General features: G+C 60.1%; 39 protein-coding genes and 1 tRNA gene (2 of these 40 running past the window's edge). 25 read left to right on the top strand and 15 right to left on the bottom strand.

Annotated elements, in window-relative coordinates; genetic code table 11:
• The 3 genes from AC2A1F_RS14920 to AC2A1F_RS14910 all read left to right on the top strand — a co-directional run.
• Nucleotides 1-16, top strand: partial view of an RNA methyltransferase gene (locus AC2A1F_RS14920; RefSeq protein WP_484209541.1) — the end only. Its footprint begins 740 nt before the window's first position; only the last 16 of its 756 coding nucleotides appear in the window; its start codon lies beyond the left edge, outside the window; it ends in the stop codon at nucleotides 14-16.
• Nucleotides 17-209: 193 nt separating this feature from the next.
• Nucleotides 210-821 (top strand): 30S ribosomal protein S4, encoded by a 612-nt coding sequence (rpsD, locus tag AC2A1F_RS14915; RefSeq protein WP_484209540.1) that lies wholly within the window; start codon nucleotides 210-212, stop codon nucleotides 819-821.
• A 145-nt stretch (nucleotides 822-966) separates the two neighbouring features.
• The gene (locus AC2A1F_RS14910; RefSeq protein ID WP_484209539.1) at nucleotides 967-1,188 is read left to right on the top strand and encodes a hypothetical protein; all 222 of its coding nucleotides are present in this window, start codon (nucleotides 967-969) and stop codon (nucleotides 1,186-1,188) included.
• Here the strand turns inward: AC2A1F_RS14910 and tgt are convergent.
• Complete coding sequence (gene tgt, locus AC2A1F_RS14905) at nucleotides 1,185-2,333, bottom strand: tRNA guanosine(34) transglycosylase Tgt (RefSeq protein ID WP_484209538.1); 1,149 nt, start codon at nucleotides 2,331-2,333, stop codon at nucleotides 1,185-1,187. The genes AC2A1F_RS14910 and tgt overlap by 4 nt on opposite strands.
• Before the next feature lie 62 nt (nucleotides 2,334-2,395).
• On the opposite strand from tgt, the gene AC2A1F_RS14900 reads away from it, so the two are divergent.
• Nucleotides 2,396-3,184, top strand: a complete 789-nt coding sequence (locus AC2A1F_RS14900) for a TSUP family transporter (RefSeq protein ID WP_484209537.1) — start codon at nucleotides 2,396-2,398, stop codon at nucleotides 3,182-3,184.
• Nucleotides 3,185-3,231: 47 nt separating this feature from the next.
• Here AC2A1F_RS14900 and AC2A1F_RS14895 read toward each other — a convergent pair whose 3' ends face one another.
• Both AC2A1F_RS14895 and AC2A1F_RS14890 read right to left on the bottom strand, forming a co-directional pair.
• Entirely contained in the window at nucleotides 3,232-4,068 is an 837-nt protein-coding gene (locus tag AC2A1F_RS14895) for a hypothetical protein (protein WP_484209536.1), read from the bottom strand.
• A 47-nt stretch (nucleotides 4,069-4,115) separates the two neighbouring features.
• Nucleotides 4,116-22,403: a type I secretion C-terminal target domain-containing protein gene (locus tag AC2A1F_RS14890; RefSeq protein WP_484209535.1), complete on the bottom strand. Its 18,288-nt coding sequence runs from the start codon at nucleotides 22,401-22,403 to the stop codon at nucleotides 4,116-4,118.
• A 649-nt stretch (nucleotides 22,404-23,052) separates the two neighbouring features.
• On the opposite strand from AC2A1F_RS14890, the gene AC2A1F_RS14885 reads away from it, so the two are divergent.
• Genes AC2A1F_RS14885 through AC2A1F_RS14875 form a run of 3 tightly spaced genes read left to right on the top strand, consistent with a single transcriptional unit; the run spans nucleotide 23,053 to nucleotide 27,681 of the window.
• Nucleotides 23,053-24,810, top strand: coding sequence for a type I secretion system permease/ATPase (locus tag AC2A1F_RS14885; protein WP_484209534.1), 1,758 nt, complete (start codon nucleotides 23,053-23,055; stop codon nucleotides 24,808-24,810).
• 2 nt (nucleotides 24,811-24,812) lie between these two features.
• Nucleotides 24,813-26,150 (top strand): HlyD family type I secretion periplasmic adaptor subunit, encoded by a 1,338-nt coding sequence (locus AC2A1F_RS14880; protein WP_484209533.1) that lies wholly within the window; start codon nucleotides 24,813-24,815, stop codon nucleotides 26,148-26,150.
• The gene (locus tag AC2A1F_RS14875; protein ID WP_484209532.1) at nucleotides 26,143-27,681 is read left to right on the top strand and encodes a TolC family protein; all 1,539 of its coding nucleotides are present in this window, start codon (nucleotides 26,143-26,145) and stop codon (nucleotides 27,679-27,681) included. Before AC2A1F_RS14880 ends, AC2A1F_RS14875 begins: the two co-directional genes overlap by 8 nt.
• Nucleotides 27,682-27,712: 31 nt before the next feature.
• On the opposite strand, the gene queA is transcribed toward AC2A1F_RS14875, so the two are convergent.
• The 5 genes from queA to AC2A1F_RS14850 all read right to left on the bottom strand — a co-directional run bounded on the left by queA (nucleotide 27,713) and on the right by AC2A1F_RS14850 (nucleotide 31,247).
• Complete coding sequence (queA, locus tag AC2A1F_RS14870) at nucleotides 27,713-28,741, bottom strand: tRNA preQ1(34) S-adenosylmethionine ribosyltransferase-isomerase QueA (protein WP_484209531.1); 1,029 nt, start codon at nucleotides 28,739-28,741, stop codon at nucleotides 27,713-27,715.
• 41 nt (nucleotides 28,742-28,782) lie between these two features.
• On the bottom strand, nucleotides 28,783-29,454 hold the full coding sequence (locus AC2A1F_RS14865) for a peptidylprolyl isomerase (protein ID WP_484209530.1): 672 nt from the start codon (nucleotides 29,452-29,454) through the stop codon (nucleotides 28,783-28,785).
• A 106-nt stretch (nucleotides 29,455-29,560) separates the two neighbouring features.
• Nucleotides 29,561-30,073 (bottom strand): pantetheine-phosphate adenylyltransferase, encoded by a 513-nt coding sequence (gene coaD / locus AC2A1F_RS14860; RefSeq protein ID WP_484209529.1) that lies wholly within the window; start codon nucleotides 30,071-30,073, stop codon nucleotides 29,561-29,563.
• Entirely contained in the window at nucleotides 30,073-30,972 is a 900-nt protein-coding gene (locus AC2A1F_RS14855) for a polyprenyl synthetase family protein (RefSeq protein WP_484209613.1), read from the bottom strand. Before AC2A1F_RS14855 ends, coaD begins: the two co-directional genes overlap by 1 nt.
• An 11-nt stretch (nucleotides 30,973-30,983) precedes the next feature.
• Nucleotides 30,984-31,247 (bottom strand): exodeoxyribonuclease VII small subunit, encoded by a 264-nt coding sequence (locus tag AC2A1F_RS14850; protein ID WP_484209612.1) that lies wholly within the window; start codon nucleotides 31,245-31,247, stop codon nucleotides 30,984-30,986.
• A gap of 88 nt (nucleotides 31,248-31,335) precedes the next feature.
• On the opposite strand from AC2A1F_RS14850, the gene AC2A1F_RS14845 reads away from it, so the two are divergent.
• Together AC2A1F_RS14845 and purL are read left to right on the top strand one after the other, a co-directional pair.
• On the top strand, nucleotides 31,336-31,731 hold the full coding sequence (locus AC2A1F_RS14845; protein ID WP_484209528.1) for a DUF2177 family protein: 396 nt from the start codon (nucleotides 31,336-31,338) through the stop codon (nucleotides 31,729-31,731).
• A 42-nt stretch (nucleotides 31,732-31,773) separates the two neighbouring features.
• Nucleotides 31,774-33,972, top strand: a complete 2,199-nt coding sequence (purL, locus tag AC2A1F_RS14840; protein ID WP_484209527.1) for a phosphoribosylformylglycinamidine synthase subunit PurL — start codon at nucleotides 31,774-31,776, stop codon at nucleotides 33,970-33,972.
• Nucleotides 33,973-34,086: 114 nt separating this feature from the next.
• Here purL and AC2A1F_RS14835 read toward each other — a convergent pair whose 3' ends face one another.
• Nucleotides 34,087-34,902 carry a Coq4 family protein gene (locus AC2A1F_RS14835; protein WP_484209611.1) on the bottom strand — a complete coding sequence of 272 codons (816 nt, stop codon included), beginning with the start codon at nucleotides 34,900-34,902 and terminating at the stop codon, nucleotides 34,087-34,089.
• 64 nt (nucleotides 34,903-34,966) lie between these two features.
• Nucleotides 34,967-35,851, bottom strand: coding sequence for a phosphoserine phosphatase SerB (gene serB / locus AC2A1F_RS14830; protein ID WP_484209526.1), 885 nt, complete (start codon nucleotides 35,849-35,851; stop codon nucleotides 34,967-34,969).
• Here serB and miaA point away from each other — a divergent pair.
• The 6 genes from miaA (at nucleotide 35,844) to AC2A1F_RS14800 (ending at nucleotide 41,619) form a co-directional block, all read left to right on the top strand.
• Complete coding sequence (gene miaA, locus AC2A1F_RS14825; protein ID WP_484209525.1) at nucleotides 35,844-36,818, top strand: tRNA (adenosine(37)-N6)-dimethylallyltransferase MiaA; 975 nt, start codon at nucleotides 35,844-35,846, stop codon at nucleotides 36,816-36,818. The two genes, serB and miaA, sit on opposite strands and share 8 nt — an antisense overlap.
• A 190-nt stretch (nucleotides 36,819-37,008) precedes the next feature.
• Nucleotides 37,009-38,757, top strand: coding sequence for a biosynthetic-type acetolactate synthase large subunit (gene ilvB / locus AC2A1F_RS14820; protein ID WP_484209524.1), 1,749 nt, complete (start codon nucleotides 37,009-37,011; stop codon nucleotides 38,755-38,757).
• A gap of 14 nt (nucleotides 38,758-38,771) precedes the next feature.
• Entirely contained in the window at nucleotides 38,772-39,287 is a 516-nt protein-coding gene (gene ilvN / locus AC2A1F_RS14815) for an acetolactate synthase small subunit (protein WP_484209610.1), read from the top strand.
• Between the two features lie 46 nt (nucleotides 39,288-39,333).
• Entirely contained in the window at nucleotides 39,334-40,353 is a 1,020-nt protein-coding gene (ilvC, locus tag AC2A1F_RS14810) for a ketol-acid reductoisomerase (RefSeq protein ID WP_484209523.1), read from the top strand.
• 237 nt (nucleotides 40,354-40,590) lie between these two features.
• Nucleotides 40,591-40,866, top strand: a complete 276-nt coding sequence (locus AC2A1F_RS14805) for an I78 family peptidase inhibitor (protein ID WP_484209522.1) — start codon at nucleotides 40,591-40,593, stop codon at nucleotides 40,864-40,866.
• Nucleotides 40,867-40,959: 93 nt separating this feature from the next.
• Nucleotides 40,960-41,619 (top strand): YceI family protein, encoded by a 660-nt coding sequence (locus AC2A1F_RS14800; protein ID WP_484209521.1) that lies wholly within the window; start codon nucleotides 40,960-40,962, stop codon nucleotides 41,617-41,619.
• Between the two features lie 4 nt (nucleotides 41,620-41,623).
• On the opposite strand, the gene AC2A1F_RS14795 is transcribed toward AC2A1F_RS14800, so the two are convergent.
• A complete protein-coding gene (locus AC2A1F_RS14795) occupies nucleotides 41,624-42,757 on the bottom strand; it encodes an epoxide hydrolase family protein (protein WP_484209520.1) in 1,134 nt (377 codons plus the stop codon).
• Nucleotides 42,758-42,969: 212 nt separating this feature from the next.
• Between AC2A1F_RS14795 and leuA the strand changes: the two genes are divergently transcribed.
• The 3 genes from leuA (at nucleotide 42,970) to AC2A1F_RS14780 (ending at nucleotide 46,954) form a co-directional block, all read left to right on the top strand.
• Nucleotides 42,970-44,637, top strand: a complete 1,668-nt coding sequence (gene leuA / locus AC2A1F_RS14790; RefSeq protein ID WP_484209519.1) for a 2-isopropylmalate synthase — start codon at nucleotides 42,970-42,972, stop codon at nucleotides 44,635-44,637.
• Nucleotides 44,638-44,841: 204 nt separating this feature from the next.
• On the top strand, nucleotides 44,842-45,900 hold the full coding sequence (locus tag AC2A1F_RS14785; RefSeq protein WP_484209518.1) for an amidohydrolase family protein: 1,059 nt from the start codon (nucleotides 44,842-44,844) through the stop codon (nucleotides 45,898-45,900).
• 73 nt (nucleotides 45,901-45,973) lie between these two features.
• On the top strand, nucleotides 45,974-46,954 hold the full coding sequence (locus AC2A1F_RS14780) for an NAD(P)H-dependent flavin oxidoreductase (RefSeq protein WP_484209517.1): 981 nt from the start codon (nucleotides 45,974-45,976) through the stop codon (nucleotides 46,952-46,954).
• 42 nt (nucleotides 46,955-46,996) lie between these two features.
• Here the strand turns inward: AC2A1F_RS14780 and AC2A1F_RS14775 are convergent, their stop codons facing one another.
• The 4 genes from AC2A1F_RS14775 to AC2A1F_RS14760 form a co-directional block, all read right to left on the bottom strand.
• Nucleotides 46,997-47,536 (bottom strand): AHH domain-containing protein, encoded by a 540-nt coding sequence (locus AC2A1F_RS14775; protein WP_484209516.1) that lies wholly within the window; start codon nucleotides 47,534-47,536, stop codon nucleotides 46,997-46,999.
• Nucleotides 47,527-48,093, bottom strand: a complete 567-nt coding sequence (locus AC2A1F_RS14770) for a hypothetical protein (RefSeq protein ID WP_484209515.1) — start codon at nucleotides 48,091-48,093, stop codon at nucleotides 47,527-47,529. The genes AC2A1F_RS14775 and AC2A1F_RS14770 overlap by 10 nt, the downstream gene beginning before the upstream one ends.
• 279 nt (nucleotides 48,094-48,372) lie before the next feature.
• The gene (locus AC2A1F_RS14765; protein WP_484209514.1) at nucleotides 48,373-48,861 is read right to left on the bottom strand and encodes a flavodoxin family protein; all 489 of its coding nucleotides are present in this window, start codon (nucleotides 48,859-48,861) and stop codon (nucleotides 48,373-48,375) included.
• Nucleotides 48,862-48,867: 6 nt separating this feature from the next.
• Nucleotides 48,868-50,118 carry a hypothetical protein gene (locus tag AC2A1F_RS14760; protein WP_484209513.1) on the bottom strand — a complete coding sequence of 417 codons (1,251 nt, stop codon included), beginning with the start codon at nucleotides 50,116-50,118 and terminating at the stop codon, nucleotides 48,868-48,870.
• A gap of 146 nt (nucleotides 50,119-50,264) precedes the next feature.
• Here AC2A1F_RS14760 and recJ point away from each other — a divergent pair, with 146 nt between their 5' ends.
• From recJ to AC2A1F_RS14725, 7 genes are all read left to right on the top strand, one after another.
• Nucleotides 50,265-52,088, top strand: coding sequence for a single-stranded-DNA-specific exonuclease RecJ (gene recJ / locus AC2A1F_RS14755; protein WP_484209512.1), 1,824 nt, complete (start codon nucleotides 50,265-50,267; stop codon nucleotides 52,086-52,088).
• Between the two features lie 80 nt (nucleotides 52,089-52,168).
• A tRNA-Glu gene (locus AC2A1F_RS14750) sits at nucleotides 52,169-52,243 on the top strand.
• Between the two features lie 744 nt (nucleotides 52,244-52,987).
• Complete coding sequence (locus AC2A1F_RS14745; RefSeq protein ID WP_484209609.1) at nucleotides 52,988-53,911, top strand: alpha/beta hydrolase; 924 nt, start codon at nucleotides 52,988-52,990, stop codon at nucleotides 53,909-53,911.
• 267 nt (nucleotides 53,912-54,178) lie between these two features.
• On the top strand, nucleotides 54,179-55,150 hold the full coding sequence (locus tag AC2A1F_RS14740) for a hypothetical protein (RefSeq protein WP_484209511.1): 972 nt from the start codon (nucleotides 54,179-54,181) through the stop codon (nucleotides 55,148-55,150).
• A 35-nt stretch (nucleotides 55,151-55,185) separates the two neighbouring features.
• Nucleotides 55,186-55,653, top strand: coding sequence for a hypothetical protein (locus AC2A1F_RS14735; RefSeq protein ID WP_484209510.1), 468 nt, complete (start codon nucleotides 55,186-55,188; stop codon nucleotides 55,651-55,653).
• Nucleotides 55,654-55,724: 71 nt separating this feature from the next.
• A complete protein-coding gene (locus tag AC2A1F_RS14730) occupies nucleotides 55,725-56,786 on the top strand; it encodes a hypothetical protein (RefSeq protein ID WP_484209509.1) in 1,062 nt (353 codons plus the stop codon).
• A 49-nt stretch (nucleotides 56,787-56,835) separates the two neighbouring features.
• Nucleotides 56,836-57,671: the start of a hypothetical protein gene (locus AC2A1F_RS14725; protein WP_484209508.1), read on the top strand. The gene runs 4,240 nt beyond the window's last position; 836 of the gene's 5,076 nt are visible here — the first part of the coding sequence; it begins with the start codon at nucleotides 56,836-56,838; its stop codon lies beyond the right edge, outside the window.

Genomic DNA, 57,671 nt, shown 5'->3' with positions numbered 1-57,671 from the left:
CGACCCGCTGGATTGACGCGCCACTTCCAGCACGCATCGACCCACCAACCCTTGACAACCGCCCTCATCTCTGTTCTTGGCCGCGCTTCGCAATTGGCCTCGCACTCCCGGTGAAGCGGTGGCCGCATCTAGCAACAGGCTGGATGGTGCGGTTCCGGGACTAGAAGCATCGGCACGTGGCCGGTGCATTGCAAATTGAAAGGCAGCGCATGTCCAAGCGCAAGGCATCTAAGTACAAAATTGACCGTCGTCTGGGTGAAAACATCTGGGGCCGTCCCAAGTCATCGGTAAACCGTCGTTCGTATGGCCCCGGCCAGCACGGCCAGCGCCGCAAGAGCAAGGTGTCGGACTTCGGCATCCAGCTGCGCGCAAAGCAGAAGCTCAAGGGCTACTACGGCGACGTGACCGAAAAGCAGTTCAAGCGCACCTATCAGGAAGCGTCGAAGATGAAGGGCGATACAGGGCAAAACCTGATCGGCCTGCTCGAACAGCGCCTCGACATGGTCGTATACCGCGCCAAGTTCGCGCCGACCGTGTTCTCGTCGCGCCAGATCGTTTCGCACGGTCACATCTATGTGAACGGCGTGAAGTGCAACATCGCCTCGCGTCGCGTTCGCCCCGGTGACGTGATCAGCCTCGGCAAGAAGGCCAAGGAAATGGCCCTGATCGCTGAAGCGCAGACCCTGCCAGAGCGTGAAGTACCCGATTATGTTGCCACTGATGGTGACAAGGTGACCTTCACCCGCGTGCCGACGCTGGATGAAGTGCCTTATCCGGTGAAGATGGAACCGAACCTGGTTGTCGAGTTCTACTCGCGCTGATCGGTCTTCCGGCCTTACGGAACAAGCAAAGAGGCGGGGCGCAAGCCCCGCCTCTTTCGCGTTTGGAGACCCTTTTTCACGTTGTGAAACAGTGCGTTACATTTGATTTCCGTAGGCCACTTTTGCGCTGTGTCGTGGAACTGACATGCTTTCCGTCCATTGGAACAGCATGATGCTCTACCGCTTCGTGACCCCGCACCGCACCGGCAAATGGTACTCCGACCTCCTCATCGCGCAGCAGCAGGCCTTCGCGATTGGCGCAGGGTTCTTCGACAAGAAGAGCGGCGGCTTCTATCCTTACAAGGATACGCGGTTAGAGGTGGACGGTGATTTGGTCGGCGGATCGCCAGAAGGCATTGCCGCCTAACGCGCAAAGTAATCCCGCCGGAAATCGGCTGCAAACGCAGCGAAGCGCCCCTCGCTGATCGCGGTCCGCATGCCTTCCATAAGCTGCTGATAAAACCACAGGTTATGCTCGGTCAGCAGCATGGCCCCCAGCATTTCGCCCGACTTGTGCAGATGATGCAAATAGGCGCGGCTATATTTCGTGCACGTCGGGCAAGGACAGCGCTCGTCCAACGGTCCCATATCCTCGGCATGGCGGGCATTGCGCATATTCAGCGGGCCATTCCAGGTGAACGCTTGCCCATTACGCCCTGATCGCGTCGGCAGCACACAGTCGAACATGTCGACTCCGCGCTCCACGGCGCCTACAAGATCGTCAGGCTTGCCCACACCCATCAGGTAGCGCGGGCGATCGGCAGGCAGTTGCTGCGGCGCAAAGTCCAGCGTGGCAAACATTGCCTCCTGCCCCTCGCCCACTGCCAGACCGCCAATGGCATAGCCGTCAAAGCCCACATCGATCAGCGCATCGGCACTGGCTGAGCGCAGGCCTTCGTCCAGCGCCCCTTGCTGAATGCCAAACAGCGCAGAGCTAGCGGCATGATCACCACCCGAATCAAACGCATCGCGGCTCCGCTTGGCCCAGCGCATCGACATTTCCATCGATTTGGCAATCACATCGCGCGGTTGATCGGCGCGGGGACATTCATCAAAGCACATCACGATGTCAGACCCCAGCAGCCGCTGGATCTCCATCGACCGTTCCGGGCTCAACATATGGCGCGATCCATCCAGATGGCTGGCAAAGGTCACGCCCTCCTCGGTGATCTTGCGCAGATCCGAAAGGCTCATCACCTGATAGCCACCGCTATCGGTCAGGATCGGCCGGTCCCACCCGCCGAACTTGTGCAATCCGCCCAGTCGCGCCACGCGCTCTGCGCCCGGGCGCAGCATCAGGTGGTAGGTGTTGCCCAGAATGATGTCGGCACCCGTGGCTCGCACATCCTCCATCTTCATCGCCTTGACCGTCGCCGCGGTGCCCACTGGCATGAAGGCAGGCGTGCGGATATCCCCGCGCATCATGCGGATCGTGCCGGTGCGGGCCTTGCCATCAGTAGCGTGGATATCGAAGGCAAAGCGGGGCGCAGAGGGAGTCGCAGAGGGAGTCATTGTGCGGTGTCTCGGACGAAAAGAATGTTGCGGCCCTTAGGCGCAATCGCCAAGAGGCGCAAATGCCCGACTTTCTGCTATTTGACCCGGTAACTTTGGACCTGTGGTTCTATCCCGCGCTGACGCTCGTCGCGGTGCTCTCGGGCTTTATCGATGCCGTGGCGGGCGGTGGCGGGCTGGTGATGATGCCGGTGCTCCTGTCAACGCCCCTGCCCCCGCACGTGGTCTTGGGCACCAACAAGATCCAGTCGGCTTGCGGCACTTCAATGGCGACATGGCGCTATCACAAGGCCGGCATGTTCAGCTTCCGCCAAAGCGCACCGACCGCGGCCGTAGTCTTCGCCGGAGCGCTGGCAGGATCGATGGCTATTCAGCGGCTTAGCGCCGACATCCTCAAGCTGGTTGTCCCCGCCCTGCTGATCACCGTCGCGCTCTACACGGTGCTATCCCCCGGCATGACCGACGATGATCGCCACGCCCGCCTGTCAGAGCGCGGTTATATGCCGGTGGGAGCTGGCGTTGCGTTCTATGACGGGTTCTTCGGACCCGGTGCAGGGCAATTCTTCACCACCACGCTGGTCGCCTTGCGCGGGCTTGGGCTGACGCGGGCGACGGGGCTCACGAAATATCTTAACGTCACCAGCAACATCGCCAGCGTCATCGTGTTCACTGTCGGTGGACAGGCGATGGTGATCCTTGGTTTGTGCATGGGAGTTGGCGCGATGACCGGCGCTTGGATCGGTTCGCACTATGCGACCAAGTTCGGTGCCAAAGTGATCCGACCGCTGCTCGTCATCGTCAGCATTGGACTGACGCTCAGGCTCATTTGGGGATGGTTTGCAGCGACTTAGGGGCAGTTAGGTGCATCTAGGTGAATCTAGGTGCATCTAGGTGCACTTCAGGAATCATAGGGGCATTCTGCAGGCGGCTCGTCTGCCTTTGCCCGCGCCTTGCGCACCAGCAGCCGTTCAGGCCGCCTCTCCTGCGCCACTTTGAACAGTTGCGAGGTCTGGTTGACGTAGTTTGCCACCGAGCTTGCACCCTGAATATGCTCCACCAATTCGGGTGTGCGCTCGGCCTCGAACAAGCGCAGCGGGCGGGTGGGATCGTGCGCTTCAAAGCGGACGTAGAACCACGGCTCCCCACGCTTGAGCACCAGTTCCTTTTTCGTGTCGTACCATTCGAATGCCCACATCATCGGGCGCTGCCAAATGTGGATGGGCAGGCGGCCACCGATGACAGAACCGGGCCAAGGATCTGGCTGGTAATGCAGAAACGGCGGCATCTGGGTCATGAAGACCGGCTCGTCGCTCAGGAAGATATAGGGCGTGATGATCTGGATCACCGGGCGTTCGGGGTGCCGCCATTCCTTTTCTGATACCATCGCCAGCATCGCGTTGAGGTGCTTGGTGCGAACGGTGGATTTGTCACCATCGGCGTTGACGAGAACCGGCGCGCCCTTTTCGTTTCGGCCAAAGCGCAGGCGCAGGTCGATGGGGCACGTTACTTCGAACAGGCGCGCTTCGTGATCGATCACGCCGGGGCAGTAGTTGACCGACTTGGCATGGCGTGGCGCGGGATCGCTGCGCCTCACGCGCCGCGGTTCAGCCCAGATGAACCGCGCCTTGTCGGTATCGAGCAGCCAGCCCACATCGACCGCACGGGAGGCAGGTGCGAAGGGTGCAGCAGGTTCTGCACCCTTCGCGCCATCGCCGCCGGACAGCCAGCGCCTCATTCTCTCAATCACATCATCCCCCCGGGCCGGAAACTGCTTGCCGCCCCTTACAGGATAATTTGCCATGAAAGGAAGGAGGTCAGATTATCGACCTGGAACTGGAAGTCCGCATTGCCGTCTCCATCCACGTCACCATAAACCATCGAATCCGCGCCAATTACGTCATAGCGCAATTCTCCGGCTGAACCGCTGAAAGCATTTGTGCCGATCATGGTGAACGCTTGATTGCCAGCAACCATGCTGTTGGCATCGATGGCATCAAGACGGATACGATCAGCGTCCAAAGTGGAAAAGTCGGTGATGCGATCAATCGGACCGGTGCCAAACTCGGCCAGGTTGGAGAACACGAACTGGTCGATCCCAGCGCCGCCAGTCATCACGTCACCCCCAAGGCCGCCGATGATGCGGTCGTTCCCGCCAGCGCCCGAAAGTGTATCGTTCCCGCTTCCACCGGTGATGTTGTTGGCCTCGTTATTACCGGCACCAATGAAATCACCGCTACCGGTGTAAATCATTTCCTCCACATTCTCAGCCAGTGTGTAGGAGCCGATGGTTACTCTGACGACATCCTTGCCTTCTCCTGCATTTTCAAGAACCTGATCGACTACACTGTCGATGACAAAGCTATCGTCACCAGCGCCGCCGACCATCAGATCGGCGTCTTCGCCACCATCAAGTGCATCGTTGCCGTCACCGCCGTAAAGGGTATCCGCACCGCTGCCCCCAATTAGGTAATCAGCGCCAATACCCCCGGTGAGCACATCTGTACCGCTTCCGCCAACCAGGCGATCATTGCCATCATCGCCGAACAAGCTGTCATCGCCATTGCCGCCTTCGATAATATCGTTGACCGCGCCACCGTGCAGTTCGTCTGCGCCATCGTTCCCCAGAATGCGGTCTGCTCCACCTTCGCCGAAGATGATGTCAGTCCCGGCGCTGCCGGTGATGGTATTGGCACGGCTGTTGCCCATCCCGATCAAGCCACCCGCCATCAGAGTCAGATTTTCGAACCCAGCCGCCAGACTAAAACTGATCGACGTCTGCACCGTATCAACACCGCTACCGCCAGTTTCATCAATGACGTCAGCGATATCGCTGATCACGTACGTATCATTGCCATGGCCGCCGCGCATAATATCTGCGCCGCCACTGCCATCGAGCCGGTTTGCGCCGTTGTTGCCAATCAGCACATTGTCGAGTTCATTACCGGTCAGATTGATCGCCGTGCCCCCAGTTAGCGCCTGAAGGGTTTCGATCGAAGTACCGGCAGTTAGCGCCCAACTGGCCAGAGCGATAACCTTGTCATCGCCTTCGGCAGCCACCTCAATCACGCTATCGCCTGCCTGATCGACGTAGTATGTGTCGTCTCCAGCAAGGCCAATCATCGTGTCTGCGCCAGTCAGGCCATTGATGGTATCATTCCCGGTACCACCCGTGATCGTGTTGGCCTGCCAGTTCCCGCTGCCTGTGAAATCGCCAGCGCCGGTAAACACCAGATTTTCGATGGAGGAATGCAGAATGTGGCTGTTGAGACTTGTCCGAACCAGATCCATGCCCCCGCTATCGCTGACCTGATCGCCTGTATTGTCAACGATGTAGGTATCATCGCCCAGTCCACCGAACAGCTGGTCGGCACCAATCCCGCCATCCAGCACGTTGTTCGCCTCGTTGCCGATGATCCAGTTGTCCCGATCATTGCCAGTGCCTGAAATGGCCCCTGCGCCCGGCTGCAGGTAGAGCCTCTCGATATTTTCAGCCAGCGTGAAGCTGATCGTGCTGTAAATGAGGTCCTGGCCCTCGTCGGCCTGTTCAACCACCACATCGCCCGCATTATCGACGTAATAGCGGTCATCACCTTGCAAACCTGCGAGCACATCGGCACCAAGGCCGCCGTCTAGGATATCGAGCTGGTTCCCACCAGTTATCCGATTGTCGAGGGCATTTCCGGTGCCTCTGAAAATGCCGGAATCGCGGGTAAAAACAAGGTTTTCGACATCCGGTGCTGCCGCCAGCGAATACGTCAACAGGCTGGTTTCGATCGTATCCGTACCGCCACCGGGCAGTTCGATCACGACATCGCTGAGGTTGTTGACCCGGAAGATGTCGTCCCCTGCGCCACCGTCCATGGTATCGTTGCCATCGCCGCCATCAAGCAAATCATTGCCCGATCCGCCGAACAGCTGATCATTGCCGGCATCGCCATAGAGCTGGTCGTTACCTTCGTTGCCGTTCAACGTATCATTGCCGCCAAAGCCGCGTGCAACATCAGGTCCCGCGCCGCCGTTGAAGGTATCGGCATTGTTGCCCCCATCGAAGATCACCCCGGTCACGTCTTGCGACAGTACAAACAGCTGGTCAGAGAACTGGATGGCTTCGACGCCGACCAGATGATCTTCGCCGAAATCGCCGTTTTCGGGGAAGTTGTCGACGACGATGTAGCCGCCAACGCCATCATACGTGACGGTGAATTGCGAGCGCAGGCCATTGATGAAGAACACATCGTTGCCAAGGCCGCCATTGACGGTCTGGTTGCCGCTGCTGCCCGTAATCACGTCATCGCCAGAACCGGCATCGACCACATCATTCCCGCTGCCGGTGCGGATCACATCGTTGCCGCTGCCGCCGTAGAACGTATCGGTGCCATTGCTGCCGTTCAGTTCGTCATCATCGTCACCGCCATCAAGCGTGCCCGATCCGTTGATCAGGTCATTGCCCGAGCCACCATAAAGTAGGCCACTGCCCGAAAGCGTATCGTTACCCTGCTCTCCGTAGAGGTTGCCCGTGCCGGTGATCGTATCATTGCCGAGACCGCCCAGAACCGTGTTGGTGCCGTCGTTGTCGACAATCACGTCATTGCCTTCACCACCGGTGATCGAGTCATCGCCAAGTTCACCACGCAGATCATCGTTACCTGCACCGCCAATCAGCACGTCATTGTTGTTGCCGCCACGGATGATGTCGGCATCATCGCCGCCGTAGAGGAAATCGGCACCAAAGCCGCCGAAGATCTCGTCAATTCCCGCGCTGCCTTCGATGGTGTCGTCACCATCTTCGCCGAAGAGCTGATCATCACCGGCGCCGCCATCGATGGTGTCGTTGCCGGTGCCAGCCATGACCACGTCGTGCCCTTCACCCGACTGGATGTTGTCATCGCCTTCAAAGCTGTCGATGCGATCGTTGCCAGCACCGGTATCGATCGTGTCGTTGCCGGTGCCGGTGTCGAGGATGTCGTCCCCGTTGGTCACGCGTTCATCGTTTGGCGTTGCGACCAGAACTGTTTCATCCACCAGCGAGGCGGAAAGATCGGTCACCCGGCCTTTGCCCAGTGCACCTTCGTTCACGACAATGCCGGCAAAGCTGAATTCCTGCAGGCCGCGGACCAGATCGTCGCCTCCATTGGCACGGTTGTCGACGATGCGGATTCCGCCCCCATCCTGCGCCACGGTGAAGGTGCTGCGGGCGGCGCTATAGGATACCCGGTTAATGCTTCCTGGTTCATCGATGTCGACGATCTCATCATCGCCGTCACCAGTGATGTAATTGTCGTTGCCTTGGGCGCCCCACAGGAACTGGCTGCCAGCAACGCCTATCAGCGTGTCATCGCCAAGTCCGCCATAAAGCGAACCAGTACCAGTGATGGTGTCGTTACCATCCCAGCCTGACAGTTCGTTATCACCGGAGGTATCGGTCAGGATGTCATCACCCTCACCACCATCAAGATAGTCATCACCGGCACCGCCGATCAGAGTGTCGTTACCCAAAAGGCCCAGCAGTGTATCATCGTCGTTGCCGCCATCGATCAGATCGTCGCCCGCACCTCCGAAAATGAAATCGTTCTGACTGCCGCCAAAGATGCTGTCGTTATCTGCGCCGCCTGAGAGGAAGTCCTCCCCCTGACCGCCGAACAGCGAATCTGCCCCGATGCCACCGATGATATCATCGTCGCCATCGTTACCGCTCAGGATATCGGCTCCGGCATCGCCGTAGATCGAATCTGCCTCGGTCCCGCCGTTGATCGTGTCATTGCCATCGCCGCCATAAAGCGTGTCGCTCCCGGCCAGGCCTTCAATCAGATCGTTGCCGCCATTGCCGCGGACGAAATCATCGCCCGAGCCAAGGTTGATCAGCGGCGGGTTGGGGACGCTGTGATCGTTGATCACGTCGTCGCCCCCAGTACCGTTCACTTCCACGCCATAGTTGGGCGAGGTCACATAGTCGGCATCAAGGAAGCGGACATCGTAGATGCCATAGAGCGTATCGACGCCGTCGGGCGAACCCGGACGGTTGTCGGTGATGATCGTTTTTCCGTCGATCGTGACGATCGTGTAATCGTTGCGATTGCCGTAGTAGTAAACGACGTCGGGGTTTTCCTCAGTCTGGCCGCCACCGTAGATTTTGTCATCGCCGCCGCCGCCGTAGAATGAATCTCCGCCAGCGCCGCCGCTCAACCGGTCATGGCCCTGCCCGCCATAGAGCGTATCGTTGCCATCATCACCGCTCAGATTGTCTGAACCCAAGCCACCATAAAGTGTGTCGTCTCCCGCGTTGCCGCTGAAGGTGCCGTCGCCGCTGCCAAACTTTACAATCAGGTCATCGCCGTCACCACCTTCGGCCGTGGAGGAACCGTGAGCTGTGATGCTATCGTTGCCTGCGCCACCATAGATTTCGAAGCCGCCCTGCAACTGGTCGTTTCCGTCATCACCGAAAATGCGTCCGAAGCCATAGATGTTGTCATCATCGGCACCTCCATAGAGATCGCCGTTGCCGTTGAGAGTATCGCTGCCTGCGCCGCCATAGAGCATACCGTTGCCAGTAAGTCTGTCCGCCCCATCCTCACCCAGCAGGATGTTATTGCCTTCGCTGTCGGTCAGAACGTCGTTGTCGGCTCCGCCTGCCAGCGTATCGTCGCCCGCGCCGCCTGTGATATAGTCATTGCCTTCATCGCCAGACAGGCTGTCATCGCCTTCACCGCCGATGATTTGATCAAGCCCAGCGCCGCCTGCGATGACATCATTGCCGCCATCGCCAACAAGCACATCATTGCCGTCTCCGCCAGCAATCACATCATTGCCGAGACCGCCGTAGACATGATCGTTGCCGGTTCCGGCAAGCACGCTATCGTTCCCATCGAGCGCCAGGATAACATCGTCCTGTGCCGTGCCGGATGTGGTGTCGTCACCGGTTGTGCCCGAGATCGTCTGTCCGGCCTCGCTTTCGCCAATCACGGCGTCGGCAAAGGACAGCAGTTCAACGCCGGTCAGCGTATCAGTGCTCTCAGATGTGAAGTTGGCGGTGACAGTAAGCACGCCATCGGCATTGCGCACCACGGTGTAGCGATCGCGCCGTTCTGCATAGACAGCGGTATCGGTGTCTGCGCCACCATCGATCGTGTCATCGCTGCCGTGCTGGAACGGATCGCTGCCGTTGCCCACGGTTGCGCCTACGCCGTAAACCACCTGATCGCCGCGTAGGGTATCGTTGCCGCTGCCACCATAAAGCGTCTGGCCGCCGTCCGGTGCGTTTTCGTAAAGCGTTGCACCGCGCAGGTAATCATTGCCCGCATCGCCATACCCGGTGGCTCCGGCATAAACCATGACGGTATCGTCACCATCATTTCCGTGCAGTTCGCCGCTGCCCTTGACGCTGTCGTTGCCTTCGTCGCCTTGCGTCAGCGCAGTGGCGGACAGGATGGAGTCGTGGCCGGTGCCGCCTGAAACAAGCGCACCTGCCGCATAGATCGTATCGTCATCCGCGCCGCCATAGATTGTGCCGTTGGCGAAGTTGTAGAAGTGGCCGATACGGTCGGCTCCGGCATCGCCGTAAATCTCGCCATCGGCATAAATGGTGTCATTGCCGTCGTTGCCGTGAACGATATTCAGGCCGTTTTCGTCGTAGATCTGATCGTCGCCGCCATCACCGGAGATTACGTCTGCGCCTTGGCCACCGTAGATGATGTCGGCATCGGCACCGCCGGACAAGACGTCTGACCCGGCCCCTGCATAGAGGTGGTCGATCCCTTCATCGCCGCGCAAATCATCGTTGCCTGAACCGCCGTCCAGCACATCGTTGCCAAGTCCTGCGACCAGCAAGTCGTTGCCATCATCGCCAAAGAGCCGATCGTTCCCGGCAAATCCGGTGATCGTATCGTTACCCGAATCCCCGATCAGAATGTCATCGAACGGTGTGCCTGAAAGTGTCAGGCCGAAGTTGGGATCGGTGGGGTAAGGATTGGCCACCTCATCGTCATTGAAGACGAACAGTTCGACGCCGAACAGCGTATCGGTGCCCAGCGGTGATCCGGGGCGCAGATCGACCACGGTGACCGTGCCATCGCCATTACCCGTAATGCGGAAGGTGGCGCTGAGATATTCGAACTGGCCTGCGCCACTGTCGGTGAAGGTATAGGCACCGATGTTCGCAGCAAAATAGGCCTTGTCATAGCCCGAGCCGCCGTAGACCTGATCGTCCTGTTCGGCCCCGGTGAGATCATCATCGCCCGCGCCGCCAACGACGATATCAGCGCCATAGCCGCCGTTGATCGCATCATTGCCGCTGCCGCCGTAAAGCGTCTCGCTGCCTGAGCTGTAGTAGTAGCCAGTCCATCCTTGGATCGTATCGTTGCCATCGCCGCCGAATGCGACGGAATAGAGCGTGGAGATGGCATCATCGCCATCTCCACCATCGAGTTCGCCCGTGCCCGACATCGTATCGTTGCCAGCATCGCCAAACAGCTGGCCGTCTCCGGTGATCGTGTCGTTGTCATCGCCGCCGCGCACCACGCCGTAGCCGGTGATTACGTCTGCGCCCGCACCGCCTTCGATGATGTTCGCACCTTGCGTGTCGGTGATCCGGTCGGCTCCTTCGCCGCCATAGATGGCATCGTCGCCCGCATTGCCGAACAGCTGGTCGTCACCTTCGCCGCCGTCGATCGTGTCATTGCCATCATCGCCATGCACGATGTCATAGCCCGCGCCGCTGGAGATCACGTCATCCCCGCCGCCGCCATAGACGATATCGTTGCCCACGCCGCGGAAGTCAGCGACCAGGCCCGGCACTTCGTTGCCATCGGATTCGATCCGGTCGGCACCCTCACCACCAAAGATGCGGTCATTGCCCGATCCGGTTTCGATCTGATCGTCCCCGCCTGCGCCGGTTACGATATCATCGAACTGGGTGCCGCTGAACAGGTTTGCCGCATCATCGCCGGCCAAGGTAAGGCCGGTGTTGTTATCGCTGACCTGGAAATCGACATCGGTGAAGCGCAGTGTTTCAACGTCGATAACATTGTCCTGGCCTTCGCCGCCGTGGTTATCGACAACGATATAGCCGCCAGCGCCGTTCTGCGTGACGGTGAAATCGCCGCGCTTGCGGGCATAGACCGCCACGTCATCGTTGGCACCGCCATCGATGGTGTCGTTGCCCGCGCCGCCGGTGATCAGATCTTCGCCTGCGCCGCCGCTGAGCGCATTGTCGCCCGAGACAATACTTGCAGAAATAGTATCGTTGCCAGCATCGCCAAACGCGGTGTCGCTGCCGTAGGTGATCGAAATGCTATCGTCGCCTGCACCGCCATAATAGGTGGCATCGCCTTCATACTGCAGGCTTTGACCGAAGCTGTCATTGCCATCACCACCATAGGCCGTGGACGAGCCGTGAGGCGTGAGCGCATCGTTTCCGGCATCGCCATAGAGGACGCCGGTGCCGCTGACGGCATCGTCCCCGTCTCCGCCGCGCATTTCGCCTGTGCCTGTGACCGAGTCATTGCCGCCATCGCCATAGCCAGTGCCGATTACGTTGACTCTGTCATTGCCAAGCCCGCCATAGATCTGGCCGGAGCCTGCAAGCACATCGGTGCCTGCATCACCGTGGATCAGGTTGGTGCCTTCGAAGTCGGAAATATTGTCGTTGTTGTTGCCGCCATAGAGGGCGTCATCGTGCAAGCCGCCGCGGATGACATCGTCTTCTTCACCGCCATAGATCGTATCGAGGCCCGAGCCGCCGAAAAGGTCATCGTCGCCTTCTTCGCCGTGGAGCGTATCATTGCCGGTGTTGCCATAGAGGACATCCGGTCCGCCTTGGCCAAACACGGTATCGTTGCCGCCACCGCCGTTCACCTGATCGAAGCCGGGGCCTGTGATAATCGTATCATCGCCCATCAGATCATAATCGGTGACCGGGTTGGAGATATCGAAGCCCGGTTCACCGCCCGGAATGATCGCGCCGGGTTGCACATAAAGCGGCGTGCCCGGAACGCTGTCATCCGCGCTGGAACCATACCAAGTATACCCGGCGAAGGTCGCGAGCGGCAGTTCCTGATCATCGAAAACCAAAACTTCAATGCCTTGGAGCGTATCGCTGCCTGCAGGGGCGCCGGGGCGATTGTCGGTAACAGCGAAAGTGCCATCGCCATTGTCGGTTACCGTAAAGTCGGCTCGATTGCCGAAATAGCGGGCGGAGTCATAGCCGGAGCCGCCCTGCAAGGCGTCATTGCCTGCCTCGCCGTTAAGTTCATCATCACCGGCATCGCCGAAAAGCGTATCGGCGCCCGCACCGCCGCGTATCGCATCCACGCCATCGCCACCGTACAGCGTCTGCGCGCCATTGCCGCCGCGCATGTCATCGTTGCCTGCATCACCATAGCCGGTGCCGCCATCGGCGCTGACTGTTACGATATCGGCATCGTCGCCACCATAAAGGGTGCCCAAACCCGAAAGCGTATCGCGTCCGGCATCGCCGTAGTAAGCGCCAGCGCCATTGGCCGTGATGACATCATCACCTTCATCGCCGTGGACAGTGCCACCGGCGACCGAGATATTGTCATCCCCCTCGCCACCGCTGACGATAGATGTGCCGAGCGAATCGTGGATCGTATCATTGCCATCGCCGCCATAGAGGGCGTCGTTGCCTTGGCCGCCCTGAAGGTAATCGGGTCCGGTTCCGCCATAAACGGTATCATCGCCTGATCCTGCATAGATCGAGTCTGCGCCGCCAAGACCCGAAATCGTGTCGTTCGAGGCCGATCCATAGAACACTTCGCCAGCCGATGTGCCTTCAAGTGTGACGCCTTCACCGCCGGGTGAGAAGCTAGGGTCAAAGCTGTCGAGCGTGAAATCACCGACCGAGGTGTTGAGCATCCGCACCAGCGTGGTCGCTGCACCTGTGCCCGCACCATCACGATCAAACAACAGCAGAACATCTGCCCCATCCTGCACCAGTGCCAGATGGCCGGTCAGGAATGGATTATCGCCCGAAGTGTAACCGCTTGTCTGGCTGAGAATGGAGGACAGGAACAGCCTGTCGCCACCTGGGCCGGTCGTGAAATCGGTGATCACGTCGGTCTGTCCGGTCGAGCGCCAGAGCAATTGGTAGGTATCCGAACCGCTACCGCCGGTCAGCTGCGATCCGGTATCGCCATAACCAACCTGTTGGAACGTATCGTTGCCTTCACCGCCGTCAATGGTGTTGGCCCCTTCAATGTCGAGGAGGGTATCGTTGCCGCTGTCACCGTAAAGATCGTCATTACCCGTCTGGCCAACGATGTAATCGGCGCCGCCACCACCACGAAGCTCATCGTTCCCGCGTCCGCCATAAAGCGAGTCATTACCATCATTGCCGAACACCGTGTCATCGCTGGGCGTGCCAAACAGCGAATTGCCTGCTGCGCCATCGTTGATGGTCGCGCCTGTACCGTCAGGCCCGAACTGCGGATTGAAATTGGCATAGCTGAGCGTTGCCGCATCGACATTCTGCAAACGCAGAACGGATTCCCAGACCGTGCCGGTGCCATCCGCGCTGAATTGCAGCACAGTATCCAGCCCATCCTGCAGCAGACGCAGGTATCCTGTGACGAACGGATTGTCTCCACCACCCAGATAGAGCAAATTGACATAATTGATGTCGATCAGGTCACCGCCGATGCCTGCGGCAAAATCGGTAATGACATCGGCTGGCCGACCTGTCGCCCAATTGATCTGGTAGGTATCGGTCCCGGTCCCGCCAGACATGGTGTCGACCAGCATATTGCCGCCGACGTAATAGAACAGATCGTTGCCTTCGCCACCGTACATCGTGTTGGCGCCCGAGGCGTCGACGAATGTGTCGTTTCCGATGCCGCCGAACAGGGTGTCGTCGCCGATGCCACCGTCGAGCGCATCGCTACCTTCCTCACCGCGAAGAGTATCGGACCCAGCTCCGCCATAGATCGCATCCGATCCATCGCGGCCCTCGATGACGTCATTGCTGACCGTACCGGTCAGGCTTTCAGATGCACTTGTGCCGATGATCGTGGCACCCGTGCCATCCGGCCCATACTGCGGGCCGAAGTTGTCATAAGTGAAGTTGCTGGCGGTCGTTCCTGCAAGGCGCAGCACGTTCTGCCAATCATCGCCAATACCGTCGACATTCAGTTGCAGCAGCGTGTCTGCACCATCCTGTTGTAGGCGCAGGAACCCACGAAGGAACGGATTGCCACCGGCAAGAGACAGGCCGCTGATATTGTTCAGTTCGATCACGTCACCGCCGATGCCGGTGGTGAAATCGGTTACCGTATCGAGCCCACTGCTGCCTGACCAGTTCAGGCGATAGAGATCGCGTCCGCTGCCACCAGCGTAGCTGTCGGCCCCTGCCCCTTGCCCAACCGAAGCGAATTCATCATCGCCACTACCACCGTCGAAGGTGTTATTGCCCTCGGTATCGTTGAAGTAGTCGTTGCCACCGTCGCCAGAAATCTGGTCATCGCCCGCACCGCCATAGAGGTTGTCGTTACCTTCGCCGCCATTGATGTCATCGTTGCCACTGTCACCATAGACTTGATCGTTGCCTGCATCGCCAAACACCGCATCGTTGCCGCGCCCCCCATAAAGGTGGTCTGCTTCGGTTCCCCCATCGAGCAGGTCATCGCCCGAATTGCCATAGAGATAATCGGCACCGCCGCCGCCATAGATGTTATCTTTGCCTGATGTGCCGTTCAGCGTGTTGGCTGCCGCTCCGTCAACGATCTCGATCCCCGCGCTGTCGGTGGCATGTTGAGGAGAGAAGTTCTCGCGCGTCAGGTCCTGCGGTGCCACACCCTGAAGCACCAGCACGGTTTGCCAGCTGTCGCTGCCGCCATTGGTATCGACCTGCACCAGCGTAGAGGTCAAATCCTCGCCCTGCACCACGCGCATGAAGCCCGAAGTAAAGGGGTTATCGCCACCGGCAAGGCCGCTGAACGAGGCGAGAACCAGCGAGATATCGAGGATATCGCCGCCTGCACCTACCGTGAAATCGGTGACGATATCTGCCGTACGCGTCGGGCTGACATAATCAATACGATAGGTATCGCGGCCTGCGCCGCCGGTCAGTGTGTCGGCAGCCCCGCCATCGTGGCTGACCTGCCAGAAGCTGTCATCGCCGCCATCGCCCAGGAACACCGCCCCGGCACCGCTGATCACCAGCGTATCGTTATCGTCACCGCCTTCGACATGCGAACCTTCCGAGCCGACCAGATAGTCTGCCCCGGTGCCGCCATAGATTTCATCGTTCAGGCCAGAGCCGCTGTAGATGGAATCGTTCCCAGCGCCGCCAGTCAGGATGTCTGAACCGTCATTGCCGGAAATCGTATCGTCACCATCGTCGCCATCGATCGTGTCGTTGCCTTCGCCGCCGACGAGACCGTCAGCCCCGGCTCCGCCATCAATGGTATCGGAACCGCTTCCACCATAAACCGTATCGTCACCGGCTCCGGCCTCGACGGTATCGTCACCCAGACCTGCGTCGATGGTGTCGTTGCCTTCGCCACCAAAGACGGTGTCTGCGCCTGCCAGCGCGTTGATCGTGTCATTACCGCCATTGCCGCTGATCGTGTCATCATCGGCCGTGCCAGTCAGGTTACCGGCGCCTTCACCGTCATTGATGGTCACGCCATCGACGCCGGTGGGCGAGAAGGCCTGCAAGATGTTGTCGCGCACGAACACTGTCGGCGCGGTGTTTTCAAAACGCAGAACGGTATTCCAGCTATCGGCCCCACCGTTTGGATCGATCTGCAGCAGGGTATCGGCACCATCGGCCACGAAGCGCAAATGGCCGCTGCCAAACGGATTGGTGCCGCTGGTGTAATTGCTCAACGAGGCCAGAAGATAGGCAATATCAAGCTGGTCACCGCCAACGCCGCCAGTGAAATCAGTGATCACATCCACGGTGTAGGTTGATGAATAGTAGTAGGGTCGGAACGTGTCGCGTCCGGTGCCGCCGGTAAAGCGGTCAGCCGTGCCACCGCCAAGCGTCAGCCACGTGAAGAAGTCATCCCCCGCGCCTCCATCGGCAATACCGCCGCCGCTGCCGCTCAGATAAAGCTGGTCTGCCCCTTCGCCACCATAAAGTGCGCCCCGGGCATTTTCGAGGTAGTCATCGCCACCATCACCGTAAAGTACGTCTCCGGCCTGACCGCCACCATAGACAGAATCCGCCCCTTCTCCGGCATAGACCGTGTCATCACCGGATTCAGCATAGATCGTATCGCCGCCATCCCTGGCCGTTATCGTGTCGTTATCGGATCCGGCATAAATGGCATCCGCGCCAAGGCTGCCGGTAAGAATATCATCTCCCGAGCCGCCACCAATGGTGCCGCCATCGGAATCTGCCCCCAAATCCACCGTATCGGCACCGCCATCACCATAAAGAACGTCATACCCTGCGCCGCCTGTGATCTGGTCGTTGTCGTCGCCACCATAGACGGTATCATTGCCAGGCCCGGCGTCGATCACATCATTGGCTGCTCCACCATAGATTGTGTCATTTCCGCCGTTGCCGGTAATCGTATCAGGGTCGGGCGTGCCGTTCAGAGTGTTGGCGTTTTCATCTCCGATCAGGATCAACCCAGCGCCATCGGGTGAATACCCTTGCACAAAGTTGTCCCTCGTCAGCACTTCGGGCGATATGCCCTGCAGCCGCAGAATCGTGTAGAAGTTCGTAGCCGATCCAGCAGTGCCGTCCTGATCGTATTGGACAAGCGTATCGGCACCATTGGCGATCAGCCGGATGTGTCCGGTGACGAACGGATTGCGGTTTGACGGCAGATTCGAAAACGAAACGGCCGAGAAATCAAGCAGATCACCGCCTGCACCGGCAGCAAAATCGGTGACCGTGTCCGCCGCATAGCTGGCAGAGAGATACGTAAAGACATAAGTATCGCGGCCTTCGCCGCCGGTCACCGTGGTAACACCGGCACCAGCGCTGATATCGCGGATCTGATCGTCACCCGCGCCGCCATCAACGCTGTCAGTGCCGAAGTCTGCCCCGCCATAGCTCAGATAGATGAGATCATCACCGCCGCCGCCGTAGACTTCGTCATTACCGCTGCCACCGTAATAGTTCTCCAGAGTATCGGCCCCATCGCCCCCGCGCACGATATCATTGCCATCGCCGCCGCGAATATCATCGCCCGCCTCGCCGCCGTCGATCGTATCGTTACCGGCGTCACCATAGAGATAGCCTGTGTCGGAACCGCCGGTGATGGTATCATTGCCAGAGCCGCCGTAGATCGTGTCGATCCCGGCACCGCCATCAAGCTGATCAGCACCACCCGCGCCGTAAATGGCATCATTCCCGCCGTTGCCGGCGATCGTGTCACCATCATTCGTGCCTGAAAGCGCGTTGCCATTTTCGTCATCGTTGATGACGATGCCCAAGCCATCGGGCGACCAGTTCTGGACAAGGTTGTCACGCGTGAGATTCGTGGCGTCAACGCCCACAAGCCGCATGAGAGCGACCCAGTTTCCAGATGAGCCTGCACCATCTTCGTCATATTCGAACAGCGTGTCGGCACCGACCTGGACAAACCGCAGATAGCCGTTGGTGAAGGGGCTTTCCTGACCGGGAAGGCTGTTGAACGAAAGAGCGCTGAAATCTATCCGGTCCCCACCGGCACCTGTCGCAAAATCGGTTACGACATCGGTGCTTGAACCGCTGCCGGGCATGCCGACCACATAGGTATCACTGCCGGTGCCGCCGGTAAGCGTGGCAACGCCAGGGCCAACGCCAACTTGCGCGAATGTATCGGCGCCCGCACCACCATCGACCTGATCGGTGCCACTGCTGCTTGATGCGTCTGAGTAGTAGGCGCGCAGCAAGAAGCTGTCATCGCCTTCTCCACCTTCTACCACATCGCTGCCACTATCGCCGCTGCCGTAATATGTGTTTTCCAGGTAGATGGTATCGTTGCCCGCTCCGCCAAAGATCGTATCGCCACCATCGGTGAAGCTGGATGAATTCGAATTGCCGGCGATGGTATCATCACCATCACCGCCATAGATCGTGTCACTCCCTGCGCCGCCTTCGATGTAGTCACTAGAGGCCCCGGCATCGATCAGATCATTACCGCCTTCGCCGTATATCTCGTCATAAGCGGCATTGCCGGTGATCGTGTCATCACCTTGGCCGCCAGATACTTGCGCGCCATCGGCCCCGCTTTGAACCGTATCATTGCCGCTTCCGGCGTAAATGTAGTCAAAGCCTGCACCGCCATCGATCTGGTCGGCACCGTTTCCGCCATAGATGGAGTCATTGCCGCCAAGACCGCTGATGGTGTCATCTGCCGAGCCACCGAAGAGTTCGTCAGCGCCTTCGGTGCCAACAACGGTAAGCGGCAGGTCCGCCGCTGGATCAAATCCGCCGAAATTCTCTGCAATGAAATCCCCGACCAGCCGGTTCTGGAAACGAACCAGTTCGACGAAGTCATTCGCGCTGCCATCTGCGCCATCGTAATCGCCGAACAGGACAACATCATCGCCCTGCTGTTCAAGCTTCAAGTGCCCTGTGGCAAACGGGTTCGAACCGGATGCATAGTTTGGCGGATACCCGAAGTTATCAAGGTCAAAAACATCGCCAGCAGCCCCGACGGAAAAATCAGTGATAACAACAACGCCGGGTGCTTCTGAATAATTGAAGCCGCTGTAGCGATAAGTATCAATGCCACCTCCGCCGGTGTACGTGCGCGAGACGGACGAATTACCAACCTCTTCGAAAGTATCGCTGCCATCACCGCCATCAATCACACCAGAACTGGTGGTTACGCGGATGGTATCGTTTCCTGCGCCGCCATAGACGTCAACAGAACCGCCATAGACCTGAATATTGTCGTCACCTGTCCCGCCGATCACGCTGCCCGAGGTTGCGTTAGCGGTCAGTTCTGCGCCCGATACTCCAATATCGCCGCCGTTATCGTACGGAGCGTAATAGGTTATCGTATCGTTGCCAGCGCCTGCATCGATCGTTGAAATGCCATTCTGAACGGAGATACTGTCGTCGCCATCACCGCCACCGATAGTATTGTGGCCGGCATCGTAATCATAGATGCTGTCGCTTCCTTCACCCCCGTAAAGCGCATCGTCTCCCAGTCCGCCGTAAAGTGTGTCGCTTCCGGTGCCACCGTACAGCGCGTCATTGCCGGTGCCGCCATCAAGGTAATCGTTGCCGTCGCCACTTGTGGGGAGTCCGATCAGGACGCCATCACGAACCTGAAAGGCCCATACTCCGGGCTGGTCGATGTTCCCTTCGCTTGTATGCAGTGACTGATCTGTCGGCAGAGAATAGGTTGTGTTGCCAATAGTGACATAAGGCGTGCCGATATAAAAACCCTGCGCTTCATAACGCAGCACAATATCAAAATCGCCGTCCCCCAACGCAGTAATCCGCATTTGAGCAGCAACCGGGACGGTACCGAAGGAATATCGGCCGACGTCGTCCCATGTGACGGTTATCGAATTGCTGGCGCTGTCGAAATCGTACCAGACAAGATTGCTGCCCGTGCTGTTGCCGCCAGGGCTCGGCTGCATATTGGTTGCACGGCTATCAAGATCGGTCGTTATCAGCCCGATCTGAAGGCTGGTAAACGCGATGTAGCCATTGTTGCTCAAAGAAAACGCAGTTGAACCACTGGCGATGCTGGCCCAATCGGCTGCGTCAAATTCGGCGGGAAACTGTATGTTGAATGTGCTGTCGTCGTTGCGCCCGACATTCTCTTCGCCAAACCCGGCAGTGCCACCAAGGCCATTGATCAGAGCATTGCTTAGAGTGCCAAAATAGCTCGTGAGATCAACCGGCAAAGGCGAAACATAAACGCCTTCATCGCCACCGTGCAGAATGTCGTTGCCGCGGCCACCATAAAGGCTGTCATCACCCAAACCGCCTTCGATCAGATCATTCGCGAAGCCACCGTCAAGAGAGTCGCTCCCACCAAGACCCTCGATTGAATCCGGTCCGAACCCGCCATAAAGCGAGTCGCTCTCCTCGGTTCCGATAAGCGTCTGCGGCTCGCCAACCAGCGGCAAGCCCAGATCAATGTTGACAGCGCTCAGCGTGCTCGCATCCAGATTTTGAAGTCGGATCAGATCAATGTAGCCATACATGCGCAGAACGGTATCCGCGCCATCCTGTACAGCTTCGAGCGTGCCGTCCTCGAACGGATTGCTGCCCTGATAGATGTAACCCTGTTCGAGCAGGCGGGCCAAACCGATCACATCTTCTGTGACATCGAAATCTGTGACGATATCGACCGCGCCACTTTGTCCGGAGTATTCAACGTAATAAATGTCGGCTCCGGCGCCGCCAGTCATCACATCAATGCGGCCATCACGAAAATCGTTGCGGTCATTTTCCGCACGATAATTCGCCCCGCTATCATTGCCGACCGCGCTGACCGGCCGGTTTACGCGCAAATCAAGGTTGGACCCGGGGCTATCGCCGAAGACGTCGTTGCCATCGCCGCCAAACAGCGTGTCTGCGCCCTCTCCGCCATCGATCAGGTCGTCACCAGCATCTCCGCGAAGGATATCGTCGCCCCAGTCGCCGACCATGCGATCTGATCCGCCGCCGCCGCTGTAGACATCGGTCTCGCCTGTGCCGAACAGGTAATCATTGCCATCGCCGCCTTCGGACGACGTGGAAAATCCCGTACCATTGCGCGCTAGGGCGGGGCTGAGATTGTCGACCTGCCAGGTGTTCAGATCAACATCTACGAGCCGCAGCATCGTCTGCCAGCTGCTGCCGGAACCATTGTAATCGACCTGCAGCAGAACATCCGCACCGTCCTGCAGCAGTTGCATGTGCCCGGTCTGGAACGGATTGGTACCATAGACATAATTCGACAGACCACCCGACGCGAGGAAGTTGTGCAAGTTGATCGTGTCGCGGCCATTGCCCAGATCTACGGTCTGAAAATCGGTGATCACATCCTCGCCACCGCCGAAGCCATAGCTTAGGACATAGCGGTCGGACCCATTGCCACCGGTCATCGTGTCTGTTGAAGAATTGTCGCTCTGCTGGCGGAAGGTGTCGTCACCTTCTCCGCCGTACCAGAATATCCCTTCTGACCCGGCAGAGAACAGCGAATCGTTACCGCCATCACCATGTATCTGCGATCCGGCCGACATTGCTTCGATCAGATCATCATCGTCACCGCCATAGATCGTATCGACACCACCGCCCGAATAGTCGTAGGCATAGATTTGATCCTGCCCTGCACCGCCGTAGGCAACATCGGCTCCGTCGCCGGTGTAGATCTGATCGTCTCCGCTTTCGCCATGAAGCGCATCGTTGCCACCATCGCCCGTAACAACATCATGCCCGCCACCGGCATTGATAGTGTCATTGCCTTCACCGCCGTAAAGCGTGTCGCCCTGCCCGCCATAGGTGCTGCCAAAATTGTCGGTATAAGGCTCAACAGAGCCGTCAGACCCCGTGATGATGTCATCGCCATCTTCACCGGAGATATTGTCCAATCCGCCATTGCCAACAATGGTATCATTGCCGCTCCCGCCGAAAAGATTTTCACGGTAGACAGAAACGACACCATTTTCATCGGTAGAGGTAATCTGCGCGCTAGACCCAGTAATCGTGTCGTCGCCATAGTCGCCATAAATATCGCCGACACCGGCTGCTAATTCTGCCGAGATCGTATCATTTCCTTGATCACCATAAATATAGAAGCCACCATTGCTTTGAACATTAATGACGTTATCAAGATAATTGCCATAAGCAGTGGCAAAAGTATCAGCAATGACCGTCAGATTTTCAACATTTTCTGGTAACACTGTATAGACAGTGTCAAGGGTACCAGTGCCAGCAATGACCGTGTCGATACCCTCGTCAGCAGCCTCGATTACTTGATCACTTTGCTCATCAACAAGATACGTGTCGTTTCCGGCACCTCCGGCCATCACATCAGCACCAGTGCCGCCATCAAGCTGGTCATCGCCGCCAAGACCGTTCAATTGATCTTCGCCCTCAAGACCCTCGATCAGGTCGGCATTTTCAGTGCCGTTAAGGAGGTCGTTACCATTGGTGCCTAGAACGTCCATTGCCAGTTCTCCATGCCTTCAGATGGCGGAAAACCAGCGTGGTTGCCGAATTGAAGATACGGGTTACCGACGCAGGACACTATGTGTGCAAGCGCAAGCCATGGCTGCCAAATGCATGGGTCAGACCCCGTAGATCAACTGGCAACCCTGCTGGCTCATTATAGACGGCATTAACCATGCCTGCCCCGCCTTGGCGCTTTCTGTTTATGCATCCCTTTCGGATATAGCAACGCATGTGCGCTACTCGATCTGCGCCTCACATCAATTGTCATATATATAACAGCACACTTTGATGGTGCCTGTTGGGCCGACTGTGTTACCCCAAAAATCAAGGTCTAGTTGGACGCGCTGTCCTTGTTTGATAAATCCAACAGAAGCCAAGTGTTCGGTGGTGCGTTTGTCTCAATACATAAGAAAATCTGGATCTTGCACTTGAACGGGACTGAAAAATAGAAATGCTGCACAGCCTGTCATGAAAAGACACACGCTGTTGCCGATGTGGCAACAACGCATAATTCCGATTAGCATTGTGGCGGGGAAGCGCGCGAATCAAGAAAACAAGCCAGATCAATAGCTGGCTGAGTGGATTGCGTAGGAGACGCACGCGCGCAGCCGATGTTGGCTATCGCGCGAAACGGGGGGATCTTGCGTGTTTCTGAGCCAGTCGATGCGAAGTGGCGAACTGTGGGAAGCGGCAAAGGCCTATCGCAAGGTTTTCCTCGCAGTCATTGCGGCAAGTGCCGTGCTCAACGTGCTGCTACTTGGCGGCTCGCTGTACATGATGCTGGTTTACGATTCCGTCTTGCCAAGCCGCTCGCTGCCCACGCTGGTCGGCCTGCTGGTTCTGCTGGCCGGCGTTTACCTTTTTCAGGGTTATTTTGAGGCTCTGCGCGCAGGGATGCTGGCCGACGTGGCCAATGGCCTGGACCGGCGGCTTGGTGCGCGCGTGCAACATGCAATGTCCCAGCTTCGGCTCCAGGGAGGCCGGTCGTCGGGCGACGGAATGATCCCGATGCGTGATCTGGAACAGGTGCGCGCGTTTCTTGCCGGTGGCATCGCCACACTGATCGATCTGCCGTGGATCCTGTTCTTCGTCGCAGTGCTGTTTGCCCTGCACTTCTGGCTCGGCATCACGACCCTGATTGGTGCAACAGTGATCTTTTCACTGACGATCCTAACCAACCGCACGATGCAGCAACCCTCATCGCAAGTCGCTCAATTGGCGGCGGAACGGAACGGGACGGCTGAAGAGCACTTGCGCCATACTGATTTGCTGGCCGCCCTCGGCATGCGCGAGCGGATGCAGGAGCGCTTCGAGGCCATCAACCGGCGCTACACAGCCACACAAAATGCGCTGAACCGTTCGGCAACGGCCTTTACCGGGCTCAGCAAGATCCTGCGCCTCGCGCTGCAATCGCTGATCCTTACCGTCGGGGCTTTGCTGGTGATCAATGACCGGGCAAGTGGCGGTGTCATCTTTGCAGCATCGATCCTGTCCGGTCGTGCGCTCGCCCCTGTGGATCAAGCGATCGGTAACTGGAAGAACATGATAGCGGCGCGCAATGGCTGGATGCGGTTGACCGAACTTCTGGACAAGGTGCCGATGGCCGCGAACATCTCCACGGCGCTTCCGGCCCCCGCTGCAAGGCTTGATGTGGAAGCATTGTTCGTTGGCGCGCCCGGTACGCAGACGCTGATTATCAACGGCGTGCGCTTTTCGCTTAAAGCTGGCGATGCTTGCGGTGTGATCGGACCAAGTGGCGCTGGGAAATCAACGCTCGGCCGCGCGCTTGTGGGGATCTGGAAACCGGCGCGCGGGCATGTACGGCTCGATGGTGGCGCGCTTGACCAGTGGACCGAGGCCGAGCGAGGGAAATTCATCGGCTATTTGCCGCAAAGCGTCGAACTGCTCGAAGGAACCGTAGCGCAAAACATCTCGCGCTTTGATCCCCGACAGGAAACGGATCCGCAGGCCTCGTCCGCCGCGATCATCGCCGCAGCGCGCGCCGCGGGCGTCCATGACCTGATCACGCGCTTGCCGAAGGGCTATGATACGCCCGTGGGCAGAGGCGGCGAGACGCTGCCTGGCGGCCAGCGCCAGCGCATCGGTCTTGCCCGCGCGCTTTATGGCGATCCTTTCCTTGTAGTGCTGGATGAGCCGAACTCGAACCTTGATGCCGATGGCGATGCTGCCTTGGAAGAGGCGGTGATGGCTATTCGCGCCCGCAGCGCGATTGCCGTGATCATCTCGCACCGGCCCGGCATTGTCGAGCGGACCAGCCATGCCCTGATCCTGCGTGATGGCCAGGTTGCAGCTTTTGGCGCCACGTCTGAAGTGCTGGCACGCCTGAAACCGGAAAAGCCGAACGGCACTGGTGCACTTGCACCCGCAGAAAACGGGGCCTGACCATGCAGACTGACATCGCAGTGCCTCACCCGCACGCTGGCTCAGACCATGAGTATGACCCCGAGGCCGACGCTATCCGCAAGGTACGCGCGGTTTCCATCGCCCTGATGGTCCTGCTCGCGCTGTTCATTGTGGCAGGAATGCTCGTGCCCATCGGTGGTGCGGTTATAGCAGGAGGACAGGTTGGCGTTGAATCCCGCGTGAAGCGGATCGCCCATCCCAGCGGCGGCGTGGTCGCCGAGATTTTGGTACGCAACGGCCAGCATGTTCGCAAGGGCGATGTGCTTATGCGCTTTGATGACCGGGTGACCGGGGCCGACGCGCAGTACTCCAGCCTGAGCGTAAGTCAGATGCTGGCGCAACGCGCCCGGCTTGAGGCCGAGCGTCTTGGCGCATCGACCATCCGCTTTCCGGCAGACCTGACCCGCAACGATCCCGAGGCCGCCAAGGCGATGACGGACGAGGAAAACCTGTTCCGCATCCGGCAGGCGGAACAGGCCGGAATGACTGCGCAATTGCGTTCCCGGATCGCACAATACGATCAGCAGATAATGGCGCACCGTTCACAGATCCGCAGCCTTGAAAAGCAGGCCGTACTGATCGAGCCTGAACGCAAGGGCGTGCGCGAGTTGTGGGAGCAGGACCTCGTCACGATCAGCCGCCTCAACCAGCTGGAGCGCACCGCTGCCGACATCGAGGGAAACATCGGCGCGATGCAGGCCGATATCGCGCAGGCCCAGGCACGGATCACCGAGGCCCGCCAGCAGATTATCCAACTGGCCGAAACCCGCCGATCCGAGGCTGGGACGCAGCTTGCCCAACTCAACGCCGTGCTCAACCAGCAGCAGGTCCGCAGCGTTTCAGCAGGCGATGCGCAAGACCGCAGTCTGGTGCGGGCGCCTTATGACGGCGTGATCGACAAGCTGGCCTTCAACACCATTGGCGGCGTGGTGCGCGCCGCAGAGGTGATCATGGAAATCGTGCCCGATAGTGACACGATGCTGGTTGAGGCTGCTGTTGCCCCTGCCGATATCGACCGCGTTCGCGACAGCCAGACTGCCCGTATCCGCTTTACCGCGTTCAGCAACACCGCCACGCCCGAGATTTCAGGCAAAGTCGTGTTTGTTGCAGCCGATCTCACCACCGATGCCGAAGGCCGAGCCAGCTTTTATCCCGCGCGCATCGCAATCGATCAGGCCGAGCTCAAACGATACCCGGAACTTGCGCTCAAGCCCGGGATGCCCGCCGAGGTGTTCATCGAATCCGGCGACCGCATGATGATCTCGTACATCACCAAGCCGCTGCGTGATCAGTTCGCGCGGGCGTTCCGCGATGATTGACATGCGCCGTACGCTTCCGGGTCTGCTTGCGACCTTTGCTTCGCTCGTCATTTGCTCCACCGCCTGCGCGCAAAGCACGCAAGGTGGGGAAGCTGCGCGCGACGAGGCTGCACCGCAGCCTGTCACTCGGCTCGAACAGGCGCTGGCGCTGGCCTACGATGCCAATCCCGAACTCTTGGCGCAACGTGGCGTCTTGCGGTCAACAGACGCGCTCTATCCCGGAGCGCGGTCGGCCTACGGGCCGCAAGTGAGCCTTGAAGGACGGCGGCAGTTTGCGTGGGACCGCACACAACTGCAGAGCGGCAATTACGCATCGATTGATGGCTTTGCATCAACCGCCGCACTCGTGTTCACGCAGCCGCTTTACAGCTTCGGCCGCCGTTTCGCGTCAGAGCAGGCAGCGCTGGCCCAGATCGATCTGGGCCGCAACCAGCTTCGGCTGAGCGAGGCTGAAACGATGTTCACGGTAATCCGTGACTATGTGTTCCTGATGCGCGATCGCGCCATTGCCGAAATCAGCATCGAAAACCTCGATCTGCTTGATCGCCAGCTTTCCGCCAGCGCCGCGCGCTTCAAGGTTCGCGAAGTAACCTCAACCGACTTGCAGCAAGTAGAGACGCGCGTCGCTGTGGGCCGCGCGCAGCTGCTCAATGCAAAAGGCAGCGTGGGCGCCAGCGAATCGCGCTTTCTGCAAAGCATCGGCGCGCTGCCGGGTATGCTCGCCCCGCCCCCACCGCTTGATCCGCGCGTGGCCACGCTGGACGAGGCCTATGCCATTGCCGAAGCGGAAAGCGCGCTGATCCATGCGGCAAAAGCGCGCGAGCGGGCCTCACGCGCAGAACTTGCCGCTGCCCGTGCCGATCAATACCCCAACGTGACCCTGCAAAGCAGCGGCGCTTATGGAACGGTCACACCCTATTCCAACAACCGCCGCACGACTGAACTGCGATCAGCCATCGTCGTGGGGATTCCACTGATTGATGGTGGCAACCGCCGCGCCCGGATCGAAGCCGCCGAACAGGCCAACGATGCCGATTGGCGTCTGCTCGATGCGGCCTTGCGCGATACCCGCCAGTCCGTAGCCGAAGCATGGAACAACTGGCGTGCCGCCGGGCAATCGGTCGAATATTTCCGTACCGCTGCCGAAGTTGCACGCAAAGCCTATGACGGTGCAGCGATCCAGGAAAAGGCCGGTGCACGCACCACGCTCGACGTGCTTGATCTGGCACGTGATCTGCTGAATGTTCGGACCAGCTATGTAAGCGCAATGGCCAGTGAATATTTGGCAAGAGCCGCGCTGCTGGCCGCCTTGGGCCGCCTCGAAGCGCCGCTGCTTCTGCCCGATGTGCAACGCTATGATCCCGAACAGAACTTCCGCAAGCAGCGCTGGCGCGGCGATGTGCCGCTGGTCACGTCGATCCTCTCTGACCTTGATTCCATCCCCGTGGGCGATCTGGACACAGACCGCACATATCGCGATGCTGCCGCCACGCTGCGCAGTAGCGACACTGTGCCTGCAGGCGGGCCCTGACGGCCCGCAGCACAGCGGCGCTTGGCCATAATCAGGGCAATAACAGGCTGGAATCTCCGTAGGAATAGAAGCGGTAGCCTTGCGCAATGGCATGTGCATAAGCGGCCTGCATTCGGTCCAGACCCATCAGCGCGCTGACCAGCATGAACAGCGTGGACTTGGGCAGGTGAAAGTTGGTCATCAACCCGTCGATAGCGCGGAAGGTATATCCGGGCGTGATGAAGATCGCGGTATCTCCTTCGAACGGGCGGATCACCCGATCTTCGCCCGCAGCGCTTTCCAGCAGGCGCAGCGAGGTGGTGCCAACCGCGATCACACGATTGCCTGCAGCGCGCGCAGCGTTGAGCCGATCTGCTGTGGCGGCATCGATCGTGCCCCATTCGGCATGCATCTGGTGGTCCTGCGTATCATCCGCCTTTACCGGCAGGAACGTGCCCGCACCCACATGCAACGTGAGCGTTTCAGTGCGGATACTGCGGGCAGCAATGGCTTCCATCAAACGCGGCGTAAAGTGCAGCGCGGCGGTAGGCGCAGCAACCGCGCCATCCTTGGCCGCAAACATCGTCTGGTAATCTTCGCGGTCCTGTTCGTCGGTCGGCCGTTTGCCCGCAATATAGGGGGGCAGCGGCATCTGTCCGGCCCGTTCCAGCAAGACCTCCACCGGTTCATCGCCGGGGAAGAGCAGCGTCCAGCTGCCATCGGCAAACCGGCTTTCGGCAAAGGCAGTCACGCCAGCCCCGAACAGGATTTGATCACCCTCGCGCAATCGCTTGCCATTGCGAACGAAGGCCTGCCAACGCCGCAGGTCGATGCGCTTGTGCAGGGTCGCGCCAATCCGCGCCTCACCACGCTGGCCTTCCAGCTGCGCCGGGATTACGCGGGTGTCGTTGAACACCAGCACGTCGCCGGGATTCAGCAGCGACGGCAGATCAAGGACCGTTAAATCCTCCAGCGAGCCAGAGCCGGGTACGGATAGCAGCCGCGCAGCATCACGGGGCCGCGCAGGACGCAGGGCGATGTTTTCGGTCGGCAGTTCGAAATCAAAAAGATCAACGCGCATGGCTGCGCCCTAGACGCAAATGCTGGCGCTTGCGACTCCCGTCAGTTTGACGAAGAGTTGCTGAGCATATCGGCAGAAAACGCCTTCGTTTCCTTCGGTGCCTGAATGACCGGCGCGGGCTTGTTATCCGCAGCTATCGAGGCTTGCACGATCTTGGTTGGGTTCGCGGGCGGTTCGCCGCGCGCAATCGCATCAGCATATTCCATGCCTGCAATCACCCGGCCAAAGTTCGTGTATTTGTTGTCCAGCGCAAACCGCGGATAAAACACGATAAAGAACTGGCTGTTGGCGGTGTTCGGCTCGTTCGTGCGCGCCATCGAAATCGATCCGCGCATATGCGGGACGGTGTTGAACTCCGCATTCAGATCGGGAAGCGTCGATCCGCCCTGGCCCGTGCCGGTGGGGTCCCCGGTCTGCGCCATGAAGCCATCGATCACGCGGTGGAAGATGATACCATCATAAAAACCCTGGCGCACCAGCGTCTTGATCCGCTCGATATGCGAAGGGGCCCATTCCGGCATCAGCCTGATCGCCACCCGGCCACCGTTCGACAAATCAAGATAGAGCAGGTTTTCGCGGTCCACGCTCTGATCGGTGTTGACCACATAATTGATCGCCTTGGGCGCAGCGTCAGCCTTCTTATCCTCGGCCAAAGCCGGAGAAGCGGTCAAGGCAGCGCCGAGCGCGAGAGCGGTGAAAAAGCGCAAGACCATGAAATCATCGAACTCCGAAAGCGTCTAGCGCCGATAGTCTGCCCGCGCTGTCGCTGCAATGAACGATTTCTGTTTGTTTCCGGCGCGCGATGCCATCACTGCAAGATCAGTAATCGCCAAGACGGCCCATTTTTTCCACCCGCGCCACCACTTCATCGCGCACCGCCGGGGTCACGAAATCGGCAATCTCTCCACCGAACAGCGCGATTTCCTTGACCAGCTTGGAAGCAATCGGCTGCAAGCTGACATCAGCCATCAGAAACACGGTCTCAATCCGCGCATCAAGCTTCTGGTTCATGCCAGCCATCTGATATTCGTATTCAAAATCGGCCACGGCGCGCAAACCCCGCACGATCACGCTGGCACCTTGCGCCCGCGCAAATTTCATCAGCAGCGCGTTGAATCCGACCACTTCAACATTGTCGATTCCTTGATCAGACACTTCACGCACGACCATGGCCATGCGTTCATCTGCAGTGAACATCGGATTTTTCGACATGTTCGTGGTTACGCCGATGATCAACCTGTCGACCAGCTTTGCGCCACGCCGGATGATGTCCAGATGACCAAGAGTTATGGGATCAAACGTGCCGGGGTAGACGCCAATGCGCTGCGCCATCAGTGATTCCTCTCCACGATGAAGCGCGCCAGTTCGCGCAGCAGATCGGCCTCAGGGCCATAGCTGGACAGGAATTCTATCGACTGGTCCACCAGCATCCGCGCCTGTTCGCGCGCCCGCTCTGGCCCCAGCAGCGACAGGAACGTCTCCTTGCCCTGCCGCTCATCCTTGCGCAGCGCCTTGCCGGCAGCGGCTTCATCGCCTTCGGCATCCAGCAGATCGTCGGCAATCTGGAAGGCAAGGCCAATGTCGCGGGCATAGCCGCGCAGGTGCGTCCGGCCTTCAGGCGGAACCTTGCCCAGAATCGCGCCCATTTCGACTGAGGCAGAGAGCAGAGCGCCAGTCTTCAACTGCTGCAACCGAGTGACCGTCGGCAGATCGAACGTGGATGTTTCGGCAACGATGTCCATCATCTGCCCGCCGCACATGCCGTTCATCCCGCTGGCCGTTGCCAGCGTGCGGATCAGTTCGATGCGCGTGAACGGATCGCCGCTCGTTGCCGGATCGGACAGAACCTCGAACGCGAAATCGTGCAGCGCATCGCCCGCCAGCACCGCTGCGGCATCATCGAACGCCAGATGCACGGTCGGCTTGCCATGGCGTAGCGCATCGTTGTCCATACAGGGCAGATCATCGTGGATCAGCGAATAAACGTGGATCGCCTCAATCGCCGTGCCCACCCGCACCGCCGCTTCGCGCGAAACGCCAAACATTGATGCCGTGGCGCAGACCAGCAGCGGGCGAACCCGCTTGCCGCCGCCAATCGTTGCATAGCGCATCGCCTCGATCAGCCGGTCACGCGGATCGCCGGGCACCGGCAGCAGCAGATCGAAACTCTTGTCGATATCCTCCGCAATCGCCTTGAGCGCGGGCTTCAGAAGTCCGGTTTGCGCCACCATCGCTGCCTCGTTCAACCTTGCGCTTCATCAAAGGGGCGCAAGCCCTGCGGCTTGCCATCACGGTCGGCCACAATCGCCTCGATTCGCGCCTGCGCAGCATCGAGCCGTGCCTGACAATGCGCCCGCAGGGCATCACCGCGGGCATAAAGATCAATCGATTCATCCAGCGGCGCATCGCCACTTTCCAGCCGCCGCACGGTGGATTCAAGTTCCTTCAACGCCTCTTCAAAGCTGAGGCCAACGATGTCTGGTGCGATTTCAGGTCCGGTTCCCATGAAGGCAGCATTGACGGCGCGCGGGGGCGTGGTCAAGCTTCGATCCAAGGCAAAACGCTGCGTTTGCGCTTCAGGAGACTATCCGCCCATGCAATATGTTATCGCCTATATCGGTGCAGCCGTGGTGTTCGGGGCGCTGGATGCCGTGTGGCTCGGCTGGGCAGGATCAAAGCTCTATCGCCCTGCGCTGGGCAATCTGCTTGCCGACCAGTTCCGCCTTGCCCCCGCGCTGGTGTTCTATGTCCTGTATCTTGCCGGAATCATCTGGTTTGCGGTGCGTCCCGGCCTGTCGCAGGGCCTCGGGGCAGCGGCGCTGAACGGGGCCATTCTCGGTGCTATGTGCTACATGACCTATGACCTTACCAGCCAGGCCGTGCTGGCGCGTTGGCCGGTGCATGTGACGATCATCGATGTCATTTGGGGCACCTTTGCCACCACCGTGGCCGCCACTGCCGCCACATGGATCGCGCTCAAGTTTGCCTGACAGGACTAGCCTAGCGCGCCTTGCAACGCTAAGGCGCGCGGCATGTCCGAGATCACCGCAGAAGTCGTCGTCGCCCATGGGCTGTCCGAGGAAGAGTACCAGCGCGTTCTGAACGCGCTCGGGCGTGAACCAAACCTTGTCGAACTCGGCATCTTCTCGGTCATGTGGTCCGAACATTGTTCCTACAAATCAAGCCGCATCCACCTCAAGAAGCTGCCCACCAGCGCGCCTTGGGTGATTTGCGGCCCCGGTGAGAACGCCGGCGTGATCGATATCGGCATGGGGCCAGATGGTGTGGGCCAGGCCGCCATCTTCAAGATGGAAAGCCACAACCACCCCTCGTACATCGAACCCTATCAAGGCGCGGCAACCGGCGTCGGCGGCATCCTGCGCGATGTGTTCACGATGGGCGCAAGGCCCGTAGCGAACATGAACGCGTTGCGCTTCGGCCGCCCAGATCACCCCAAGATGAAACATCTGGTGCAAGGCGTCGTCGCGGGCATCGGCGGCTATGGCAATTGCGTTGGCGTGCCGACTGTAGGCGGCGAGACCAACTTCCACCCCGCCTATGACGGCAACATCCTCGTCAACGCGATGACCGTGGGCGTCGCTGATCAGGACAAGATTTTCTATTCCGCCGCCACCGGCATCGGCAATCCGATCGTCTATGTCGGCTCAAAGACCGGGCGCGATGGCATCCACGGCGCGACCATGGCCAGCGCCGATTTCGGCGAGGATTCCGAAGCCAAGCGCCCCACCGTGCAGGTCGGCGATCCCTTCACCGAAAAGCTGCTGATCGAGGCCTGCCTCGAACTGATGGCGACAGACGCCATCGTGGCGATTCAGGACATGGGCGCCGCAGGCCTCACCTCTTCGTCGGTTGAAATGGCTACCAACGGCAAGGCCGGCATCATCCTCGACATGGACAAGGTGCCCTGCCGCGAAGAGGGCATGACGCCCTACGAAATGATGCTCTCGGAAAGCCAAGAGCGCATGCTCATGGTCCTCAAGCCCGGCAAGGAAGCCATGGCCGAGGCGATTTTTCGCAAGTGGGAACTCGATTTCGCGGTCATCGGCGAAGTGACCGACACCGGCCACATGGTCCTGAAATTCAAGGGTGAGACCGTCTGCGACATTCCGCTCGGTCCACTGGCTGAAGACGCCCCACTCTATGATCGCCCCGCGCTCAGCCTTGAAGACTACAAGGCCTGGGCCAAGGTGCCGCCGCTTGGCGATATCCCGGAATCGACCGATATCGGCGCTGACTTGCTGAAACTGATGGCCTGCCCCGATCTGGCAAGCCGCCGCTGGATCTACGAACAATACGATTCGCAGGTCGGCGCAGACACGCTGCAAAAGTCGGGCGGCGACGCCGCTGTTGTGCGCATCCACGGCACGCAAAAAGCGCTCGCCATGAGCACCGATTGCACCCCGCGCTATTGCTATGCGGATCCTTATGAAGGCGGCAAGCAGGCGGTGGCCGAAACCTACCGCAACATTTGCGCGGTCGGCGCGCGCCCGCTGGCGATCACCAACTGCCTGAACTTCGCCAACCCCCAGCGTCCTGAAATCATGGCGCAGATCGTCCATGCGCTCGAAGGCATGGGCGATGCTTGCCGCGCGCTCGACTATCCCATCGTTTCGGGCAACGTCTCGCTTTATAACGAGAGCAAGGCCACCGGCGGCGGTTCGGCCATCCTGCCCACGCCTGCGATTGGCGGAGTCGGGCTGATGGAAGACCATGAGATCATGGCAACCGTCGCGTTCAAGGCTGAAGGCGAAGCGATCTTCGTCATTGGTCAGAACAATGGCCACCTCGGCCAGTCGCTGTGGCTGCGCGAAATCCACGGCCGCGAAGCGGGCGATGCCCCTACTGTCGATCTGGCCGCCGAGCGCCGTCACGGCGAATTCGTCCGCGAACTGATTGCACAGGGCAAAGTCAGCGCAGTACACGACGTTTCCGACGGCGGCCTTCTCGTCGCGCTGGCCGAGATGGCGATGGCCAGCGGCATTGGCTGCCAGCTTGAAGAAATCGGCGACCATTTCACCGCATTCGGCGAAGATCAGAGCCGCTACATCGTGACCAGCACGGTGGCCGAAACCATCCAGGCCGCCGGTATCCCGATGACCCGCATCGGCACCACAGGCGGCAATGCCGTATCCGGCCCCGGCTTCTCGGTTCCGATCACCACCCTGCGCGAAGCCAACGAAGCCTTCTTCCGCGATTGGATGGAAGGCTAACCCATCGCACCTAACAACGCGCCCCCGCGAAGGCGGGGGCCTCAGGGTTGTTACGGAAAGGCAACTTGAACCGCCTGAGGCCCCCGCCTTCGCGGGGGCGCGACGCTTGTGACTTCAAGCCGCCAGTTTCACCTTCGCGCTCTTGCCCAGCAAATCATACGGATCAACGCCCAGCCCGCGCCAGATCGCATGCGCCTCATGATAATGAACCGCCGGCGTAATGTTCAGCCGCCGCCGCACATCCTCAAGCGGCATCGGCAGCAACTCGGTCAGTGCCTGTTCGCACAGCCGCGGGCAGGCTTTGCCCAGTTTCTGCCCTTCCCGCACGGCCTTCAGCACCGGAGCGCTGCGGCGGGTCTGCTTGTTGATGTTCAGCCCCGCCATGTATCCGATGAACAGATGCGCAGGTGATGGCTGCTGGCTGTAGGTGAATGCCAGCACGCAAGCCTCACCCAAAGCGTCGCGGCCATATCCGGTCAAAACATGAAGCATATCATGCACATCGCGCATGCGGTTGAGATACCACTTGAACTGATCGTCGAACTGTTCGAACCCGCTTGAGCGCGTAAAGCGGTCAAACTCTTCCACCAGTCCTTGCGCGCTCAGCCCCTCGCGCTCCATAAAATCGCAATAGGCATGAGCCAAGGATCCTTTGGGCGTCAGGCGCAGGGCCGCATGATCATCGAGGATCGCCGGGAGATAGGGCTCCTTGGCGCGCAAAACCTGCCCGCGCTCACTGCGCAGGAAGCTTTCGGCCGAACCCCGCAGGTTCCGCCACGGAAGCGATTGGAAGATATGGAACACCTCTTCGGTGTTTTCCTTGTCCTTCAGCAGGTTCTGGAAATGCCGCCACGCCTTGAACGGCCTGAGCTTCATCTCGGGTCGACGCTCGTCATAGATCGGCAGGTCGGCACGGATCGCACAGGTCATGGCATTCACGGCGATTCTCCCATTAATCTTGCAGCGGGATACTAACAGGAGTGTAAATACACCGTCAATCCAGCACCCAGTGCTCGCGCGCAATGCCCAGAAGGGAAAGGATCGCGGTCAGATCGCCCCGGTCGATCCAGCCATTGGCCGCCGCGCGTGCCTTGGGCTTGGCGCGGTAGGCGATGCCGAAACTGGCGGCCTCGATCATCGGAATGTCATTCGCGCCATCGCCGGTGGCAAGGCTGAACGCCCCCTCACCCAAGCGCGCGGCTTCTTCCAGCAGCACCTGCTTCTTGACCGCGCTGTCCACGATCCCGCCCACCAGTTCGCCGGTAAGCTTGCCATCGTGCAGCCCAAGCCGGTTGCCCACCACCCGATCAAAGCCCAGCAATTGCGCCACCGGATCGGCAAAGGAATGGAAACCGCCCGTCACCAGCACCGTATGGCAGCCGCGCGCCTTCAGCGTGGAAACCAGCGTGCGCGCACCGTCCATCGGACGGATGCGTTCATCCAGACACTGTTCAATCGCGCTCTCTGGCAAGTCCTTCAGCAGCCCAACCCGCTCGCGCAGCGCGGATTCGAAATCGAGTTCGCCCTGCATCGCACGCTCGGTGATCGCCGCGATACGCTCTTTCAATCCGGCAAAATCGGCCAGTTCATCAATGCATTCCTGCCCGATCATGGTCGAATCCATATCCGACACGAACAGGTGCGGCACATCGATCAGGCCTTCGGCCACCAACAGATCGGATTCGGGGAAACACTGGTCGAGAATCTGGCGGATGCCCACCGGATTGCCTTCCACCACTTCCAGTTCCAGCACCTCGTCACACGTGTCGAGCATGCCCGCGCCCGCCACTTCCCAATCGCGCGCCTCGATCATTTCCATCGCAAGCGAGAGATTGTCACCAAGCGTCTCGGGGTCTGCTATCAGGCGCGCGATGATCAACGGGGAATCCTTTTCTGAAAGCGCGTGGCATGTCGGGGCTGACAGGCCGCGCGTCGCGCTAATCGCAGGGCCGACCGCCAGCGGCAAGAGCGATCTGGCCGTCCAGCTTGCCTTGCATGCAAAAACGCATGGGCGCGAGGCCGTGATCATCAACGCCGACAGCGCGCAAGTCTACGCCGACCTTGCGGTGGTCAGCGCCCGCCCGTCAGAAGCGGAAATGCAAGGCGTCCCGCACTTGCTGTTCGGTGCATGGGACGGCGCGCAAGCCTGTTCCGCCGCCGATTGGGCTGCTGCTGCAAAGCGTGAAATTGCGGCCGCCTTTGCCGCAGGCGCCTTGCCCATCCTCGTGGGCGGCACCGGCCTCTATATCAACACGCTGCTGCACGGCATCGCCCCGGTCCCGGAAATCGCCCCTGACGTACGCGAAGCGGTGCGCGCTATGCCCGTCGCGGAAGCCTACGCCGCGCTCCAAGCCGAAGACCCTGATCGTGCCGCCCTGCTGGCCCCGGCCGATGCCCAGCGCATCACCCGCGCGCTGGAGGTCGTTCGCTCCACTGGCGCTCCTCTAGCCCACTGGCAGCAACAGCGCACCGGCGGCATTGCCGACACGATCGACCTAGCCCCGGTCATCCTGATGCCGGATCGCCAGTGGCTCTACCGCCGTTGCGATCTGCGCTTTGAACACATGTGGCAGGCAGGCGCGGTTGGCGAAGTGCAGGCATTGCTCGCCCGCAACATGGCCGATTCGCAGCCAGTGATGCGTGCCATCGGTGTGCCAGAAATTGCGGCCTTCCTGCGCGGCGAATTGTCACAGGTCGAGGCCATCGCGGCTGGCCAGCAGGCGACACGCAACTATGCCAAACGGCAATTCACGTGGCTCAAAAACCAGAATCCGGGCGATTGGCCACGCATCACGTACGAAAATTCCATTGACACGACCCATATCGTAAGTTTATTGCGCACCTAGCCGGTTGACACGACCATTTGTGTCAATTAACAGGCCGTCACTTGCTTGGTCCACCTCATGTGCGGATCAGGCGCCCGAGGTGGGAGAGACGGCCCGGCGCAGCTAGTCTGTAGCCGGGCCGCAGTTTTTTGTTTTTCAGGCGCGGTATCGGGGCTAACGGCCCTCCCACGCGAAGATAGGGTGAAGCAACGTGACAACCGAGCGCAGCGGCGCCGAAATTCTGGTCGAAAGCCTTGTCGCCAAGGGCGTCGAATTCGTGTTCGGCTATCCCGGCGGCGCAGTGCTGCCGATCTATGATGCGCTGTTCGGCGATGAACGCATCCGCCACATCCTCGTCCGGCATGAAGCAGGCGCTGCCCATGCGGCGGAAGGCTATGCCCGCGCCACCGGCAAGCCCGGCGTCGTGCTCGTCACCTCCGGCCCGGGCGCGACCAATGCGGTCACCGGTATTGCCGATGCGTTCATGGATTCGATCCCGATGGTGGTCATCACCGGGCAGGTTCCCACCGGCCTCATCGGGTCAGACGCGTTTCAGGAAGCCGATACCGTCGGCATCACGCGCCACTGCACCAAGCATAACTATCTGGTCAAAGACCCGGCGCAGCTTGCCTCGATCATTGACGAGGCGTTCCGCATCGCTACCGAAGGCCGTCCCGGCCCGGTCGTGATCGACATTCCCAAGGACGTGCAGATCGCCTCCGCCCCGTGGAACGGCAACGCCCCGCAACAGCGCAACCGCTACAACCCGCAGACCGAAGCTGGCACGGCCGAAATCGCGCAAGCCATCGACATGATCGTAGCGGCCAAGGCTCCAGTGTTCTACACCGGCGGCGGCGTCATCAATTCCGGCCCATTGGCCGCGCAATTGCTGCAGGAACTGCAAGCGCTCACTGGCGCGCCCGTCACCTCCACGCTGATGGGCCTTGGTGCATTCCCCGCGGATCACCCGGCATGGCTCGGTATGCTGGGCATGCACGGCACCTATGAAGCCAACCTGACGATGAATCAGGCCGACCTGATGGTCTGCATCGGCGCGCGCTTTGATGATCGCGTCACCGGCCGTCTCGATGCCTTCTCGCCCGACAGCAAGAAGATCCACATCGACATCGATCGCGCCTCGATCAACAAGACCGTGGCGGTCGATCTGCCCGTCATCGGCGATTGCGGCAAAGTCCTCGCCCAATTGATCGATGCCTGGCACCAGAAAGGCTACAAGGCGCAGGACCTGTCGGCATGGAACGCCCGTATCGAAGGCTGGCGCGGCCGCAAGAGCCTTGCCTACCCGCGCAAGTCCGTCGCGATCATGCCGCAATATGCGGTTGAACGGCTCTATGAGCTGACCAAGCACCGCGAACCGATCATCTCCACCGAGGTCGGCCAGCACCAGATGTGGGCGGCGCAGTACTTCCACTTCATGAAGCCCAACAAGTGGCTCACTTCGGGCGGCCTTGGCACGATGGGTTATGGCCTTCCCGCCGCCATCGGCGCTCAGGCGGGCTTCCCCGATGCGCTGGTGATCGACATTGCTGGCGATGCCTCGATCCAGATGAACATCCAGGAACTGGGCACTGCCACGCAATATCGCCTGCCGGTGAAGGTCTTCGTGCTCAACAACGAATGGATGGGCATGGTCCGCCAGTGGCAGGAACTGACCTACGAAAGCCGCTATTCGAACTCCTATTCCGACAGTCTGCCCGATTTCGTGAAGCTGGCCGAAGCCTATGGCTGGAAAGGGATCCGCATCACCGATGAGAGCGAACTGGACGCGGGCATTCAGGCGATGATCGACCATGATGGCCCGGTGTTCGTCGATTGCCTCGTTGCCAAGGAAGCCAACTGCTTCCCGATGATTCCGTCGGGCGCAGCCCATACCGACATGATCCTCTACGGCGATGAAGTGGCCGGCACGATGGACGATGAAGCCAAGGCGCTGGTGTGAGGACCCCCGAAATGATGCATATGCCGACCGAGGCGCGCGAGCGCCACGTTCTCACCATCACCGTCGATAACGAAGCGGGCATTCTGGCCAAGATAGCCGGGCTGTTCACCGCGCGTGGCTACAACATCGACAGCCTGACAGTGGCCGACATCACCGATGGCCATGAACTGAGCCGGATCACGATCGTCACGCATGGTCCGCCGCCAGTGATCGATCAGATCCGTGCCCAGTTGGAACGGCTGGTGCCGGTGCACAAGGTCACCGACCTCACCGAAATCGGCCCTTTCGTCGAACGCGAACTGGCCTTGATCAAAGTTTCGGGCAAGGGCGAGAACCGCGTCGAGGCACTACGCCTTGCCGATGTGTTCCGCGCCAAAGTGGTCGACACCACCACCGCCAGCTTCATTTTCGAACTGACCGGCGCGCCCGAAAAGATCGACAGCTTCGTCTCTTTGATGAAGGAACTCGGCCTTGTCGAAGTCGGTCGCACCGGCATCGTCGGCATGATCCGCGGCGCAACCGCCGCCTGAACCTTTCACCCGCCATTTCAACAATTCACGACAGATTGGGAACATCATGAAGGTCTATTACGACGCAGACTGCGATCTGAACCTCATCACGGACAAGAAGATCGCCATCCTCGGCTATGGCTCGCAAGGCCATGCCCACGCGCAGAACCTGCGCGATTCGGGCGTCAAGGATGTGGCCATCGCGCTGCGCCCCGGCTCGGCCAGCGCCAAGAAGGCCGAAGCGGCAGGCTTCAAGGTCCTTCCCAACGCCGAAGCTGCCGCATGGGCCGACGTGCTGATGATCCTCGCCCCCGATGAGCATCAGGCCGCCATCTACGCCGATGACCTCCACGCCAACATGAAGCCTGGCGCGGCCATGGCTTTCGCCCACGGCCTCAACATCCACTTCGGCCTGATCGAAGCGCGCGCCGATATCGACGTGATCATGATCGCGCCCAAGGGCCCCGGCCACACCGTGCGCAGCGAATACCAGCGGGGCGGCGGTGTGCCCTGCCTGATCGCCGTCCACCAGAACGTTACCGGCAACGCCCATGATGTCGCGCTTGCCTACGCTTCGGGCGTCGGCGGCGGCCGTTCGGGCATCATCGAAACCAACTTCCGTGAAGAGTGCGAAACCGATCTGTTCGGCGAACAGGCCGTGCTCTGCGGTGGCACCACCGCGCTGGTGCAGGCCGGGTTCGAAACGCTGGTCGAAGCTGGCTACGCGCCGGAAATGGCCTACTTCGAATGCCTGCACGAGTTGAAGCTGATCGTCGATCTGATGTACGAAGGCGGCATCGCCAACATGCGCTACTCGATCTCGAACACCGCCGAATACGGCGATATCAAGACCGGCCCGCGCATCATCACCGAAGAAACCAAGAAGGAAATGAAGCGCGTTCTGGCCGACATCCAGTCGGGCCGCTTCGTCAAGGACTTCGTGCTCGATAACCGCGCCGGCCAGCCCGAACTCAAGGCCGCCCGCGGCCTTGCCCGCCGTCACCCGATCGAGGAAACCGGCGCTAAGCTGCGTGCGATGATGCCCTGGATCGGTGCAAACAAGCTGGTTGACCAGACCAAGAACTGATCTCGCGTCCGTTCAGGACCAGATTTTTGAGAAGAGGCGGCCTCATGCCGCCTCTTTTTTTGGCCGAAAACAAGCTGCTTCGACAAATGACCTAAATTTGACGACGAATTGGCTGGACGCCGCGATGCCAATCGTTATCGCCTGCTCAAAATGTGATCCAGATCACAGGACGAGCACATACAAAAAAGGGTCGCCATAGCCGCAACTGCGGCATTCTGCGTGATGTGGCCGCCTGCCATGGCAGGCGCCGCAGCAGATGAATCACGCTCATCAGCCAGCCCTGCGCGCACGATGGGGCTTGCCGGACACAACTCTTGCGGGCTGCGCCAGGCACGCCGGCTGATTGGCCATGTGCTTACGCCAGCCCTGCACGGTGACCTCGCCCGCTCTGTCGGCCATAACCGCATCCGCGTGATTCGCCCCGGGGCTGTGATCAGCACCGGTCATGATCCTTCACGCATCAACCTGATACTCGACGATGTCGGAAACCTGATGACTATTCGTTGCGGTTGAAACGGTTGCTATCACGAGGCCCACGAATTCCACCTTGTGAAGCGCGTCTGCCTTTGGCATCCCAAAGTCTCCTTCCCCTCAGGAGATCCCCCCATGACCACTCCGTTCCGCATTTCGCGCGCGCTGAAGATCGCGTTGCCCCTTGCCCTCGTTGCCGCCGCCGCACCAATGGTCGCCCAGATGCCCGAAGTTCCCGGCAAGGCTGACAAGGCGCGCGTCGCCGCCGGTACCTACACCGCCGACGCAGGCCACTCGCTCGTCGCGTGGAAGGTCAACCATTTCGGCTTCAACGACTATTTCGGCCTGTTTGGTGACGTCACCGGTTCGCTCACAGTCGATCCGGCCAATCCCGCCGCAGCCAAAGTCTCAGTCACGATCCCCGTATCCAAGGTCGTCACGGCCAGCGCAGGCCTTACCAGCCACCTGCTCAAGCCTGCCGCCGAGGGTAAGAGCGCCGACTTCTTCGGTGCCGCACCTGCCGATGCCACGTTCGTCTCCACCAGCGTCGCCCCCGGTGCCGATGGCATGAGCGCCAAGATCACCGGAAACCTCACACTCAATGGCGTAACCAAGCCGGTCACGATCGACGCGACTTTCGCAGGTGCGGGCAGCAATCCGTTCAGCAAGGCCGCCACGGTTGGCTTCCACGGCAAGGCCATGATCAAGCGGTCGGACTTCAACGTGAAGTACGGCCTGCCCTTCGTCTCGGACGAAGTGGCACTCGACATCACCGCCGCCTTCGAAAAGAAGTAAGCCCCTAACCCATCAGGGAAAACGCAGCCCGAAGCTCTTTCACAAAGGCTTCGGGCTGCTCCCACGCGGCAAAGTGCCCGCCTTTCTCAAGTTCGCCCCAATAGACCAGCTGCGAACACGTCCGCTCAAACCACTTGCGTGGCGCGGGTATGATTTCCTTGGGGAACGCACTCGCCGCCACCGGAATGTCGATCTGCACCCCGGTGATCGCGCCAAAGCTCTCCCAATAGAGCCGCGCCGACGATGCCCCCGATGCGGTCAGCCAATAGAGCATGATGTTATCGAGCATGTCGTCCCGGCTCAGCGCATCTTCTGGCGCACCCTGATGATCGGTCCACGCCCACATCTTCTCGTATATCCATCCGGCCAACCCGACCGGTGAATCGACAAGGCCATACCCCACCGTCTGAGGCCGGGTGGATTGCTCCTTGGAATATCCCGAATCCCAATCCTGATAATGCTTCAGCGCGGCCATCGCCTTCAGATCAGCAGGTTCGGGCGCGGCCATATCTTCAGCAGAAGGCGCAGCCATCGGCATGTTGAGATGAATGCCCTTGCACCCGGGCACTGGCATCGCGCCGATCATCGTGGTGACAATCGAACCCCAATCCCCGCCTTGCGCGAACCAGCTATCATAGCCAAGCCGCGCCATCAGCGCGCCCCAGGCTTGCGCAATCTTCTGAACGCCCCAGCCCGTCACCGCAGGCTTGCCCGAAAACCCATAGCCCGGCAGGCACGGGATCACGAGATGGAACGCGTCAGCCGCGGTCCCGCCGTGCTCTTCGGGCCGGGTCAGCGGCGCGATGCAGCGGCGAAATTCGAGGATTGATCCCGGCCAGCCATGCGTCATCACCAGCGGTCGCGCGCCCTCATGCGGGGACCGCACATGCAGGAACCGGATCTTCACACCGTCGATCTCGGTTTCGAACATGCCCCAATCGTTCAGCATCTGCTGGCAGGCGTACCAGTCATAGCCATCGCGCCAGTGCGCGACCAGTTCCTGCAAGGCTGCCAGCGGCGTCCCTTGCGACCAGTCATCCACCGTCTCCTTCTCCGGCCACCGCGCCATATCCAGACGGCAATGCAGGTCAGAAATGGCGCCTGGCGGAATATCGACCACGAATGGAACGACGGACATTTGCAACTCTCCCGATTTTTGTCTTGCAAACATTCTGGACAAGCGCGCACGGAATCACCATAGGCTTGTCGCATGAACACTCGGCTGGACCTTACCCTGCGACTTATCCGCCCTTGGGCGTGAGCTGACGCGCACGGTTTGCCCGGCGCGCACGGCGCCCAGGGGATGAAGCAACTCTTCCGGCAAAATCCAGATCATCCGAGTTCACCATCATGACCATGCTCAAAAACCCTTCGGCCAAGTATCGCCCGTTTCCGCAGATTGATCTGCCGAACCGCCAATGGCCCAGCAAAACCATCACCAATGCCCCGCGCTGGCTCTCCACCGACATGCGCGATGGCAACCAGTCGCTGATCGATCCGATGGACGCAGACAAGAAGAGCCGCTTCTTCGATCTGCTGCTGCGGGTCGGCCTCAAGGAAATCGAGGTCGGCTTCCCGTCCGCTGGCGCGACCGAGTATGATTTCATTCGCGGGTTGGTCGATGCCGGGCGCATTCCCGATGACGTCTTCGTGCAAGTGCTCACCCAGTCGCGTGAAGACCTGATCAAGACCTCGTTCGAAAGTCTGGCCGGGGCCAAGCAGGCCATCGTCCACGTCTACAACGCCGTGTCTCCCCTGTGGCGGCAGGTCGTGTTCGGCATGGACAAGGCCGATGTGCGCAAGATTGCTGAGGATGGCGCAAAGTTCCTGCGCGATCAGGCAGCGCGCTTCCCGCAGACCGACTGGCACTTCGAATATAGCCCGGAAACCTTCTCCACCGCCGAACTCGATTTCAGCATCGAGTGCTGCGAAGCAGTAATGGAAATTCTCCAGCCCACGGTTGAAAAGCCCATCATCCTGAACCTGCCCGCCACGGTTGAGGCGGCGACAGCCAACATCTACGCCGACCAGATCGAATACTTCTGCCGCAATCTGCCGAACCGCGATCGCGCGGTGATCAGTCTGCACACCCACAATGATCGTGGCACCGGCGTTGCTGCGGCTGAACTCGGCCTGATGGCAGGTGCAGACCGCGTTGAGGGCTGCCTTTTCGGCAACGGTGAGCGTACCGGCAACTGCTGCCTCGTTACAGTCGGTCTGAACTTGTACACACAAGGCGTTGATCCTGAACTGGATTTCTCAGACATTGATGAAGTTATCCAGACAGTTGAGTACTGCAACCAACTGCCCGTCCACCCGCGCCACCCCTATGGTGGCGAGCTGGTGTTCACCGCCTTTTCCGGCAGCCATCAGGACGCGATCAAAAAGGGCTTTGCTGCTGCGGAACAGCGCAATGACGAGCTGTGGGCCATCCCCTATCTGCCGATTGACCCGGCGGACCTTGGCCGCAGCTACGAAGCGGTCATCCGCGTCAATTCGCAGTCCGGCAAGGGCGGCTTTGCCTGGGTGCTCGAACAGGATCAGGGCCTGAAACTGCCCAAGAAAATGCAGGCCCACTTCTCGCGCCACGTGCAGGAACTGGCCGATGAACTGGGCCGCGAACTGCAAGCCGCTGATATCTGGGGCGTCTTCCGCAAGGCCTATCGCCTTGATGCACCACAGCACCTGCAATTGGTCGAATATGACGAGACGCGCGGGCAAGACGGTACGCGCATCTTTGCGGGCAAAATCGAGGTGGATGGCAAATTGCAGACCGTATCGGGCCGGGGCAACGGGCTGATCTCCTCGGTCGTCGCTACGCTCAAAGACGGCTTCGGCGTGGACATCGACGTGACCGACTATACCGAGCACGCGATGGGCGCAGGCAGCAACGCCCGCGCCGCCGCCTATGTCGAATGCAAGACCGCCGATGGCCGCACCATCTGGGGCGTCGGGATTGACGAAGACGTCGCCACCGCCTCCGTCCGCGCGGTTCTGAGCGCAGCGAACGCAACGTAATAACGTCATCTGACTCTAGGCCCTCCCGCAAGCGGGAGGGCCGCGAGACTTAATGAGCCGAAGGCGAATTTAGTCGCAGCGGGGTGGGTAACTCGCGCAATCGCTCAGCATTTCAATCGAATGATTAATCGCACTTGCTGCCACCGAACCACACGCCATACTCCCAAAACGCCCGCAAGAGGCGCAAACAAGGGACAGGACGCCATGGAACAGGATAAAGCCGAAGAAGCGATTCTCGAACCTGATTTGCCGATCATCGATCCACACCACCACCTGTGGGATTTGCGCCCGCTGATCTCGGCCTTCCCGCAGCCGCGCCATTTCTTCATCGAAACGCTAAGCCATTCGGCCTATTATACATTCGACCAATTGCTGGCCGACGCGCGCGGCGGGCACAATGTCATCGCCACGGTATACATGGAATGCGGCGCCTTCTACCGCGCCGGCGCAGATCCCGCGATGAAGCCGGTGGGCGAAGTGGAATTTGCAGGCGGCGTTGCCGCACAAGGCGCAAGCGGCCTCTACGGCAACTTCCGCCCTTGCTCCGCCATTGTCGGCCACGCCGACCTCACGCTGGGAGACGGCGCAAGGCCCGTGCTCGAAGCGCTGGCAGCGGCAGGAAACGGACGTTTTCGCGGCATCCGCCATCAAGGCGCTTGGGACGCAGACCCGGACGTTCTCGGCCCGCCCTTCCACGCGCCACCGCAGCTCTACCTGTCGGACCACTTCCGCAAAGGCTTCCGCCATCTGGGCGACATGGGCCTGACGTTTGACGCATGGGTGCTCGAACCGCAACTTGGCGATGTGCTCGATCTGGCGCGTGCCTTTCCCGATCAGCCTATCTGCCTCGACCATTGCGGCACGCCGCTCGGCATGGGAATCTATCTTAACAAACTGCACGAACGCTTTGATATCTGGCGTGAAAGCATTCGTGCGATTGCCACCTGCCCCAATGTCAGCGTCAAGCTTGGCGGCCTCGGCATGGCATTTTGCGGCTTGCCCGATCACGGCCCGATGGCAGGCCTCTCGTCAGAAACGTTGGCGGCCATGTGGCGACCCTATATCGAAACCTGCATTGAGGCATTCGGCCCGGATCGCGCGATGTTTGAGAGCAATTACCCGGTCGACAAATGGGGCGCGAGTTACAACACGCTGTGGAACGCCTTCAAACGCCTGGCCCAAGGCGCATCCGATACGGAAAAGCGCGGGCTTTTTGCAGGCACGGCGGCGAAATTCTACGGCATCGAGGACACGTTGGCTTGAACCCCTTTGACAAGCTGCACGGCATGACTTAGCCGTTTAACCATACGATTAAAACATCAAGGACCGAACCGACATGGCCCTGCCCCCACTATTTGCCAACTTGCGCCTGCCCGTCATCGCTTCACCGCTGTTCATCATCTCGTGCCCCGAACTGGTGATCGCGCAGTGCAAGGCCGGGATTGTCGGCTCCTTCCCGTCGCTTAACGCGCGGCCCATCAGCCAACTCGATGAATGGCTGCACCAGATCACCGAAGAACTGGCAGCCCACAACCGCGCCAACCCGGATCGCCCGGCGGCACCCTTCGCGGTTAACCAGATCGTCCACAAGACCAACAACCGCCTCGATGAAGACATGGCGATGTGCGAAAAATGGCAGGTGCCGATGCTGATCACCTCGCTCGGCGCGCGAGAAGATGTTTATGCCGCTGCGCATCGCTGGGGCGGGATCGTCCTGCACGATGTGATCAACGATCGCTTCGCCCGCAAGGCCATCGAAAAGGGCGCAGATGGGCTCGTGCCCGTTGCTGCCGGGGCTGGAGGCCATGCCGGGGCACAATCCCCCTTCGCGCTGATGCAGGAAATTCGCGAATGGTTCAGCGGCCTCGTCGCACTATCTGGCGCAATCGCACATGGTAGATCTATCCTTGCTGCTCAATCACTTGGGGCAGACTTTGCATACATCGGCTCAGCATGGATCGCGACCGAGGAAGCCAATGCCAATGCCGAATACAAGCAGTCCATCGTAGACAGCAGGGCCGACGATATCGTCTACTCCAACCTGTTCACCGGCGTCCACGGCAACTACTTGCGCTCCTCGATCGTCAATGCCGGACTGGACCCGGACAATCTGCCGGTCAGCGATCCGAGCAAAATGAATTTTGGATCGGGCGGCAACACCGGGGCGAAAGCCTGGAAGGATATCTGGGGGTCGGGACAAGGGATAGGAGCAGTGTCAGCGGTTGAACCGGTCGCCGTTCGGGTGGACCGGCTTGAGCAGGAATATCGCGACGCGGCCAAGGCGCTCTCAGATAGCTCTGCTCCCTTTTTGAAGTAGGCTTGGTGCGCCTAGGTGCATTTAGGTGCTTCTAGGTGCACTTCAGGCTGCGTGTTGTGCGCCACCTGTGTCAGACCAGAAAAGATCAGCCATTTCATCAAGATGGCTGAAGTCCAGCGCCGGATCGCGGGTGTTTAACGGCACCCGCGACCAATTGCGCGGATCAAGGAAGCGCCTCCGCAAGGCGCGCTGCAAAAGATCAAATCGCATCAGCGCCACATAGTCCGCCTCTGCGCCTTTTCGTCGGTTACGCGACCAGTCTGCTTCGATCTGGCCAACACGTTCAAGCACCAGTTCGTTATACGCACGGTGCGGGCCGCGGTGCAGCGGCAGACCGATGCGGCGGGCGACGTCTTCGGACGCCGGGAGCATCTGGCCGTTGCGGCGGAAATCGTGAATGCCAAGCCTCTCGACCCCGAGTTGCGTGACGAAAGGCGACAAGCCGGTAAGCTGGAGGACTTGGCGAGGAACCAGATGATGGCGTTGCAAATCCGGCGAATAGCCCGGGTTTCCGGGGACGTTAACGCTCCCGAACGGTAGCTTGCGCCGCTTACGGCACGAAGGATCCCGGCTTACTTGCACCGCGCAAGAATACGGCCACTTTCCGACACCTCAAGAAAGACTGCTCCCGTTCCGGCAAGAACTGCCTCAGTAGGACTACTTATAGGCCCATGGGCGACCAGCCAATCTATCAGCCGGATCGCCACGCGCGATAGCGAAACAGCGCTATCGTTTGACGCCGGCAGAATCGAAAATTCCTGTTCTATAAAGAAGTTAAGTCCTTCGCTGCGGAGCCCGCCTTCAGCGTTGGCATGAATCGCGACGAAAGCTGGTGCCGGGAACGGCCCTCCTTGCAGCCAAGGGCGAACAGCCTTTTCAAACAGGTCTGCCCTGACCATCAATTTGGCCGGAAGCCAGACAATCGAAGTTGCCGGGCCGATTCGCGCAAGATTTGCCAGCAAATCGGCGATAATTCTGATCACCGGAAGCATCCGCTGCGCGCCCGCCAAATGCGGCCCGGGCGCCAGTGTCAACACCCCCAGATCAGGCTGAGCGGATCGATCCAGCCCAACCGCCGCTCGCAATTCCGGGAAGGGCTGGGCCGGACCACCTGCCAGGCCATGCAAATCAAACGTCAAACCGTCGCGCAGGAGCTCAACCCAGCCATCAGCAGACGATGGTTCGTGCGATATGGCATAACCAGCACTTCGCTCGGCTTCGGCAAGAATATCCTCCAGCGAAGGGAGAAGGGCAGCGTCGTAAAGGAGCGCAGCAATCGGGGCGCAACCGTCAGACCGGAAACTGGCGTCCACGTGCGTCCCTTCTTGTAACGACCTTGTTCATCAGCGGTTTGCCCGGCCAGCCCCGATTCTGACCACCAGAGCTAGGTTCGCTGTGGATCATATAAGCGCAAAAATTCAGAAAACTCCTAAATCAAGCCCGGCTGAAATTGCCTGTCCCAGATCGCGACACTTTTGCAGGTTCTCGAAACAAAGTTGCTTCTCTGCCAGAATTTCCGCCGGAGACTGGGCCTTCGTACACACCACCAACGGATCGGCAATGCGGCGAAGGCGCCAACCGGTGACAATACGATCAATCTGCCGCCCTGCGCCCGATCCATCCGATCCCGCTGCAATCATGGTCGCATAGGGCCGCCCTTCAATCTTTCCGAGCAGAGGATAGTACGTGCGATCAAAGAACTCCTTCATCATGCCTGTCATGCTGCCAAGATTTTCGGGGCAACAGAACACATAGCCCTGCGCCGCCAGCAGATCGTCGCCCGCCGCCTCATGCGCGCTTATCATGCGGCAGTTGCCCGCGACGCACGCCGCCCCGAATGCGGCTTGCGCCATGGCTTGCGCTGCACCGGTGCGGCTATGCCAGATGATCAGCAGCCCCGTTACCATGCCTGATCAGCACCCATCATCACGGCCATCTGGTACCCCGAGCGCGCCTGCCATGGCTCCACCGAGAAGCCCACCAAACCCTTTCTTTTTCTTAGGCTTGCATTCGGTATTTGCCTGTTCACCTGAAGTTTGCGGACCTGCCCCCATCCCTTCCATGCCAACCAGAAATCCGGTGGTGGAACGATGGCGAATTCGCGCGGTCCATTCGGGCACCCATCTGATCTTTGGATCAGCTGGCCGCGGCGGATAGGCAAAGGATTCCTCAGGCCCATAGGCATGCAAGGTGCCGTACATGAAATCAGGCGCTGCAGCCTTGACCTCGGCAGGGACTGTGCAGGTTTTGGTCTGTGGCGAAAGGACAGTCTTGTCCGCCACCAGTCTGGCAACAGTGGCAGGGGCCATCCAATCACCAAGTCCACCGCCAAACTGGCGGCTGGCGCTGGACGACCACCAGATCATATCGGACATTTCGCCCCCCTTCCCGGCCTGCTTCCCACCGATGATCATGGCATAATAACCAGTCGCATCAGGCACTGCCTCCCAGCGCAGCAGCGTGGATCCACTGGCCTGCTGTGTGTTCGAAGCATTGAGTGGACCCATGAAATCCTTGGCAAGGGTAAATGCTATTTCGGGTGAATAATTCCCCGCGACGCGATGGGCACCGATCAGCACGGAATCGGGTTTTGCAGACTTTCCGTCCTCTCCTGGCCAGTACCCATAGGTTTTTGATGCTGAGGGAGAGACCATGCGGTCCAGCGGCACTGAGGACGTGAAAAGGCCTGGCGGCACCTGCCCTGCGGCGAGCTTGCTGAAATCGATCACGACAGGCTGGCCCTTGGGCGCGCGTTCACCACAGCCCCAGAAGATCAGCATGCGGCCTTTAGGGCGCTGAAAATCCTTCTCGCCCGGTTCGGGCGGACCGGACTTGCCCGGCCCAGATGTCCGCAGCAGCACCGATTTTCCAAGCTTTGCGCCCGCGGGCATGAAGTGTTCGGCCTTTGGCTTGCCATCAACTGCGGCACGGCTGGAACCGAGATCGAGCCACAGCATATGCTGGGCTTTTGGCGCACCGCCAAAGGCCATGGCCATGGCCGCACCCATTCCTCCGCTTGCTGCCATTCCGCCAATCCCCGACACCGTTTCTGCACGCATTTCATAACGCGCGATCGGGGCGCTGGCCTGCTGCGCACCAACGCCGACACCAAATCCCGTCAGGACAAGACCACTCACTGCCAATTGAACCGAGAACTTGCGCATGTCGCCATCCTCCTCACCAGCACAGAACAAGCGTTGCCCTGTACAGAACGATGAAACCTTATGACCGGGTGACAAGTCCTTGAGCGTGCGCAATCGCACTGCAGCCTGCCCTTTTCGTGCGCCCTGCTATGCTATAGCGCAACGCCATGATTCCAGTAACGGCGATTACAAATTCCCTTTCCGGCCAAGCGTGGCGCTGGCGCGGCGGCAACATGGACCTTGGCCCCAATGACGGCGGCGGCAGCGGCAATCTGCGCGGCGAAAATCCCGGTGACGACATCGTGACGCAGCTGCTCCTGTCTCGCGGCGTCAGCGCTGATGATCTTGAACGGCACCGCCGCCCGACCCTGCGTGATTTCCTGCCTGATCCGTCAATTTTCCGAGATATGGAAGTGGCCGCCCGCAGGCTGTCTGAAGCCGTGGAACGGGCCGAACGCATTACGATCTACGGCGATTACGATGTTGACGGGGCCACGAGCGCGGCTCTGCTCATACGGCTTTTGCGCGAGCTTGGGTTACCTGCCGGGCATTACATCCCCGACCGCCTGCTCGAAGGCTATGGCCCTTCGGGAGAGGCGCTGGTGCGGCTGGCACGGGATGGTTCGCAATTGATCGTGACCGTGGACTGCGGGGCGATGGCGCACGAAGCGCTGGCGATGGCTGCCGCCGAGGGTGTGGATGTGATCGTGGTGGACCACCACAAATGTGCATCCGAGCTTCCACAGACCGCTGCGCTGGTCAATCCCAACCGGCTGGACGAATGCGACGAGGCCGCAGCGCACAGGCATCTGGCAGCGGTCGGCGTGGCCTTCCTGCTGGCTGTGGCAATCGTGCGCGAATTGCGATCACGCGGCTGGTTTGAGCGGAACCGACGGCAACCGCCTGATCTGATGGCGCTGCTCGATCTGGTTGCGCTGGGCACGGTGGCCGATGTTGCGCAGCTTAAAGGGCTGAATCGCGCGCTGGTCAGCCAAGGGCTCAAAATCATGGCGCGGCGGGAAAATGTGGGGCTGTCCGCACTCATTGATGCAAGCAGGCTGAGCCGGGCGCCGACCTGCAGCGATCTGGGCTTCGCCCTGGGACCCCGAATCAACGCCGGTGGCCGGGTCGGCGAAGCCACGCTGGGCGTCCGCTTGCTAACCACCGAAGATCCCGACGAAGCGCGGGAAATTGCCACACAACTCTCGCGCCTCAATGAAGAGCGCCGCGCGATCGAGCAGGAAGTGCAGGAGGCCGCGGAAGCCCAGATCGCAGCCCAGCACAACCGTGCCGTGGTGGTGGTTGCCGGGCGTGGCTGGCATCCGGGCGTGATCGGCATCGTTGCGGGGCGAATCAAGGAAAAGACCGGCAAGCCAACGCTAGTCATTGCGCTCGATGCAGAGGAAGATGGCCCTGACCATGTTAGCAAGGGCAAAGGTTCTGGCCGTTCAATTGCCGGGGTCGATCTTGGCGCCGCAATCATTGCAGCGCGCGCGGCAGGCCTACTGGTGGCAGGCGGCGGGCATGCCATGGCCTGCGGGCTGACCATTGAGCCCGAACGTGTGAACGCACTGGCAGACTGGCTGGACGAACGTCTGGCCCGCGACGTGGTGAGCGCGCGGGCATCGCAGGCGCTGCTGCTGGACCTTTCGCTCAGCCCCGGCGGGTTAACGCCATCGCTGATCGAAACGCTTGAGGCGGCAGGGCCGTTCGGCGTCGGCTGGCCGGGACCACGCGTGGCGGTAGGGCCGGTGCGGCTGATCAAGTGCGATATCGTGGGCAACGATCATGTCCGCATGGTGGCAGCGGGCGCAGACGGGCGGTCGTTCAAGGCCATCGCATTTCGCGCTGCGCAAAGCGAACTGGGGCAAACGCTGCTTCACGCAACGCGCGGGCGGCAACTTTGGCTGGCAGGGCGCGCAAAGATCGATGATTGGGGCAGCCGTCCCGCCGCCGAACTGCATGTGGAAGACGCTGCATTTGCCGATTGAGAACTTTCTGCAATTCGCCGCTTGACGCCCCGCAATAGTCCCCTTAGAGGCGCGGACCTGCCCAGCGGCGCAAGCCCAGTGGCCCCTTCGTCTAGCGGTTAGGACGCGGCCCTTTCACGGCTGAAACACGGGTTCGATTCCCGTAGGGGTCACCAACTTTGCAGGCTTGGACATTATTGCCGAGCCGGAAAGTTGAGTGAAGTCCGTTAGCGCCAAGCGCACGGCAGCACTCCCAAACAACAGCGTAGTCAGCACTATCGGGTTGCGCCCGTTAACCCGTGCACATGTCCTGACAGAACCGGCATTAGAGCACTTTCCGACCAATCTGGATCATCGTGATTGCGGGTGGAAGCCCGCTGGCACGGCGCGGTGCGTGGCAGGGGTGGGTTGCCCCTGCAAGCATCGCAACGCTGTCCAGCGGGCTTCCACCCGCAACCGGTGCGCGGCGGGCCGAATTGGGTCCAGAGCAGCATTGCTCGTCAGTCACAATGCAACCGCATTGCTCCTTCCTCGCGCCTCGCCCTGAACCCAATTCGGCTCCGTCACGGTGACCCAGATTGGTCGGAAAGTGCTCTAAGGTTGCTACGCGTGACAGCGCCAAGTGCCTTAGCTTTGAGAATAGCATTTTTTTCGTAAGCTTATTGAACAGTTTGAGCGGGTTTCATCAAGCAATCCCACACATGTAGAATCACACCTGAACCTTCACACGGTAGTTTTCCCACGAAGGCAGAAGGCAGACGCACGCGGACAAGATGCAGGCGCTTGCACTGATTTTCTGATAGCGCTATCAATTGGCGTATTGATGATTGGGGCCAACCGGACTCCGACGCACGAAAATCAGGAGAGACGTGATGAAGCAGACGTGTCAGCCAGCGTCCAAACGCATGATGCGGGGTTGGATGAGGATCATGGCGACCGCTGCTGCATTGGCAATGATCCCAGACGCTTCGCTGCGGGCTCAGGACGATACGATGACGCCCATTGCGATCCCTGCACAGCCTGATGCAATTGTGCTGGGCACCGGGCCTCTGCCGGGGGCCGTGAACCAGGAGGCATGGCATTCGCAATATGGCAGCCGATTTGCGCGCAACGTCACAGTAGCAACTCTCACCCCTTTCTTTCCCGATCCCGCCAAGGCCACTGGCACTGCGGTGATCGTCGCGCCGGGAGGGGGCTTCCGCACCCTGTCGATGGAAAACGAGGGGTTTGATGTTGCCAAGGCGCTGGCAGCAAAGGGTGTGACGGCCTTTGTACTGAAGTACCGGCTGAACCAGACCCCTGCCGCCATGCCCGCGTTCGAGCAATCGATGCGCGAGATGTTTTCGGCAACGGCCCGTGCGCAGCAACCGCCTGTGCAAACCGCGCAAGAGCGCATGGCCGCCCTCGCCCCGCAACTTGCCGATTCGCGCGCAGCGTTCGATCTTGTTCGAAAGCGCGCCACCGAATGGCGCATCAATCCAGACCGCATTGGCATGGTGGGATTTTCAGCTGGGGCGATGTTGACATTGGCCACGGAACTCACTGAAAAATCGGCCAATCCTGCCTTCATCGGCCTTGTCTACGGCCCGCTGTTCCCGGTGGAGGTTCAGGCGGATGCCTCGCCCATGTTCGTTGCACTGGCAGCCGATGATCCCTTCTTTGCCGGCGGAGGTTTCGGCCTGATCGAAAGCTGGCAAAAGGCCAAACGCCCGGTGGAGTTTCATCTTTACGAACAAGGCGGCCATGGATTCGGCATGTATCCGAAGACCACGACCAGCACGGGCTGGTTCGACGCCTTTACCCACTGGATGGAAATGCACGGCTGGCTCAAGGTCGCCCGCTGAGCGGTGCGACTAAGCCTGATTTACATCCGATATGGACCTTTTGTGCAAAAAACTTAGTATGCCACAGAATCAACAGGATAGCCGTTCGGGTTGAAGCGAGGGTTCCACTACTGACACCATGGTCAACATACTGCATTCAAAACGAATTCATCGAAAAGCGGGTATGCGAGGGCTAAGCATTCGTTAACCACCAGATGGCCGAATACTAAGGAGTTTCGCTAAGCAGTTTATCTGTTGGTAACCATCGGGGCCATAGTTCCCCGGGCCATGACAACAGTCCGCAAACGCATCGCCCTCGCCTCCTTAGCTGCCACTACGGCGCTTGGCGCTCATCACGCCCATGCTGCCGGTGTCAGTGCCGGGACACTAATTCAGAACACCGCTTCGGCCAGTTATGGCACTGGCGGGGCAACCACCACGGTCAATTCTAACACCGTGTCGATCCGCGTGGACGAACTGCTGGACGTGGCCGTAAGCTCGCTTGATGCAGGGGCCGTACCCCTCGCCGACAGCGCCGTCCTGACTTACCGGCTCGACAATACCGGCAACGGCGCCGAAGCGTTTTCAATCAACGTCACGCCCACTGTCAGCGGCAATGGGTTTGATGCCACGATCCAGACCATCGCCATCGACAGCAACAACAACGGCACGTACGAGCCGGGCGTTGACACCGTGCTCACGAATGGCGCGGCCACGCCGGAACTGGCTGCTGATGGCAACACCCGCATCTTCGTGGTCGTCTCGCAGCCTTCGGGCACCACAGATGGCCTTGCCGGGCAAGTGCGCGTCACAGCACAGGCGCTGACCGGTGCCGGCACGCCGGGCACCAGCTTTGCCGGGCTTGGCCAGGGCGGCGGCGATGCCGTGGTCGGCGCGACGACCGCCAATGCCAATGCGCTCGGTTCGCTGATTGCCAGTTCGGCCAGCGTGGCGCTGGTCAAGTCGTTCACCATCGTCGATCCGTTCGGCGGGTCCAAGCCGGTGCCGGGCGCCGTCGTCACCTTCACTATTGCCGCCACTGCCAGCGGCACGGGTTCAGTCAACGATCTGCACATCATCGACGCCATTCCTGCCGGAACAACCTACGTCGCCAACTCGATCGCGCTTGGTGGTACGGCGCTGACCGATGCCGCAGACGGTGATGTCGGCATTGCTTCTGCATCGGGCATCGATGTCACTGTCGGCGCGCTGGCTGGCGGGGCCAGCGGCACGGTCACGTTCCAGACAACGATCAACTGATCCTTCGTCAGACACTTGAAAAACGGGAACAGGATATGATCAGGCTCATCTCAGCACTCTTCGCGCTCACGCTGGCCACCGCGCCGGCACTGGCGCAACAGCAGCCCAGCGTCGTCCTTGAAGGCGGTGTGAAGCTGCAAAAAACGGTGGAGGCCAACGGCCGCACGCAGATCGTGCTGGAAGACCCCAAAGTGGTCGTCCCCGGCGACAAGCTGCTGTTTTCCACCAAATATGCCAACAAGGGCAGCCAGCCTGTAGACAACTTCATCGTGACCAACCCGGTGCCTCAGGCCGTGCGCGTGGCCGATGACAGTGCTGCCAAGCTGCAGGTCTCAGTCGATGGTGGCAAGGGCTATGGCCTGCTGTCAGCGCTGACCGTCAAGGATGCCAGCGGCGCACCCCGCGCAGCACGGGCAGAAGACATTACCCACATTCGCTGGACTGTGCCTGCCATCGCTCCGGGGGGGAGCGGCACGGTCGAGTATCACGCCATCGTTCGCTGAATAGGCTGCGAAACACCGCCTGGCCTGCTGGCGGCACGCAAAGCAGGTAACTTCGGACAGGGATCGTAATCATGAAATGCACCAGCAAAATGCTGGGCGCTACCAGTGCGCTTGCACTGTTTGCGTTCGGCGCGACATCGGCGCACGCGGCAGGGACAGCCGCAGGCGACACCATTACCAACACTGCCACAGTCAGCTTTCAGGTTGGCGGTATCTCTCAGAATACCCAAACCGCCAGCGATACGCTGACCGTTGACCGCAAGATCAACCTGACCGTTGCCGAAGTCGGCAATGCCACCACGGTGGTTACGCCTGGTTCGGTCTCGCAGGTGACGACCTTCACGGTGACCAACACCTCGAACGCTCCGCTCGACTTCGCTCTTGAAGGCCTGCAGCAGACCGGCGGCACAGCGGCCAATGGCGGCACCGACACGTTCAACGCCACCAACGTGCGCCTGTTCGTCGACAGCAACAACAGCGGATCTTTCGAAGAAGGCACCGATACTCTGGTGACCTTCCTCGATGAAGTGGCTGCAGATGCCACGCGCCGCGTGTTCGTGGTGTCCGACATTCCGCTCGGCCTTGCCAACGGCACAGTTGCCGGCGTCTCGCTGCGCGCCACGGCCCGTGAAGCCGGTCTTGCCAACACGCAAGGCGATGCCCTGACCCAGACCACCGGTGGCAACACTGCAAACATGGACACGGTGTTTGCTGATACGGTTGCAGGCCCTGACGATGGCGTCCGCGATGCGGCGCAATCGGCGCGTGACGACTATACCATCGCCACCGCAATGCTGACGGTTGTCAAGACCAGCCGCATAGTTTCGGACCCGGTGAACCTTACCGTCAATCCGAAGATGATCCCCGGCGCAGTCATCGAATACTGCATCGCGGTATCGAACGCAGCCGGAGCTTCGCCTGCATCCTCGATCGGCATCACCGACCCTCTGCCGACGACCGTAACGTACGAACCCTCGTTCGGCGTGAAGGTGGATGGCACGGTTTCGGGCGGCGTCTGCCTGGCCGATGGCGCCATTGCGGGCTCTGAATCAGCAGGCACGGTTACCGGAACGATCCCCAGTGTGGCTGGTGGCGCGACCCGGACCGTTCTTTTCCACGCTACGATCGACTGAAGCGCACGCCGGTCTTGCCCTTGTGGCAAGGCCGGCACGCCAGACAGCCATGTTTGCCTTTACTCCATCCTTCATCAAGCACTGGCTTTCAGGCCTGATCGCTGCGATGTTGCTGATGGTTTCCGCCGCAGCCGCTGCGCAGGGGACCATCACCAACACCGCGACTGCAAAATGGACCGATCGCGGCGAAACCGTGTCCGCCACGTCTAACACTGTTTCCTTCCGGGTTGATCCGGCTGTCGTAGCCTTGCAAACGCTGCGCTACCTTCCCGATGGTGCCAGCGCATTCTCGCTTGCCATGCCGACCTGCGGCCAGCGCAGTATGTCGACAACCGGATCGCAGACAGCGCTTTCGTTGAACGGCACACTCCTGCCTTCAAACAGCTTTCGCATTGGTGAGGTGCTCTATGTGCGCATTTCCGCGCCCTTGGCCAACCGCAGCGCTGATGCAATCGATCAGCTTCAGATCAAGACCACGACATCATCGGGTGACGAGGAACTGATCACCGTTGCTGAAACCGGTGCCAACACCGGGGAATTCATCGCGGTCATTGCAACCACCGGCATTCCGCCCAGCCCGACGCAGCGCGATTGCCGGTTGAGCGTGCATGCCGGGGATTCGATCACCATCGCAATCGCCGACAGCCGACTGCAACTCAATGCCCTGCCCGTAGGCAACGTGCAGGTCCTGGCAGATCCTTACGGCCTTGTGTTTGACAGCCGCGACGGCACGCCTATCGATGGCGTGACGATCACGCTGATCAACGTCGCAACCGGTCAGCCCGCTCAGGTTTTTGGCGACGACGGCATCACTGGATGGCCTTCAACCGTGGTGACCGGTCAGCCGGTGACCGATTCCGCAGGCATTGTGCACCCCATGCCGGT

The organism is Novosphingobium sp. HNCC26BN242, assembly GCF_057180525.1.
This window is presented reverse-complemented; position numbering and strand designations above follow the sequence as displayed.

Coding starts and splice junctions, on each gene's coding strand:
- rpsD (WP_484209540.1), top strand. CDS start 210: ATGTCCAAGCGCAAGGCATCTAAGTACAAAATTGACCGTCGTCTGGGT.
- AC2A1F_RS14910 (WP_484209539.1), top strand. CDS start 967: ATGCTTTCCGTCCATTGGAACAGCATGATGCTCTACCGCTTCGTGACC.
- tgt (WP_484209538.1), bottom strand. CDS start 2,333: ATGACTCCCTCTGCGACTCCCTCTGCGCCCCGCTTTGCCTTCGATATC.
- AC2A1F_RS14900 (WP_484209537.1), top strand. CDS start 2,396: ATGCCCGACTTTCTGCTATTTGACCCGGTAACTTTGGACCTGTGGTTC.
- AC2A1F_RS14895 (WP_484209536.1), bottom strand. CDS start 4,068: ATGAGGCGCTGGCTGTCCGGCGGCGATGGCGCGAAGGGTGCAGAACCT.
- AC2A1F_RS14890 (WP_484209535.1), bottom strand. CDS start 22,403: ATGGACGTTCTAGGCACCAATGGTAACGACCTCCTTAACGGCACTGAA.
- AC2A1F_RS14880 (WP_484209533.1), top strand. CDS start 24,813: ATGCAGACTGACATCGCAGTGCCTCACCCGCACGCTGGCTCAGACCAT.
- AC2A1F_RS14875 (WP_484209532.1), top strand. CDS start 26,143: ATGATTGACATGCGCCGTACGCTTCCGGGTCTGCTTGCGACCTTTGCT.
- queA (WP_484209531.1), bottom strand. CDS start 28,741: ATGCGCGTTGATCTTTTTGATTTCGAACTGCCGACCGAAAACATCGCC.
- AC2A1F_RS14865 (WP_484209530.1), bottom strand. CDS start 29,454: ATGGTCTTGCGCTTTTTCACCGCTCTCGCGCTCGGCGCTGCCTTGACC.
- coaD (WP_484209529.1), bottom strand. CDS start 30,073: ATGGCGCAGCGCATTGGCGTCTACCCCGGCACGTTTGATCCCATAACT.
- AC2A1F_RS14855 (WP_484209613.1), bottom strand. CDS start 30,972: ATGGTGGCGCAAACCGGACTTCTGAAGCCCGCGCTCAAGGCGATTGCG.
- AC2A1F_RS14850 (WP_484209612.1), bottom strand. CDS start 31,247: ATGGGAACCGGACCTGAAATCGCACCAGACATCGTTGGCCTCAGCTTT.
- AC2A1F_RS14845 (WP_484209528.1), top strand. CDS start 31,336: ATGCAATATGTTATCGCCTATATCGGTGCAGCCGTGGTGTTCGGGGCG.
- purL (WP_484209527.1), top strand. CDS start 31,774: ATGTCCGAGATCACCGCAGAAGTCGTCGTCGCCCATGGGCTGTCCGAG.
- AC2A1F_RS14835 (WP_484209611.1), bottom strand. CDS start 34,902: ATGACCTGTGCGATCCGTGCCGACCTGCCGATCTATGACGAGCGTCGA.
- miaA (WP_484209525.1), top strand. CDS start 35,844: ATGATCAACGGGGAATCCTTTTCTGAAAGCGCGTGGCATGTCGGGGCT.
- ilvN (WP_484209610.1), top strand. CDS start 38,772: ATGCATATGCCGACCGAGGCGCGCGAGCGCCACGTTCTCACCATCACC.
- ilvC (WP_484209523.1), top strand. CDS start 39,334: ATGAAGGTCTATTACGACGCAGACTGCGATCTGAACCTCATCACGGAC.
- AC2A1F_RS14805 (WP_484209522.1), top strand. CDS start 40,591: ATGGCAGGCGCCGCAGCAGATGAATCACGCTCATCAGCCAGCCCTGCG.
- AC2A1F_RS14800 (WP_484209521.1), top strand. CDS start 40,960: ATGACCACTCCGTTCCGCATTTCGCGCGCGCTGAAGATCGCGTTGCCC.
- AC2A1F_RS14795 (WP_484209520.1), bottom strand. CDS start 42,757: ATGTCCGTCGTTCCATTCGTGGTCGATATTCCGCCAGGCGCCATTTCT.
- leuA (WP_484209519.1), top strand. CDS start 42,970: ATGACCATGCTCAAAAACCCTTCGGCCAAGTATCGCCCGTTTCCGCAG.
- AC2A1F_RS14785 (WP_484209518.1), top strand. CDS start 44,842: ATGGAACAGGATAAAGCCGAAGAAGCGATTCTCGAACCTGATTTGCCG.
- AC2A1F_RS14780 (WP_484209517.1), top strand. CDS start 45,974: ATGGCCCTGCCCCCACTATTTGCCAACTTGCGCCTGCCCGTCATCGCT.
- AC2A1F_RS14765 (WP_484209514.1), bottom strand. CDS start 48,861: ATGGTAACGGGGCTGCTGATCATCTGGCATAGCCGCACCGGTGCAGCG.
- AC2A1F_RS14760 (WP_484209513.1), bottom strand. CDS start 50,118: ATGCGCAAGTTCTCGGTTCAATTGGCAGTGAGTGGTCTTGTCCTGACG.
- recJ (WP_484209512.1), top strand. CDS start 50,265: ATGATTCCAGTAACGGCGATTACAAATTCCCTTTCCGGCCAAGCGTGG.
- AC2A1F_RS14745 (WP_484209609.1), top strand. CDS start 52,988: ATGAGGATCATGGCGACCGCTGCTGCATTGGCAATGATCCCAGACGCT.
- AC2A1F_RS14740 (WP_484209511.1), top strand. CDS start 54,179: ATGACAACAGTCCGCAAACGCATCGCCCTCGCCTCCTTAGCTGCCACT.
- AC2A1F_RS14735 (WP_484209510.1), top strand. CDS start 55,186: ATGATCAGGCTCATCTCAGCACTCTTCGCGCTCACGCTGGCCACCGCG.
- AC2A1F_RS14730 (WP_484209509.1), top strand. CDS start 55,725: ATGAAATGCACCAGCAAAATGCTGGGCGCTACCAGTGCGCTTGCACTG.